This is a genomic window from Defluviimonas aquaemixtae, from assembly GCF_900302475.1.
GTDB lineage: Bacteria > Pseudomonadota > Alphaproteobacteria > Rhodobacterales > Rhodobacteraceae > Albidovulum > Albidovulum aquaemixtae.
This window is the reverse complement of record NZ_OMOQ01000003.1, coordinates 1-54,259: the sequence shown is the minus strand read 5'-3', so window position 1 is coordinate 54,259 and position 54,259 is coordinate 1. Positions and strand designations below refer to the sequence as shown.

At 64.5% G+C, this 54,259-nt stretch carries 58 protein-coding genes and 1 tRNA gene (1 of these 59 cut by a window edge); 24 read left to right on the top strand and 35 right to left on the bottom strand.

The annotated features are described in order from the left end of the window. The 3 genes from DEA8626_RS15335 to DEA8626_RS15325 all read left to right on the top strand — a co-directional run. A protein-coding gene (locus DEA8626_RS15335; RefSeq protein WP_438502440.1) for an invasion associated locus B family protein crosses the window boundary here: on the top strand, nt 1-13 show its end. Its footprint begins 527 nt before the window's first position; 13 of the gene's 540 nt are visible here — the last part of the coding sequence; its start codon lies beyond the left edge, outside the window; it ends in the stop codon at nt 11-13. A 540-nt stretch (nt 14-553) separates the two neighbouring features. Beyond that, nucleotides 554-727, top strand: coding sequence for a LacI family DNA-binding transcriptional regulator (locus tag DEA8626_RS15330; RefSeq protein WP_108854641.1), 174 nt, complete (start codon nt 554-556; stop codon nt 725-727). Continuing rightward, nucleotides 724-936: a hypothetical protein gene (locus tag DEA8626_RS15325; RefSeq protein ID WP_108854640.1), complete on the top strand. Its 213-nt coding sequence runs from the start codon at nt 724-726 to the stop codon at nt 934-936. The genes DEA8626_RS15330 and DEA8626_RS15325 overlap by 4 nt, the downstream gene beginning before the upstream one ends. 299 nt (nt 937-1,235) lie before the next feature. Here the strand turns inward: DEA8626_RS15325 and DEA8626_RS21620 are convergent, their stop codons facing one another. The 7 genes from DEA8626_RS21620 to DEA8626_RS15295 all read right to left on the bottom strand — a co-directional run bounded on the left by DEA8626_RS21620 (nt 1,236) and on the right by DEA8626_RS15295 (nt 9,511). Next, on the bottom strand, nt 1,236-3,938 hold the full coding sequence (locus DEA8626_RS21620) for a S8 family serine peptidase (RefSeq protein WP_108854124.1): 2,703 nt from the start codon (nt 3,936-3,938) through the stop codon (nt 1,236-1,238). Nucleotides 3,939-3,944: 6 nt separating this feature from the next. Next, nucleotides 3,945-5,333 carry an esterase/lipase family protein gene (locus DEA8626_RS15315; RefSeq protein WP_108854123.1) on the bottom strand — a complete coding sequence of 463 codons (1,389 nt, stop codon included), beginning with the start codon at nt 5,331-5,333 and terminating at the stop codon, nt 3,945-3,947. Nucleotides 5,334-5,495: 162 nt separating this feature from the next. Beyond that, on the bottom strand, nt 5,496-6,080 hold the full coding sequence (locus DEA8626_RS15310) for a GNAT family N-acetyltransferase (protein WP_108854122.1): 585 nt from the start codon (nt 6,078-6,080) through the stop codon (nt 5,496-5,498). Next, on the bottom strand, nt 6,052-6,612 hold the full coding sequence (locus DEA8626_RS20865; RefSeq protein ID WP_146188883.1) for a hypothetical protein: 561 nt from the start codon (nt 6,610-6,612) through the stop codon (nt 6,052-6,054). The genes DEA8626_RS15310 and DEA8626_RS20865 overlap by 29 nt, the downstream gene beginning before the upstream one ends. A gap of 42 nt (nt 6,613-6,654) precedes the next feature. Further along, a complete protein-coding gene (locus DEA8626_RS15305) occupies nt 6,655-8,715 on the bottom strand; it encodes a hemopexin repeat-containing protein (protein ID WP_108854121.1) in 2,061 nt (686 codons plus the stop codon). Between the two features lie 3 nt (nt 8,716-8,718). After that, complete coding sequence (locus DEA8626_RS15300) at nt 8,719-9,075, bottom strand: hypothetical protein (RefSeq protein ID WP_108854120.1); 357 nt, start codon at nt 9,073-9,075, stop codon at nt 8,719-8,721. A gap of 181 nt (nt 9,076-9,256) precedes the next feature. Next, a complete protein-coding gene (locus DEA8626_RS15295) occupies nt 9,257-9,511 on the bottom strand; it encodes a hypothetical protein (protein WP_108854119.1) in 255 nt (84 codons plus the stop codon). 193 nt (nt 9,512-9,704) lie between these two features. Here DEA8626_RS15295 and DEA8626_RS15290 point away from each other — a divergent pair, with 193 nt between their 5' ends. Further along, nucleotides 9,705-10,196: a hypothetical protein gene (locus DEA8626_RS15290; RefSeq protein ID WP_108854118.1), complete on the top strand. Its 492-nt coding sequence runs from the start codon at nt 9,705-9,707 to the stop codon at nt 10,194-10,196. Here DEA8626_RS15290 and DEA8626_RS15285 read toward each other — a convergent pair. The 10 genes from DEA8626_RS15285 to DEA8626_RS15245 all read right to left on the bottom strand — a co-directional run bounded on the left by DEA8626_RS15285 (nt 10,172) and on the right by DEA8626_RS15245 (nt 20,340). After that, nucleotides 10,172-12,112, bottom strand: coding sequence for an AfsR/SARP family transcriptional regulator (locus DEA8626_RS15285; RefSeq protein WP_108854117.1), 1,941 nt, complete (start codon nt 12,110-12,112; stop codon nt 10,172-10,174). The genes DEA8626_RS15290 and DEA8626_RS15285 overlap by 25 nt on opposite strands. Next, the gene (locus DEA8626_RS15280; protein ID WP_108854116.1) at nt 12,109-12,978 is read right to left on the bottom strand and encodes a YcaO-like family protein; all 870 of its coding nucleotides are present in this window, start codon (nt 12,976-12,978) and stop codon (nt 12,109-12,111) included. The genes DEA8626_RS15285 and DEA8626_RS15280 overlap by 4 nt, the downstream gene beginning before the upstream one ends. Nucleotides 12,979-13,185: 207 nt before the next feature. Then, nucleotides 13,186-13,311, bottom strand: a complete 126-nt coding sequence (locus tag DEA8626_RS21615; protein WP_281261501.1) for a hypothetical protein — start codon at nt 13,309-13,311, stop codon at nt 13,186-13,188. Nucleotides 13,312-13,365: 54 nt separating this feature from the next. Beyond that, entirely contained in the window at nt 13,366-14,586 is a 1,221-nt protein-coding gene (locus DEA8626_RS15275; protein WP_245890889.1) for a formate dehydrogenase subunit gamma, read from the bottom strand. A 103-nt stretch (nt 14,587-14,689) separates the two neighbouring features. After that, complete coding sequence (gene fdh3B / locus DEA8626_RS15270) at nt 14,690-15,286, bottom strand: formate dehydrogenase FDH3 subunit beta (protein WP_108854115.1); 597 nt, start codon at nt 15,284-15,286, stop codon at nt 14,690-14,692. 13 nt (nt 15,287-15,299) lie between these two features. Continuing rightward, nucleotides 15,300-18,215, bottom strand: coding sequence for a formate dehydrogenase subunit alpha (locus DEA8626_RS15265; RefSeq protein WP_108854114.1), 2,916 nt, complete (start codon nt 18,213-18,215; stop codon nt 15,300-15,302). Nucleotides 18,216-18,300: 85 nt separating this feature from the next. After that, nucleotides 18,301-18,492, bottom strand: coding sequence for a twin-arginine translocation signal domain-containing protein (locus DEA8626_RS15260; RefSeq protein WP_108854113.1), 192 nt, complete (start codon nt 18,490-18,492; stop codon nt 18,301-18,303). An 81-nt stretch (nt 18,493-18,573) separates the two neighbouring features. Next, the gene (locus tag DEA8626_RS15255; RefSeq protein ID WP_108854112.1) at nt 18,574-19,185 is read right to left on the bottom strand and encodes a TorD/DmsD family molecular chaperone; all 612 of its coding nucleotides are present in this window, start codon (nt 19,183-19,185) and stop codon (nt 18,574-18,576) included. A gap of 19 nt (nt 19,186-19,204) precedes the next feature. Beyond that, on the bottom strand, nt 19,205-19,801 hold the full coding sequence (locus DEA8626_RS15250) for a DUF3306 domain-containing protein (RefSeq protein WP_108854111.1): 597 nt from the start codon (nt 19,799-19,801) through the stop codon (nt 19,205-19,207). Then, entirely contained in the window at nt 19,801-20,340 is a 540-nt protein-coding gene (locus tag DEA8626_RS15245; RefSeq protein ID WP_108854638.1) for a DUF3305 domain-containing protein, read from the bottom strand. The genes DEA8626_RS15250 and DEA8626_RS15245 overlap by 1 nt, the downstream gene beginning before the upstream one ends. A 412-nt stretch (nt 20,341-20,752) precedes the next feature. Here DEA8626_RS15245 and DEA8626_RS15240 point away from each other — a divergent pair, with 412 nt between their 5' ends. Beyond that, on the top strand, nt 20,753-22,708 hold the full coding sequence (locus DEA8626_RS15240; RefSeq protein WP_108854110.1) for a 4Fe-4S binding protein: 1,956 nt from the start codon (nt 20,753-20,755) through the stop codon (nt 22,706-22,708). An 8-nt stretch (nt 22,709-22,716) separates the two neighbouring features. Here the strand turns inward: DEA8626_RS15240 and DEA8626_RS15235 are convergent, their stop codons facing one another. Beyond that, complete coding sequence (locus tag DEA8626_RS15235; protein WP_108854109.1) at nt 22,717-23,460, bottom strand: c-type cytochrome; 744 nt, start codon at nt 23,458-23,460, stop codon at nt 22,717-22,719. A 73-nt stretch (nt 23,461-23,533) separates the two neighbouring features. Here DEA8626_RS15235 and DEA8626_RS15230 point away from each other — a divergent pair, with 73 nt between their 5' ends. The 4 genes from DEA8626_RS15230 to DEA8626_RS15215 are packed head-to-tail and all read left to right on the top strand — an operon-like array spanning nt 23,534 to nt 25,995. After that, nucleotides 23,534-23,734 (top strand): DUF6494 family protein, encoded by a 201-nt coding sequence (locus DEA8626_RS15230; RefSeq protein WP_108854108.1) that lies wholly within the window; start codon nt 23,534-23,536, stop codon nt 23,732-23,734. After that, nucleotides 23,731-24,795, top strand: coding sequence for an Mrp/NBP35 family ATP-binding protein (locus tag DEA8626_RS15225; RefSeq protein ID WP_108854107.1), 1,065 nt, complete (start codon nt 23,731-23,733; stop codon nt 24,793-24,795). Before DEA8626_RS15230 ends, DEA8626_RS15225 begins: the two co-directional genes overlap by 4 nt. After that, nucleotides 24,792-25,514, top strand: coding sequence for a biotin/lipoate--protein ligase family protein (locus DEA8626_RS15220; protein ID WP_108854106.1), 723 nt, complete (start codon nt 24,792-24,794; stop codon nt 25,512-25,514). The genes DEA8626_RS15225 and DEA8626_RS15220 overlap by 4 nt, the downstream gene beginning before the upstream one ends. A gap of 1 nt (nt 25,515) precedes the next feature. Next, nucleotides 25,516-25,995: a DUF6505 family protein gene (locus tag DEA8626_RS15215; RefSeq protein ID WP_108854105.1), complete on the top strand. Its 480-nt coding sequence runs from the start codon at nt 25,516-25,518 to the stop codon at nt 25,993-25,995. 4 nt (nt 25,996-25,999) lie between these two features. On the opposite strand, the gene DEA8626_RS21095 is transcribed toward DEA8626_RS15215, so the two are convergent. From DEA8626_RS21095 to DEA8626_RS15190, 6 genes are all read right to left on the bottom strand, one after another. Beyond that, nucleotides 26,000-26,161: a hypothetical protein gene (locus DEA8626_RS21095; RefSeq protein WP_181366468.1), complete on the bottom strand. Its 162-nt coding sequence runs from the start codon at nt 26,159-26,161 to the stop codon at nt 26,000-26,002. Between the two features lie 15 nt (nt 26,162-26,176). Then, nucleotides 26,177-27,529, bottom strand: a complete 1,353-nt coding sequence (locus tag DEA8626_RS15210) for an amidase (protein ID WP_108854104.1) — start codon at nt 27,527-27,529, stop codon at nt 26,177-26,179. Continuing rightward, entirely contained in the window at nt 27,519-28,937 is a 1,419-nt protein-coding gene (locus DEA8626_RS15205; RefSeq protein WP_108854103.1) for a TRAP transporter large permease, read from the bottom strand. Before DEA8626_RS15205 ends, DEA8626_RS15210 begins: the two co-directional genes overlap by 11 nt. After that, a complete protein-coding gene (locus DEA8626_RS15200) occupies nt 28,934-29,518 on the bottom strand; it encodes a TRAP transporter small permease subunit (RefSeq protein ID WP_108854102.1) in 585 nt (194 codons plus the stop codon). The genes DEA8626_RS15205 and DEA8626_RS15200 overlap by 4 nt, the downstream gene beginning before the upstream one ends. Nucleotides 29,519-29,599: 81 nt before the next feature. Next, entirely contained in the window at nt 29,600-30,724 is a 1,125-nt protein-coding gene (locus DEA8626_RS15195) for a TRAP transporter substrate-binding protein (protein ID WP_108854101.1), read from the bottom strand. A 354-nt stretch (nt 30,725-31,078) separates the two neighbouring features. After that, nucleotides 31,079-32,041 (bottom strand): LysR family transcriptional regulator, encoded by a 963-nt coding sequence (locus DEA8626_RS15190; RefSeq protein ID WP_108854100.1) that lies wholly within the window; start codon nt 32,039-32,041, stop codon nt 31,079-31,081. A 113-nt stretch (nt 32,042-32,154) separates the two neighbouring features. Here DEA8626_RS15190 and DEA8626_RS15185 point away from each other — a divergent pair, with 113 nt between their 5' ends. Both DEA8626_RS15185 and DEA8626_RS15180 read left to right on the top strand, forming a co-directional pair. Then, nucleotides 32,155-32,790 (top strand): sulfotransferase family protein, encoded by a 636-nt coding sequence (locus DEA8626_RS15185; protein ID WP_108854099.1) that lies wholly within the window; start codon nt 32,155-32,157, stop codon nt 32,788-32,790. Nucleotides 32,791-32,875: 85 nt separating this feature from the next. Next, on the top strand, nt 32,876-33,307 hold the full coding sequence (locus DEA8626_RS15180) for a nuclear transport factor 2 family protein (RefSeq protein ID WP_181366467.1): 432 nt from the start codon (nt 32,876-32,878) through the stop codon (nt 33,305-33,307). Between the two features lie 272 nt (nt 33,308-33,579). Here the strand turns inward: DEA8626_RS15180 and DEA8626_RS15175 are convergent, their stop codons facing one another. The 8 genes from DEA8626_RS15175 to DEA8626_RS15140 form a co-directional block, all read right to left on the bottom strand. Next, nucleotides 33,580-34,053, bottom strand: a complete 474-nt coding sequence (locus DEA8626_RS15175) for a GFA family protein (RefSeq protein WP_108854097.1) — start codon at nt 34,051-34,053, stop codon at nt 33,580-33,582. Nucleotides 34,054-34,134: 81 nt separating this feature from the next. Then, the gene (locus tag DEA8626_RS15170; protein ID WP_219929212.1) at nt 34,135-34,689 is read right to left on the bottom strand and encodes a c-type cytochrome; all 555 of its coding nucleotides are present in this window, start codon (nt 34,687-34,689) and stop codon (nt 34,135-34,137) included. Beyond that, on the bottom strand, nt 34,686-35,789 hold the full coding sequence (locus tag DEA8626_RS15165) for a hypothetical protein (protein WP_108854096.1): 1,104 nt from the start codon (nt 35,787-35,789) through the stop codon (nt 34,686-34,688). The genes DEA8626_RS15170 and DEA8626_RS15165 overlap by 4 nt, the downstream gene beginning before the upstream one ends. Before the next feature lie 128 nt (nt 35,790-35,917). Beyond that, a complete protein-coding gene (locus DEA8626_RS15160; RefSeq protein ID WP_108854095.1) occupies nt 35,918-36,844 on the bottom strand; it encodes a sulfotransferase domain-containing protein in 927 nt (308 codons plus the stop codon). Between the two features lie 27 nt (nt 36,845-36,871). After that, nucleotides 36,872-37,780 (bottom strand): GNAT family N-acetyltransferase, encoded by a 909-nt coding sequence (locus tag DEA8626_RS15155; RefSeq protein ID WP_219929211.1) that lies wholly within the window; start codon nt 37,778-37,780, stop codon nt 36,872-36,874. A 119-nt stretch (nt 37,781-37,899) separates the two neighbouring features. Then, nucleotides 37,900-39,255 (bottom strand): GAF domain-containing protein, encoded by a 1,356-nt coding sequence (locus DEA8626_RS15150; RefSeq protein WP_108854094.1) that lies wholly within the window; start codon nt 39,253-39,255, stop codon nt 37,900-37,902. Then, a complete protein-coding gene (locus tag DEA8626_RS15145) occupies nt 39,252-39,668 on the bottom strand; it encodes a hypothetical protein (RefSeq protein ID WP_181366466.1) in 417 nt (138 codons plus the stop codon). Before DEA8626_RS15145 ends, DEA8626_RS15150 begins: the two co-directional genes overlap by 4 nt. Nucleotides 39,669-40,504: 836 nt before the next feature. Further along, nucleotides 40,505-41,452 carry an AraC family transcriptional regulator gene (locus DEA8626_RS15140; RefSeq protein ID WP_281261500.1) on the bottom strand — a complete coding sequence of 316 codons (948 nt, stop codon included), beginning with the start codon at nt 41,450-41,452 and terminating at the stop codon, nt 40,505-40,507. A gap of 107 nt (nt 41,453-41,559) precedes the next feature. Between DEA8626_RS15140 and DEA8626_RS15135 the strand changes: the two genes are divergently transcribed. Then, entirely contained in the window at nt 41,560-41,928 is a 369-nt protein-coding gene (locus DEA8626_RS15135) for a DsrE family protein (protein ID WP_108854634.1), read from the top strand. A gap of 135 nt (nt 41,929-42,063) precedes the next feature. Here the strand turns inward: DEA8626_RS15135 and DEA8626_RS15130 are convergent. Further along, nucleotides 42,064-42,154: transfer RNA gene (locus DEA8626_RS15130), tRNA-Ser, on the bottom strand. A 239-nt stretch (nt 42,155-42,393) separates the two neighbouring features. On the opposite strand from DEA8626_RS15130, the gene DEA8626_RS15125 reads away from it, so the two are divergent. The 7 genes from DEA8626_RS15125 (at nt 42,394) to DEA8626_RS15095 (ending at nt 48,983) form a co-directional block, all read left to right on the top strand. Beyond that, nucleotides 42,394-43,428 carry an SPOR domain-containing protein gene (locus tag DEA8626_RS15125; RefSeq protein ID WP_146188881.1) on the top strand — a complete coding sequence of 345 codons (1,035 nt, stop codon included), beginning with the start codon at nt 42,394-42,396 and terminating at the stop codon, nt 43,426-43,428. Nucleotides 43,429-43,448: 20 nt separating this feature from the next. After that, entirely contained in the window at nt 43,449-44,594 is a 1,146-nt protein-coding gene (locus tag DEA8626_RS15120; protein WP_108854091.1) for a D-alanyl-D-alanine carboxypeptidase family protein, read from the top strand. A gap of 8 nt (nt 44,595-44,602) precedes the next feature. Continuing rightward, the gene (tmk, locus tag DEA8626_RS15115; RefSeq protein ID WP_108854090.1) at nt 44,603-45,214 is read left to right on the top strand and encodes a dTMP kinase; all 612 of its coding nucleotides are present in this window, start codon (nt 44,603-44,605) and stop codon (nt 45,212-45,214) included. Next, nucleotides 45,211-46,350: a DNA polymerase III subunit delta' gene (locus DEA8626_RS15110; RefSeq protein WP_108854089.1), complete on the top strand. Its 1,140-nt coding sequence runs from the start codon at nt 45,211-45,213 to the stop codon at nt 46,348-46,350. Before tmk ends, DEA8626_RS15110 begins: the two co-directional genes overlap by 4 nt. 81 nt (nt 46,351-46,431) lie before the next feature. Further along, complete coding sequence (locus tag DEA8626_RS15105) at nt 46,432-47,238, top strand: TatD family hydrolase (RefSeq protein ID WP_108854088.1); 807 nt, start codon at nt 46,432-46,434, stop codon at nt 47,236-47,238. A gap of 1 nt (nt 47,239) precedes the next feature. Then, complete coding sequence (locus tag DEA8626_RS15100) at nt 47,240-48,040, top strand: MBL fold metallo-hydrolase (RefSeq protein WP_108854087.1); 801 nt, start codon at nt 47,240-47,242, stop codon at nt 48,038-48,040. Between the two features lie 13 nt (nt 48,041-48,053). Continuing rightward, nucleotides 48,054-48,983 (top strand): AEC family transporter, encoded by a 930-nt coding sequence (locus tag DEA8626_RS15095; RefSeq protein WP_108854633.1) that lies wholly within the window; start codon nt 48,054-48,056, stop codon nt 48,981-48,983. A gap of 10 nt (nt 48,984-48,993) precedes the next feature. On the opposite strand, the gene DEA8626_RS15090 is transcribed toward DEA8626_RS15095, so the two are convergent. Next, nucleotides 48,994-49,503 carry a DUF2478 domain-containing protein gene (locus DEA8626_RS15090; RefSeq protein ID WP_108854086.1) on the bottom strand — a complete coding sequence of 170 codons (510 nt, stop codon included), beginning with the start codon at nt 49,501-49,503 and terminating at the stop codon, nt 48,994-48,996. Nucleotides 49,504-49,574: 71 nt separating this feature from the next. On the opposite strand from DEA8626_RS15090, the gene DEA8626_RS15085 reads away from it, so the two are divergent. The 5 genes from DEA8626_RS15085 to DEA8626_RS15065 are packed head-to-tail and all read left to right on the top strand — an operon-like array spanning nt 49,575 to nt 53,661. After that, a complete protein-coding gene (locus DEA8626_RS15085; RefSeq protein ID WP_108854632.1) occupies nt 49,575-50,447 on the top strand; it encodes a formate dehydrogenase accessory sulfurtransferase FdhD in 873 nt (290 codons plus the stop codon). Next, nucleotides 50,440-51,045, top strand: a complete 606-nt coding sequence (mobA, locus tag DEA8626_RS15080; RefSeq protein ID WP_108854085.1) for a molybdenum cofactor guanylyltransferase MobA — start codon at nt 50,440-50,442, stop codon at nt 51,043-51,045. The genes DEA8626_RS15085 and mobA overlap by 8 nt, the downstream gene beginning before the upstream one ends. Beyond that, nucleotides 51,042-51,536, top strand: a complete 495-nt coding sequence (gene mobB / locus DEA8626_RS15075; RefSeq protein WP_108854084.1) for a molybdopterin-guanine dinucleotide biosynthesis protein B — start codon at nt 51,042-51,044, stop codon at nt 51,534-51,536. The genes mobA and mobB overlap by 4 nt, the downstream gene beginning before the upstream one ends. Continuing rightward, nucleotides 51,533-52,393, top strand: a complete 861-nt coding sequence (locus DEA8626_RS15070; RefSeq protein WP_108854083.1) for a molybdopterin guanine dinucleotide synthesis — start codon at nt 51,533-51,535, stop codon at nt 52,391-52,393. Before mobB ends, DEA8626_RS15070 begins: the two co-directional genes overlap by 4 nt. After that, nucleotides 52,390-53,661 (top strand): molybdopterin-binding protein, encoded by a 1,272-nt coding sequence (locus DEA8626_RS15065; RefSeq protein ID WP_108854082.1) that lies wholly within the window; start codon nt 52,390-52,392, stop codon nt 53,659-53,661. Before DEA8626_RS15070 ends, DEA8626_RS15065 begins: the two co-directional genes overlap by 4 nt. A 9-nt stretch (nt 53,662-53,670) precedes the next feature. Here DEA8626_RS15065 and DEA8626_RS15060 read toward each other — a convergent pair whose 3' ends face one another. Further along, on the bottom strand, nt 53,671-53,910 hold the full coding sequence (locus DEA8626_RS15060) for a sulfurtransferase TusA family protein (protein WP_108854081.1): 240 nt from the start codon (nt 53,908-53,910) through the stop codon (nt 53,671-53,673). Nucleotides 53,911-54,259: the final 349 nt, after the last annotated feature.

Below are 54,259 nucleotides of genomic sequence, written 5' to 3'. Positions count from 1 at the left end.
CTGCACGGGGTAACCGCGGCGCTGCTCGCCTTGCGTCGGTCGTGATATGCGCGCCCTCTCGCGTGAAGCTGCCTGCGATGACGCGGATCGCACTTTCGACGTCGAATGCATCCTCCGCTGACAGATAAGCGAGGCGCTTCTCGGCGATCGCAGACAGAAGTTCAGCCGCCTCTACGGTCTTGTGATCGAGAAAGCCAAGCTGATGCCCCAACACCGGCACAGAGCGGCTCCAGGGTGGATGCTCCGGTCCCGTCGGCATCTTGCAGGACCCCTGCTCCGATCTCAGCGCCCCGTTCGCGAATCTCCGAATCTCCGTCGCGGTGTCCTCGTTCTCGACCTTGCTGCAACCTGAACCGCCGGCGACCACGCGCGCTGCATCGGAACCCAGAAGGCTGCAATCAAGCTTGGCCGTGGATCCGCTGATGCTTCCGGAGGGCGGTCAGAACTCAAGATGCCGAACAACGAAGCTCCAAGGACGTGATTGGATTTCCCTAAAGAACTCTCGATACTGGCATTCACGATGCAGGTTTTGCATCATTCCCCGAGACAAGACTTGGCCAATCGACCGACCATCGCGGATATTGCACAGAGAGCCGGGGTTAGCGTCGCACCCGTCGCCCGCGTATTGAACGGACACGGCCAGGAATGCCTAGGCACGGTTCGCCGCGTCTATGACAAGGGGTTGCGCGACATGGTCGGGGCGGCCGGCATGGAATGGACGGCATGAGTTTCTTCGATCTTCGAACGCCATTTTTCCGCCCGCTGTGGGTCCGCATATTGGTGACAGCTCTCGCTCTCGGCTGGGCAGGGGTCGAGCTGGTGACAGGATCGGTCTTCTGGACGATCCTGTTCGGGGCCGTAGGACTTTACTGTTTCTACGAGTTCTTCATCGCTTTCGACCCTGAAAACTTCCGAGCCGAGGAGGAGGAAGAGTAACCCTTCTTCTGCGCGAGTTCTCCCGCACTCCATCGAGGTGCTTCACATCACGCCCGCCGATGCCGTGGGGAGCTGTGCGGGCTTCCGGTTCTACGGCCGGCTCCTTGAGAGGTGGCGCAGGAGGATTTGGGCGGCGGTGAGGTAAGCTTTGTACCTGTCGAGGACAAGGCAGTGATCGCGGGCGCAGGTCGCAACGCTTCGCAGGTCATGATGGATCCGCGGACCTCATCGCGCGTCACGTTGCAAAAGCGACGTCCCTGTCGGGTCGGTCGCACACGAGCCTAGGCGTCCGGCGCGCGTCAGTTCGTCGCCTTCCGGAAGAACGCCTCGGCGTTAAGGACGCCGTAGCCCGCCCGCGTGTCATGGACGCCGTCGCTGTTATGAACCGTGTCCGACATCTTGGCGCGCAGGCTGTTCGCGCTGATAACCTTGCCCTGCTTCGAGAGCGCCGACATGACAAGAGCCGCGGCGCCGGTCACATGCGGCGCGGCCATGCTGGTGCCGCTTCTGGGCATCGATGCGTTCGGATCGTCAGTCCCCGCCCGCGCCGCGACGATCGACCGTCCAGGCGCCGAGATGTCGGGCTTGACGACCTTTCCGGTTCGCGTCGGGCCGGCCGACGAGGTATCTGCGAGAACCGGCATGTCGTCTTTCGTGCAGGCGGCGACCGTGATGACGGAATCTGCCGTGCCGGGAACGGTCAGCGTGATCTTGGGATCGGGCTCGACGAAGGTCACGCTGTTCGGTGCATCATTCTCGAACCAAATGTCGAAATCACGGTTCGCCCCGCCGAGCGCGACGCTGTTAATGGCAAGCGTCCATGTGCCGGCCTTGATCGGCACTTGGTCCTGCCGGATTTCGATCGTTAGCTGGCTGTCGGCGTTTTCGTCGCTGTAGTGGCTGAGCTCCATCCGGCAGATCGCGTTGCCGACCCGGCCCGTGAAGATACCTTCGCCCTCGCAGGTAAGGTCCCCCGAATCCTCCGGACCGACGAGCGTGAAGCGAACGACGTGCCGATGTGAATACCACGCCTCAAGATACAGGAGGGACGAGCCGGCGTTTTCATCAACCCTCCAGCTTACCGTCTTGCCGATGTTTGCCAGAGCGACCCGGGCATGACGGCTCGTCGTGCCCTCGTTGCCCGCGGACTTCACGATCGCAAAGCCCGGCATCTTGCCCTTGTTCGTCATGACATCGATCGCCGTTTCAAGCGGCGTCATCCCGTCATGCGCGCCTGCGTTCATGCCCATGCTGATGTTGACGGCAATCGGGCGCGCCTCGTTCAGGATCGCGTTCGCGCCGCCCGAGACATTGCGCAGGAAGGCGAGTGCGCTCACGTGACTTGCCGAATATCCGATGCTCGGCGGATCGCCGGGGCCGACACGGATATGCGGCACGACGACGATGATCCCGGCCTCGGGCGCCATGCCCTCTCCGACGGCGTCGAACGCGCGTCCGGCGGCGATGCTGGCGACATGCGTGCCGTGGCCGTTGTCCGCAGCGTCCGGCATTCTGCTGTCGCGCAGGACAGAAGGAATATTCTCCGGCGGACCGGCGCGCAGCTCCGCAATCTTCGCGGCGGTGTAAAGTGTTCCGAAATCGGCATCGAACGTCGTATCGACGACGTGCGGTGTCGGGCCGCTGCTCCCGCCCTGATGCCAGACAGCGAGGATGCGGCTGCCGCCCTGACCGTCGCCGAAGGCGTTGTGCAGGATGTCGATGCCAGTATCGATGACGCCGATCACGGCGCGGTCGCCGCGTTCGTTCAGATCGGGCCGATGGACCGCGTCGCCTCCGACCATCGGAACCGAGCGGTTCAGCTCAAGCGTTCCGGCCACGCGGCTCAGCTCGACGTTGAACACGCCCGGATCCGCGCGCAGATCCTTCAGGCGGTCTTCGGGCACTCGTGCGACACGGAACTCTTCGACACCGGACAGGACGTCGACCCATTCGGGCGGCGTCCAGTCGTCGCGATTGAGCGCGATGAGAACCGGAAGGCTCGGCGTTCCGACGGCGGATTCTGCGGCCGCCGCAACTGGCGGCGGTGGTGCAGCTTCAAATTCTGCGTCCGCGTCGTCCTCCGGCGCCAATTCAGACGCTTCGAACGTCTCGGCCGCCACGCCGTCGCCGAAGAAGTCGTCCGATGATTCCTCAAGTGGCTCGCCGAGGCCGGATTCCGGCAATGTGAACGGATTGGCTTCGCGTTCCGGCATGGGAATCAGCGGCGGCGCGGCAGCGGCAGGGATCGCGGCCTCGGCCTCGAATTCGAACGTGGCTGCGAACAATCGGTCCTTGCGGCGCATGATGCGCGACATATCCGATAGGTACTCGTCCATTCGATGCGCAGCTAGACTTGGCTCCAACCCCTCGACCGACTGCGCCACAGACGACACCCCCTCCGCCCCTTTTTCGCTGTGCGCTTTCCTGACCGTCTCGATCCGCTGGACCAACGCGGCCAAATCAGGCGGTTCTTCCACCGCCTCGTCGCTTGTCAGGATCGGTGCTTGTGAATGCAGAAAGCCCTGAGGCAGGGTCGGGATCGCGTCGCCAGCCGTTTCAAAGCGATGCCATGTCAGTCCGGCCGGCACGATTTCTTCGGCGTTCAGGACGCGTGGCTGGCCAAATGTGCAGAGCGTCACCTGTCTGCCGGCGCGTGCATGCTCCAGCGCCTCGAATGCGGCGAACGCGCCGCCGAGGCCGTGCCCTGTGATCCAGACGGGAGCATCCGAGCCCTCCGTCAGCGCGATCGCCGCCCGATGCAGCGCCTCCGCAATCGGGATGTGGAACGTGCGCATGCCCGACGCACCCGCCCCCACGAGGTCCGGGAGCCAATCGACCGGGTGACGGGCATCGCGCAGGATGAGCGCGCGTCCGCTATCGAAGTCCCGCGCTTCGATCGTGAGCGTGCTGCTGACGGTGGCCGGCGCTTCGGGCGCGTCGGCGATCAATCGGCAAAGCGCCAGTCCCGTTTCGATCGACGCAAGTTCTTCGGGTGGCAACATGACTGTTCACGCCTTCCGAACAGAGAACGCAGCAGGCGTTCCAGATGGCGGGTTCCCGTCGAACCGCATGTTGTAAAGACCGGGCGCGAGCCGCTCCGTCACGACAATGGTCAGGACCGAGAGGGCTGGGCCGGAGTAGCTCACTGGAACGGCGACAGGATCTCCCTTCGGCACCTGTTGCTCGTCCACTTCCTGAATGTGCAGGGCGCCGTCGATGCGAGTGACGGTACTCAGCCCGCTGTCGGTGCGGGGATCGGTGACGCTGCAGACGACTTCTATCGTGCCGCCCTCGTCGTAGACCGGCGCGTCGAGCGAAAGGTGCAGGCGTGGCCCTGCGATCGGCTCTCCATCCGGCAGTTCCTCAATCGGCTCACCCGCATCCCCACCCATGAGGCGGAAGAACACCTTGCGAAAGGGCAAGCCCTTAAAGACCGTAGCGTGTTCGTTCACGACGATCTGACGCTGGCCGGCCACGGGCAGGGCGCTGTAAAGCGGCACCGTTCCGTCGCCAGCGGCCTGCGTGCGTGTGACGATAGAGCGGCTGTGGTCGACCGGCACGCCCGCCTGATGGCGCACGTTGATGCGCGTCGCCGTTCGGTGGCCGGCCCCCGCGAAGTAGATGTAGCGCGCACCGTCCGGGCGATTGCCCTGACCGAGCACGTCGTGCACCGCCTTGGCGCGCGCGACGAGCTGACTGTCCATGCCCAGATCGGCGGCAACGGCGGGATCGTAGGGATCGAGCGGTGCGACATCGGTGCTGTCGAGGTTCCAGATCGCGGTTTCGCCCGGCGCCGGAATGAGCTGGTAACCCGACGGATAGTCGCGATTGGACGCAAGCTTCGCGAAATCCGCGCCACTGATTCCCATCGCGCTGTCACGCCCGAATATCCGGGCGAGCGCGAGCGGCGCACCCATATGCGGCGTGCCCATCATCGCGAGGAGTCTCACGTTCCCAAACCATGGTTCAGCGTCGAACTTGCCGCCCTCAAGCATCAGTCGCGCGATCAGCCCGCCCATCGAATGCGCGAGAAGGGCGATGTCCGTTGCGCCCTGGGCGTGCAGCTCGCCCAGCTTCTGAGCCAGCGCGTCGGCAGTGGTCAGGATGTCAATGCGCCAGTCGTAGCCAAAGCTAATTCTGCGGGAGGGCCCGGCGTCTGCCCTGAACCCGAGGTCCTCAAGCTGACTGTCAATCAGGTTGTAAAAGTTGTAGCACAGCACGTTGTCGATGGGCTCGCCCACCAGAAGGTCCGGGCGCTGCAGTTCCGTCAGCCGATTGTACCCGAACGTCGCTTCGAACGGGGTGGGCGGCCACACCTGATCGCCGCGCTTGCCTTGGCTATCGCGCAAATAGAGTCGGGTTCCCATAATGCCGGGAATGACTACGGCGAACTGCATCGCTCAAATCCTCGCGAGCTTAATTTGATCGACAACGATAGCACGAAATCCGGTTTGGCGCGACGCGTCAGCCGGGTATGAGTCGGCATCGGCGATGTGCCCGAAATCCTCCATGGCGCCGCTGACTGCCAAATCGGCAAGGTCGGCCGAGCCATTCGCAGCTCAGCCTAGATCCAGGCAGAAGTAGTCGAGCGTTTCCTCCCACACCGTTCCTTTGCGAAAGGGCCGGCCCGCACGCGATTCTCGCCGAAAACCAAGCGCTGCAGCGAGCGCGAGTGAGCGCGCATTGTCGGAAGCGATGAGAAAGCGAACGCGTCGGAGATCCAGCTCCGTCCGACACCATCGGAAGGCGCATCGCATCGCCTTCGTCATCAGTCCCGTCCCCTCCCATCGCTCGGCAATCATGCCCCCGATCTCGCACAGCCCTGCGTCCGGGTCGACCGAAGTGACCGCCACAAGTCCCGCAGGCTCCGCGCATTCGGGGACGAGAACGAAAAGCAGGAAACCTCGCCCGTCTCGCGCACGAAGCGCTTGGCCGTCGAGAAAGGCGCATGCAGCCTGCAAGCTGTCGCCCGCCCGGAGCGTGCCGGGAAAGTAGCGCTCGAGGCGTGACGCATTCCTGCGAGAGAAGGCCTGAAGCGCCGCCGGGTCGATCCCGGCGGCGCTGACCAGGCAGACCGTTGGGCCCCGGTCCGCTCCGGTCTGGCGGTTGTTTGCGTCAATCAGTATCGGTGCCGGATCCGCCATCCGATCCTCCGGTTCCTCCGCCCTTGTCGTCGTCGGTGTCGGTTCCGTTGCTGCCGCAATCGCTGTCGGTTCGCTTGCAGCAGCTCGAAATCAGGATTGCTGCTCCGGCGAGGAGGATGCCGACCCAAATCGCAACCGGGCCGCCACCCGTATCTGCCGCAAGTCCGAGTTCTCGTGCGCGGTCCGGGATCGACTCACGGTCCTCGCGCGTGCCCGACGGGCCGAATGCGTTGGCCATCTTCAGAATCTCTTCCGGCCGCTCGCGTAGGGCCTTCGCAAGGTTCTCGGCCGCGGCGTCCATGCCTTTCAGTTCGGCGCGCGAGATTTCGGCCATCCCCAGATCGGCCATCAGGAACCGCTTGCTGAGCACGGCTTCCGGGTTCCGGTCGTCGTAGCTTTCCCACTGCGGCAGGAATTGGACCTTGACCGTATCCTTCAGCCCGGCGGCCTTGACCTCGAGCAGATCGCCCACCGACAGGAACGGACCGTAACGCGATCCTCTGGGCGGAGCTTTGGCAAATTTCTTCGGCATTGTCGCCTCCTTTCAGTTGGTCATGAAAAATGCAGTGTTGCCTCAGCCGATGACCTCGATGCCGAGGCCGATCTCGTGCTTCTCGGGGAAGGGCATCCAGTTTTTGTTGATCCAGCGCGGAAAGCCGGGATCTACGTTCCACCCGGCAGATGGGTCGATGCGGATGTACTGCGTGCCCCGGAAAACGTAGATCCTCTGGTTGGACTCGCTCCAGGTAATCGAGTTGATTCCTTGCGTGAAATGCGCCGGCCAGCCGGGCCAGTTTCCGGCGATTGGTTTTGGGTAGCCCTCGTCGACCTGCCACCCATTGTCCGGATCGATCCGAATGTACTCGGAACCGCGAAAGAAATAGAGCTTGCCGTTTGGCGGACTCGCAAGCGCGGCGTCGATCTTGTTGGCGAACGTCCCGGTAACCCCCGGCCAGTTTCCCGCAATCGGTTTGGGGTAGCCGGCATCGACCCGCCAGCCGTTAGACGGGTTGATGCGGATATACTGGTCGCCCTTGAAGAAGTAGATCCGGTGGTTCCGGCTGGCATAGACCGCGGCGTCGAGTTCGTAGAACTCTTCGGGCACGCCGGGCCAGTTTCCTACGCAGTTGCCGTCGACCTCACGCGGATAGCCGGGATCGAGGTCAAAGCCCGTGAACCGCGCGTAGTAGCCGTTCGAGAACATATAGATCTTGTCGTTTGGGAAGCTGTAGAACGCCGCGTCGATGCCCGTCAGGAAGGCGCGCCAGCCCAGATGCGCATGAGTGAAGTCGCAGGCGGAATTCGCCGCCCCGGATCGCATCACACAAGGTTCCGGCGTCGTCGCGCAGGTCGCGCAGTTGCCGTTCACGTCCTCGATGAAGCGCCCGCTGAGCGAGGTGCAGTTGCAGCCAGACGACCCGTATTCGTCCGGTGCGCCGAATATGTGTCCTGTCTCGTGCGCAAAGATGGTGTTGATCGAGTTCCAGTCGACGAATGAACTGGTTGCAGGATCGCCACCCCTCCGCATCAGGACGCGCGGGCTCTTGGCATAGGCCGGCCAGACCGTCGGGAACTTGGTGAAGAGCCCGACATAGCCGTATTGCGCACCGGACGCGTTCTGGAAGAAGTCCGAGAGCTGCTTGACACCGTCCCAGCCCGGATCGAAGCCAAGCTGCGTCAGCGCCGGTTCGCGCCAGAGTTGTTCGGCCTCTCCCGCCGACAGGCCGATGGGCTTGGGATAGCCGTCATCCACCTGCCAACCGTTCGCCGGGTCGATCCGGACATAGCGCCCGACGATCCGCGCCCAGCCGGTGCTGTCGTCGGTGAAGAGGTAGATCTTGCCGTTGGGCTCGCCCCAGAGCGCCGCCGCCGGGCCCTTGCCGGGACCGGTAAAGACCTCGTCGAGCCCGGGCCAGTTCCCGGCGATGGGCTTGGGATAGCCGGGATCCATGTTCCAGCCGTTCGCGGGGTCGATCCGCACGTATTTCGGCGGCTCGCCCGGGTACTTCTTGAAGAAATAGACCTTGCCATTCGCCTTGGCAAAGAGGCACGCGTCGATCCCGTCGGCGAACTCAGCGTCAAGACCCGGCCAGTTGCCGGCGATGGGCTTGGGATAGCCCGAATCCAACTGCCAGCCATTGCTCGGGTCGATGCGGATGTATTCGTTGCCCTTAAAGACGTAGATCTTGCCGTTCGGATCGCCCCAGAGGGCCGCGCTGATATTCGTGAAATGCGCGGGCCAGTCGGGCCAGTTGCCGATAATCGGCTTCGGATAGCCCGGGTCCACCTGCCAGCCATTCGCCGGATCGATGCGGATGTACTCGCTGCCCTTGAAGCAATAGATCTTGTCGTTCGGGTCCGACCACAGAAGCGCGTCGGGGCCCCGGTACCAGGTCTCGGGCCAGCCGGGCCAGCGTGCGCCTTCCCATGGGACGTAGCCCGAGACATTGACGGAAAGGCTGTTGTAGATCCACTCGACATTCGCCGCGGGTTCGTTCGAGGCGAGCGCTTCGAGGCCCTCCTGCACCTCGGCCATAATGTGGGTTTTATCCTCGTCGGTGATCCGGTATTCGCCGTTGTCACCGACGAAGACCAGGCCGACCGAAACCGTATTGATCAAGCGTTCGTTGGCCATCGCTCAGTCCTCCTCCATGCAGGGCGCCGAGAAGATGTGCTGTTCCTCGGGCGACTCGCCGGGAACCTGCGCCGCCTTCGCCTCTTGGTAGGCCCTGGTTTGACGCAGCTTGAGCGCACGGACGAACAGCGCTTCGTGTGGGTCGCTTTCACGGATCAGCGCAGCGGGGATCTTGTCGACAGGCAGAAGCTGGGCTCCCGCCGGCAGACGCTCGCGCAGCCGCGCGGCATCGTCAGGTGCGTCAATCACCATGAGGCGCGCGCCGCTGTCGTGCACGATCTTGACGCCAAGGCGCTTGAGAAGTGTTCGGGTCGCCCTGCGGTCGGAAAGGCTTTCGACGCATAGAACATTCTGTGTCATGTCAGATCTCCAATCGTTTTTTGGAAAGACGTCTTGGTGCCGCCGGTCAGAGGCTCCGCAAATCGTGCCGAAAGCCGTGCTGGGCAAGCCGGGGGGGAGGGGGATGCCAGCCAACGGCCCCTACACGCTTGTCAGAACCCACGCGTTGCAGCGTTCGGACCGGCGGCACCTGCGGGCGCCGTTACCGGCAGACCCAAGTGCCGTTGCTTCTGATCCGGCACTTTCTCGCGGTAATGGCGGTTCCGTCGGGGAACGTGATCACCACCTTCTTCGGCTGGGATGCGTCGATCGCGAAGTTTTCCGGCGCCTCGTCGCCGGCTGCGTCCAAGCTGAAGACCCGCCCGTCCGGGATCTGAGTCTCTTTCGCCGGAGACGCCGCGCCGATGAAACCCGCGATCACCGCTAAGGACATGGCGACAAGCAAATGATGTTTCATGCGTTCAATCCTCAAGAATGAATAATGTGCCGCTAATTATCGCGACCGCAGGAAAGCGCATGTCCGTACTGCGAAACGTCAGAGAAACGTCATAGGAGCGGCGCGCTCCCGGCTGCAGACTTTGGAGAGCGTCCGAGCGGTGCTATCCTTTCTGCGCATAAAAACCCGCAATTTTCACGAAAGGAGTTTGGTCATGGATAACCCGCTGACGCTTTGGACGAACCGGGCTGCGGGCGTATTGGGCGCGCTTATCCGCGATTGGTCTCTCGATCCCGAGACGCGACCCGAGGGCCACCGCATGGAGGGCGACCGCACATGCGTCATCCCCATTGACGCCTTCCGCGCTGCGCTGACCGGGCTGACAGAAGGCCCCGACCCCGACCAGAACGACTACCACCTACGCGATGGAATCGACGACTTGGAGTTGGTCTTTCGCCGACCTGATCGGGTGGCCTTTCTGATGCCCGAAGTCGAGATCATGAAGGAACAGTCAACGATTGCCGCCGGCGACAAGATCCGTGTGCCCGCGCTTTATGCCGATGCAGGCAGAACCGGCAGCGCCCCGATCACACATGCTGTGAATGACCCCGGCCCGGCAACCTATGACGTCAGGTTGGGCGAAGACCCGCTTCAGACCTTCCTGGACCCCTATCTAGCATCTTATTGCTGCATGCAGTGCAAGTAGGCCTGCGCGGCCCCGGTCGCGCTGTCGCGCAAGAGATGCCGCGCCTGTCGTGACCGGATCGGAAACGAGCCGCCGAACCAGTCCAGAAGCCGTGCCGTCGTGGGGGCTCCTTGGCCTGCCCAGTGCTTCCGTGCCGCGCTCTCGAACCGGCTCCAGGCAGCGGCGGCAGCGTCGAGCCTTCCCTGTCGGAACTCTGCCGCCGCTTCCCAGGCCGGGATGTTAAGAATTCCGTCACCGGCATTGCCCGCCGCTGCGACGCAGCCCGCGTAGTCGCCGCCCAGAAATCGGATCGTCGCGTGATATCCCCAGACCGACGGTGCATGGGTCCATCGCTCCTCTAGCGCCCGGCAGGCAAGCGCGTCCGCCCGCACCTGATCGCCTCCGAACGCTGCGCCTAGGGCGCAGGAGATGACCGTCCACGGGTCGTTCGGATTGCAATCGTAGGCGTCGGCGAATGCGCTTTCGGCGCGGTCGAAGTCCCCAAGCAGCATACTCGCCCAGGCGCGGCAGAGCAGTGCCCGGCTGTCGCCTGGGTCAAGCGCGATGGCGCGGTTCGCCAGGTCGCGGCTCTCGGCCAGTCCGACGGGATCCGGCAGGCGTCCGGGATGGACAAGATGGCGGATGTTCTCGACCTGCGACAGGCTGCTGTAAGCGCCGGAGAAATCCGGATCGAGCGCGATCGCGCGCCGGAAAGCCTGCGTGGCCTCGTCCCACGATTTCGGTCGGAACTCGTCGAGCAGCGTCTGGCCGAGCAGCCAGTGGTCGAGTGTCCGTTCCGTCGGGCCGGACCGGCGAATGTCGGCGAGCCGCGCGCGCGACAGGTTAAGGCTGCATGCCGCCGCAACGCTGTCCGCAACCGATGCGATTCGTTCGGACCAGTGTTCGGCGATGTCTTTGCGGTCGTCGCTCCACAGAACGCGGCCGTCCCGGGTGCGCGTCAGCGTCAGTCGCAGGCGTGCCCGGCCAGCGACCCACGCGGCGGCGAGCTGCAGCCGATACGCACCGGTGACGTCGTCAACCAGCGCCGCGTCCAGCACGTCGAACTCGCGAAAGCGACACAGCCGGCCGATCAATTCCGCACGAAAGAGTTCGGCGAGTTGCCCCGCCTCGTCGTAGGCAGCCGGAGCGGCGACCGGCGGGATTACGAGCCGCACTGGGGCAGCCGGTGGCAGCTGCGCTGTCGCAGTCGGTGCAATCTTTCCGATCTTCACTGCGGCGATCAGATCCTGGGTCGTCTGGCTTGGCTCCATGCCATAGACGTCGTCAAGGTGATCCCAGAGATCGGAATAGACCTTCAGCGCCCGTCCGGTATCCCCCTCGTGCGCGTGGTGGCCGATCAGATGCCGAGCCGCGAATTCATCCGAAGGATCGAGGTTCAGAAGCGCACGCGCGGCTTTCTCATGCGCGTCACCTTCGCGCACGAGCGCCGTGAGACGCTCGCGCAGCCGGTTTTCCAGCGCCTGCCGACGTATCGCCAGCCAGCTCGCGTAAAGGCGGCCTGGCTCGGGTAGCGCTTCAAGAAGCGACGAAGGCGACGCATCGCCAAGAAATATCGTGTCGGGGACATCGCCCTCCGCGAGCTCTGCTTCCAGTGCCTCTATGTCGCTTCGGATGGAACCGGGCGCGAGTGCGACAACAGTGCGGCTCGCCGCGAGTCCGTCCCAGTCTGGCCCGAGATCAGAACGCAACGTGTATAGCGCCTGCCTCAACCGGGCGCGGGCCTGCTGCTCACCGGTATCCTCCCACAGCATCGCGGCCAGCCGCCCTCGGTTCTCCCTTCGCTCAGGGGACAGCGTCATTATGGCAAGGAGAAGCCGTCCCGCCTCGGAGGCCGGCGTGACGTCCCGGCCCCCAATCTTCGCCCGAAACTCCCCGAGCGTCGTAACATTGATATACATCTTGCGCCGATCGGTCATAGGTAGAGAGCCCAGCGTGCCCAAGGCCCTGGCGCCCCGGCCGGCACGTCCCAATGGCGGGCAACCGTGGCCTGAGTCACGAAAAGCCCGTTCCGTCTTGCGATCCTCCGTGTCTCGGCGATGTAGCCCTCTTCTCGCAATCGTTCGTAGAGTTCTTCCTTCTGGTCGGTCACATCGGGTGCAGGCATCCGCGGAACCATTTGAATCAGCGGCGCGCAGTCCGCGTGCAGCAGATTGTCCGCTCTCTCCAAGATCGCAGCCTCCCGCGCAGAGGGCGCGATTCCGTTCGCCTGGCGATAGCTGATCACTTGCAGGCCGAACTCCATCTGCAGCAGTTCTTTCAGTGCTCCACGTGCGGCCTCCGAGCCGGTCCGACGGGCGGCGAGCCCGATACAAATACCGCGTCCGTCGGCGGTCGAGGATACCGCCGCTACGATCCTTGCGCATCCCGTCAGCGGCAATTCCAGAATATCGGTTCGCCGTGTCTTGCGCCGCCGCCAACGGCGACGCAGGCCGGCCGCGGCGGCCACTGTGTCAGACGACGGGGCGGCGGAGGCGAGCCGTCCGTTCCACCACATGCACCCCGCCAGGCGCTCAAGCGCCTCGAGGAGCGCGCGCTCGCGCGCGAATGCTTGGGTCGGGCCTGCGGCAATCCCCATTCCTGAAACACGGCGCCCGGCAGTATCTGCCGGCTCCACGTTCGACCCGGAACACGCGAGCCGCTCGACCAGTTCCGATGCACAAAGCCTGAGTGCACCTGCTGGCGTCTCATCGATCCCGGTCGCGCTGATCGTCGCATCGCCGGATCGGACGACGTCGACGGCGTAGAACAGTCCGGATACGTCTGGAAGCGGTCCCGAAAGCACACCTTGTTCCACTCATGGTTGCGGGCCTTCGCCCCACAATACACCAATCTGCGGCCAGTCTCCGAGAGGTGAGTCGGGCGACGAAGTCGGGTAGACATTCTTCAGGGCTCGTCACGGAATGCAGCCAAGCCCCACCAGCGGCAAGCGACGTCCCCCTGCGCGAGTCCGCAGCAATGCGAAAAAGGACGATGAACGCGAAGGAAACCGTCAGTCGACGCGAACGTCGGGACCGCTCGCGACGTCCTGCGCCGAAAGGCCGGCGCGCTGAAGCGCGACATCGGCCAGCACTGCGATGAGGGCTGCCGAGACGAACGCAAGAAGCATGACCTTCATCGTCGCGCTCCCCGTATCCTGCTGCCTATCGTATCGAGTGTTCGCACGCGCCTCTCATTCCGCCGGCGACGCCGATGCATGTGCGTCGGCACCGGTGACTTCCTCGTACCAAAGGGAATGATGCTCCTTCGCCCACTGCACTTCGACCTCGCCCGTGCCCACGGCATCGAACGCTCCCTCCATCCCGATGGAGCCGAGATAGATATGCGCAATGATGATCGCCATGAAAATGAAGGCAACGATCCCGTGCCAGACCTGCGACAGCTGCATTTCCTGATGCGGCGTGAGCGCTGAAGGCAGTTCGCCCAGACCCATTATCTGCGGAAGGCCGAGCGCATTCAGGATGTCGAAGGTCTTCGCAAACATCGGCAGTTCGAACGGGAACAAAAGCGAGAGGCCCGAGATAGAGATCGATATGCCGAGAAGAACGACCGCCCAGAAGATGATCTTCTGACCCGCATTGAACTTGCGCGCCGGCGGATGGACACCCTTGGAGAACAACCCACCGCCCTTGGCGAGCCATTTCAGGTCGTGCTTGTTGGGGAAGTTGTGCGAGATCCAGACCACGATGGCAATCATTAAGCCCAGCATGAAAGCCCAGGCAATGTTGTTGTGGATCCACTTCCCCGCTGCGGCGATCGGCGCATACGCCTCCTTGCCAAGAAGCGGGATCAGCGCGAGACGCCCAAAGAGCAGGACGAGCCCGGTCAGCGCGAGGACGACGAACGACCCCGCCATGAGCCAGTGTCCGAACCGCTCCACCGCATTGAATCGCAGGATCTTTTCACCCGTCTTCTCGCCTTCGATGCGGATTTTCCCGCGGATCAGGTAGAAGAGCACCAGCACGATGACCATGCCGAGAAGCAGATAGCCGCCATAATGCGCCAGTGGCCCCTCGCGGAACTGAAGCCATCGCAAGCCGCCATCCTGAATGATGACTCCGGCTGCGGGAGAGCGGGACGAGGTCGTGACGTTGGCCGCACCGTAGCGCAGCGCGCGCCACAGTTCGGGGTCGGAGACACCGCCAAGCGTTCCGAGCGGGTCGATCGAGGCGGGCGCAGTTGCGGAATCGCCCACCGCGCCTCGGCGGAAACTGTCGTCGATCTTGAGGCCCTTCTGCCGCGCCAGAATGTCCTCGAGCGTCTGCGCGCCTCCAGTTGCGGCCCTGGTGTCGACCGCCTCCGAGTCGGGAACGGCCTGCGCCTGCGCGGGTGCCCCCGGCAGCGTGAGGACTGCGATCGCGGCTGCGGCCAGCATCATGCGAAGGGCAATCATGTTCGTCCCCGTCTCGTAAGCTTCGTCACAGAACCATCCCGTAGCGCCGCAGCGCTGCAGGTTGATGTCGACGCTCGCGTGCCATCGGTCCGTTTCAATGCGACTAGTTCGCCGCCTTCTGGTCGTAGGCAGTACCCCAGCCCCAGGCGCCGGATCCGAAGCCTCGGGCGACGACCCGCTCGCGGTAGATAGCCGAAACGACGTCGCCGTCGCCTGCGAGAAGCGCCTTTGTGGAGCACATCTCAGCGCAGATCGGCAGCTTACCTTCCGCGATCCGGTTGCGGCCGTACTTCGCGAACTCGGCGGCCGAGTGGGTTTCTTCCGGCCCACCGGCGCAGAAGGTGCACTTGTCCATCTTGCCGCGTGAGCCGAAATTGCCTGCCTGCGGATACTGCGGCGCACCGAACGGGCACGCGTAGAAGCAGTAGCCGCAGCCGATGCACAGATCCTTGGAATGCAGGACGATCCCGTCTTCGGTCTGGTAGAAGCAGTCGACCGGACAGACCGCCATGCAGGGCGCGTCGGAGCAGTGCATGCAGGCGACCGAGATCGACCGCTCGCCCGGCGTGCCGTCATTGATCGTCACAACGCGGCGCCGGTTAATGCCCCACGGCACTTCGTGCTCGTTCTTGCAGGCGGTGACGCAGGCGTTGCATTCGATGCAGCGTTCGGCGTCACAGAGGAATTTTGCTCTTGCCATATCTGTCACTCCTTCATGCTGCGGTGATCTTGCAGAGAGTGGCTTTCGTCTCCTGCATCTGGGTCACGGAGTCGTAGCCGTAGGTTTGCGCAGTGTTCGACGCCTCGCCCAGAACGTAGGGATCGGCTCCTTCGGGATACTTGCCGCGCAAGTCCTCGCCCTGGAAATGGCCGCCGAAATGGAAGGGCATGAAGGCCACGCCTTCCCCAACCCTTTCGGTGATCAGCGCCATCACCTTCACCTTGCCGCCCTCAGGGCCCTCGACCCAGACCTGCGTCCGGTCGCGAATGCCGATGTTGTTGGCATCGCGCGGATTTATCTCGACGAACATATCCTGCTGAAGCTCGGCGAGCCAGGGGTTCGACCGGCTTTCGTCGCCGCCGCCCTCGTACTCGACCAGACGTCCTGAGGTCAGGATGATCGGGTAGTCCTTCGAGAAGTCCTTTTCCTGGATCGAAGCATACATCGTCGGCAACCGGTAGAACTTGCGGTCCTCGTAGGTGGGATAGTCCGCCACGAGATCGCGCCGGTTCGTGTAGAGCGGCTCTCGATGCAGCGGCACCGGGTCGGGGAAAGTCCAGACCACGGCGCGAGCCTTCGCGTTGCCGAAGGGCGCGCATTCGTGCTTGATCGCGACGCGCTGGATGCCGCCCGACAGGTCGGTCTTCCAGTTGGCCTTCGGCCCGCCCGCCGCTTCGATCGCGGCACGCTCCTCGTCGGTCAGGTCGCCGTCCCAGCCGAGGTCCATCAGCATCTGCATCGTAAACTCTGGGTATCCGTCCTGAATCTCCGAGTCTTTCGAGTAGACGCCCTCGGCCAGAAGGTTCTGGCCGTCGCGCTCAACGCCGAACCGGGCGCGGAAGGTCAGGCCGCCCTGCGAGACCGGCAACGACATGTCGTAGAGGTTCGCCGTGCCGGGGTGCCCCATTTCGGCGGTGCCCCAACAGGGCCAAGGCAGACCGTAGAACTCGCCATCGGCCGGCCCGCCTACCGCGCGAAGCGTTGTCTTGTCGAACGTGTGCTGATTGGCCATGTGGAGCTTCAGCCGCTCGGGCGACTGGCCGGTATAGCCGATCGTCCACATGCCGCGATTGAACTCGCGGGTGATGTCCTCGATCACAGGCTCGCCGTCCTTGATCTCGATGTTGCGGAACAGCCGGTCGGCAAAGCCGAACTTGTCCGCGAACATGCGGATGATCGTGTGGTCCGGCAGCGACTCGAAAACGGGTTCCACCACCTTCTCGCGCCACTGGAGCGAGCGGTTGGAGGCGGTAACCGATCCCGACGTCTCGAACTGGGTCGAGGCCGGCAACAGATAGACGCCATCGGTCCGGTCGTGCAGCACCGCCGAGACCGTGGGATAGGGGTCGACCACGACAAGCGTGTCGAGCTTTTCCATCGCCGCCTTCATCTCGACCTGACGGGTCTGCGAGTTGGGCGCGTGGCCCCAAAGCACCATCACCCGGACATTGTCGTTCTGATCGATATTCGCCGGGTCTTCCAAAACGCCATCGATCCAACGCGACACCGGAATGCCGTTCTCGTTCATCAGGCTCCGTTCGTTGCCATCGGCATCCTTGGCGACGTTTCCGTCGGCATCCTTCAGAAACGCGAACTGGCCCTTAAGCCAATCGAGATCCTCGCCCCAGACCTTGGACCAGTGCGTCCAGGCACCGGCAGACAGTCCGTAGTAGCCGGGCAAATCGTGGCTCAGCACGCCAAGATCGGTGGCGCCCTGCACGTTGTCATGGCCACGGAAAATGTTCGTGCCGCCACCCGACGTCCCCATATTGCCGAGCGCGAGTTGCAGCACGCAATAGGCCCGCGTGTTGTTGTTGCCCGTCGTGTGCTGGGTGCCACCCATGCACCAGATAACGGTGCCCGGACGGTTGTTCGCCAGCGTGTAAGCCACACGGCGGAGCTGGCTTCCGGGCACACCGGTCACGCGCTCCGTCTCTTCGGGGGTCCACTTCTTCACCTCTTCGCGGATCTGGTCCATGCCCCAGACGCGCGTGCGGATGAATTCCTTGTCCTCCCAGCCGTTTTCGAAGAGATGCCAGAGAAGGCCCCAGATCAGCGCCACGTCAGAGCCGGGGCGCAGCCGCACATATTCGTCGGCATGGGCGGCCGTCCGCGTGAAGCGCGGATCCACGACGATAAGCGGCGCGTTGTTCTCTTCCTTGGCCTTCAGGATGTGCATCAGCGAGACGGGATGCGCCTCGGCAGGATTGCCGCCGATGAGGAAGATCGCCTTCGACTTGTGGATGTCGTTGTAGCTGTTTGTCATGGCGCCGTAGCCCCATGTGTTCGCAACGCCCGCAACCGTCGTCGAATGGCAGATCCGCGCCTGGTGATCGACGTTGTTCGTGCCCCAGTACGCCGCGAACTTGCGGAAGAGATAGGCGCCCTCGTTGGAATGCTTGGCAGAGCCCAGCCAATAGACGCTGTCGGCCCCGCTCTCTTCGCGCACAGCCAGCATCTTGTCGCCGATCTCGTTGATCGCGTCCTCCCAGCTGATCCGTTTCCACTCGCCGCCTTCCTTTTTCATCGGGTATTTCAGCCGGCGTTCGCCATGCGCATGCTCACGAACCGAGGCGCCCTTGGCGCAGTGCGCACCAAGGTTGAAGGCGCTGTCCCAGCCGGGCTCTTGGCCGATCCAGACGCCGTTGTCGACTTCGGCAATGACCGTGCAACCGACCGAGCAGTGCGTGCAGACCGATTTCGCCGTCGTGACCGCGCCGGCAACCGTTTCCTGCGCCTCGGCGCGTCGCACCGTTGCCCCGGTCGCGCCGATTGCGGCGAGACCGCCGATGGCGAGCCCCGATCCGCGCAGAAAGGCGCGCCGATCGACCCTTGCGTCGCTCACGGCCGAAAGGATCGGAGCGCGCTGCGCCTGACCGGAGACTCCGCTTGTCTTTTTCCTGAGCATTCTATTCTCCCTTGCTTGCCCGGCCTCTGCCGGCTGCTGGGTTGATCTTCAGGGTCCGCGCCGCCGGTGCGGCGGCCCCGTGGCCTCAGAACCTGGCGCTCTTGTAGTAGGCGCGGGTGTGGGCGGTATCTTGAAGGCCCTCTGCCTTCGTCAGTTCCGTTGCTTCTACCTCGGTTCCCGACAGGGCCGTGGCGGCTGCCGCGGCCGGAGCCGTGGTGGCGGCGAGTTTCAGGAAATCACGCCGGCTCGCTTTCTTCGCGTCGTCGGTCTTACCCATCTGCGCTTCCTCCCTTTTTTTCGTTGCGGCGGATGTTCCCGCCAATTGCGTCGCAGGCCCCCGCCTGCCTTCATCCCATCGTCATGCCGCGCTCAAGCGGAATGCTTCGCGTTCGATCCCCATGAACAGCCGGCCAATCGCGCCGACCGGCGCATAGAAGAGTGACCCCTTCGCGCCTTCGAGATCGGCGAAGAAGTGGCCGGCCCACGGCGCCATGTGCCGGTTGAAGAACTCACGTTGCCGCGCGAGTGGAACCGGTGACCCGAAGCGGCCCTCGATCAATCCGGCCATCATCTCCATGAGGCTCGCGATGTTGTCTTCGGGCTCATGGACATTAGGCGCGCGGCGAATCTGCAGCGCCACCATATCGCGCCTGAGAAGGGCGAGCGGCTTTTCGTGCAGGAACCCTGTCAGATAATAGCTGGCATAGGGCAGAAGCTCGCCCCTTCCGAGGCCGATGAAGAGCGCAGTGAACTCCCTCTCCACCGAAGCGGGCGCCGCCGCCCGTGCGAGTTTCGACAGCGTTGTCACCGCGTGTCCAAGATCGGTATCGTCGCCCGTTAAATCCGCACAGCGTGCCAGCAAGGCGCGATCCGGCGGACCTGACAGAAGTGCCGAGAGAAAACCGTAGAGATCGGCACGCTGCCGGTCCTCTTCGATGATGCTCAGCGTTTGGGCGGTGACGTCGGTCATTCCTTCTCCCTTGGTGCGCTCATGTGACAAAGGTGAAACGCATGTGGCGTCGGGGCAGCGCGGCGGCCACCGGGTCGTCGACTTCTGACTGAGTGGGTTCGGACGCGACTTCGACTTCTGGCGGATCGGTGCGTGCGCATGTAGGCGCTCCGGCGGCATCGAATTCCGCGGCTTCTTCTTCGTTGGCAGGCGTGGCTTCCACCAATTCTGCTGCGCGGCGGATCATGCCGCGCCCGACCTCGTAGGCCGTGGCCATGCCCGGCGACACGGTCGCGGCATCGCTGAAATCCTCGCCGTGATCCACCAGCCCGTCGAGATTGGCGAGCACCGGGTTCGAGCGCCAAAGTCGCCTGAGCGCACGGCGGCGGATATGCTCCGGAACGGCGGCCTGCAGGAACGCCTTGAAGTCGTCGCCCTGTTCAAGGGCATCAGGATCAGGCAGGCCTAGCTCCTCAAGCATGTCCGCCTCCGATTTTCCGTCGCGCGCGGATCTGAGGGCTTCTTGCTCCGCGGCGGCCGCGGCCGAGAGGCGCGCCGCCTCCGCAGCCTCGGCTTCGGCGCGGACAGCCGCGCGGCGGCGGGACCAGAAATCGGCGGTGTCAGAAAACCGCGCCATCATGCCCCTCCCCGCGCCACGCTCGGAGCACGGTAGACGTCGGAGGATTGCCGGATGCGCGGATCGCCGCGCCCCTCTTCGACCAAATCGACACGCAGCGCGTCGCGCTTGCGCTTCACGAACGGCTCTTCGACATGATGCGCGTCGACAAAGTCGCGAATCCAGGCAATCAGGCCATCAGGCATCGGCACCAACTCCACCAGCCCGTCGCCGCTGTCCAGGTAGTCCTGCCCCTCGTAGGTGGACGCGGTGACGACCGCAGGAATCCAGGGAACCTCGGCCGCCGGATCGGGATTGTCGCGCAGCACGACGACGAGGCCCGGTGTCTTCGCGCCCAGCGTGACCTTGTAGCTCTCGGTGTCCGACGACCAGAGATCGAGTGCCAGCGTCGCGGCGTGGTATTCGACCGCCCCACCTTCGCGGCGCAACTCGCGCCAGTGCGCCGGAGCCGCCCCGGGAAGAACTGCGGCGACCCTCCACGCCCATTTCGCCCAGCGAGTCACCCCGGGAGTCCTGCGGACAACAATTCCTACGGGCATCGTGGCGCGGACAAGCGTCATCGGGCTGTGCGTTCCTCCCCGGGCGCCGGTTGCCGGAGCGCGTGATCGCATCCAAGTCCGGCGCGTATGTGCAAACGGTCTTGCGACACGTCTTCAAGGAACATTCTTATGCGTTCCGCCTCACCGGCCAAGTCAAATTTGCATTATTCGTCTATATTTGTACGCGAATGAGTGCCCAATCTGGGTTGGGAAGGGCAACTCCGGGGGTTGATCCACCTCGGATCGAAGACGGACGCCGGACAAAGCGGCACGGATCGCGGCAAGCCGATTCCGCCGAATCATCGTCCGATCCGGCCGATTGGGGCTTTACCGAACCGCCGCTTTCGTGCCTAGCATCGGGGTGCTCATGGCCGATCGGCGCCGCGTCGACGGCCAAAGTAGCGGGAGAAGCATGCCCAAGCGCCTTATCCTCTGCGACTGCCTGGGCAGTCAAAATATCGATGCCGCAACGCTCTCGAAGGCGACCGGCCTCAAATGCTCGCGCGTCCACACAGCGCTTTGCATGACAGAGCTTGGCGCCGCGGCCGAGGCCATAAAACGGGGTGAGGCGGTCTTCGCATGTGCGCAGGAAGCCGAGCGGTTCGCTGCGGTTGCCGCCGAACTGAACCAACCCGCGCCCGACTGCGTCGATATTCGCGACCGGGCCGGCTGGTCCGACGACCCGGAATGCGCGCCAAAAATGGCCGCGCTGATAGCCGATGCCCTGCTGCCTCACTCGCCCACTAAGACCATCGACGTGGTGTCGGAGGGGCTCTGCCTGATCATTGGACGCGGCGACGCAGCGCTTCCGGCGGCTGAACGGCTGGCCGACGTCCTCGCGGTGACGGTGCTTCTGACCGACGGCGCGGATATGCCGGTTTCGCGTGCGTTCGAGGTGATACGCGGTCAATTGCGCGGCACGACAGGCACGCTGGGCAACTTCGCTCTGCGGCTGGATGGACTGCAGCAGATGCAGCCTGGCGGGCGCGGAGCCTTCACCTTCGGTGCGCCACGTGACGGTGCGGAGACGCAATGCGACGTGATCCTCGATCTATCGGGCGGCGCGCCGCTCTTCCCCTCGCCCGAGAAGCGCGATGGCTATCTGCGCGCCGACCCCGGCGATCCGAACGCCGTCGCGGCGGCGGTCTTTGAGGCGGCGCAGCATGTCGGCACGTTCGAGAAACCGCTCCACGTCGCGCTCGACGCCGGCCTCTGCGCGCATTCCCGCGCGGGCCAGACGGGCTGCACCCGCTGTCTCGACATCTGCCCGACCGGCGCGATCCGGCCGGACGGCGACCACGTCGCGATCGACCCGATGATCTGTGCCGGCTGCGGGGCGTGTTCGGCGCTGTGCCCTTCCGGCGCGGTGCAGTACGACGCCCCGCCCGTCGCCGAGGTGCTTCGGCGCATCCGGGTGCTGAGCGATACGTTCCTCGCCGCAGGCGGCTGCGATCCGCGGCTTCTGGTTCATGATGCGCCGCACGGTCGCGACATGATCGCCCTCGCCGCGCGGTTCGGACGGGGATTGCCGGCCGATGTAATCCCGATGGAAGTCGCCGCACTCGGCGCCTTCGGTCACGCGGAGATGCTCGCGGCCCTCGCGCTCGGCTTCACGGGCGTCGACATTCTGCTTGCCCCGAAAACCGAGATCGAGCCGATCGAGCGGGAACGGAAACTGGCCAATGCGATGGGCGGTGATAGTCGTCTCCGGCTTCTCGACCTGACCGACCCCGACGCCCTGTCGGACACGCTCTACGGCGACCACCCGGGCGCGCTCGGGATCGAGCCAATCCTGCCGCTCGGTAACCGCCGTCAGGTCGCGCGGCTTGCCGCGAAGGCGCTGAAGCCGGATGCCGCCGAACCAGTCCCGCTGCCGGACGGCGCACCCTACGGCGCGGTTCTAGTCGATACCGACCTCTGCACGCTCTGCTTGTCCTGCGCGTCACTTTGCCCGTCAGGTGCGATCCTCGACAATCCCGACAAGCCGCAGCTTCGGTTTCAGGAGGACGCCTGCCTGCAATGCGGCATCTGCGCCACCGTCTGCCCTGAGGATGCGATCACGCTTCAGCCCCGTTTCGACCCGACTGATGCCGCGCTCGCGCAGAAGGTGCTGCATGAGGAGGAACCTTTCTGCTGCATCGAATGCGGCAATCCGTTTGGCGTGAAGTCCACTGTCGAGAAGATCATGGAGAAACTCGCCGGAAAGCATGCGATGTTTGCCGATACGAACGCCGGTCGCCTGATTCAAATGTGTGACGACTGCCGCATCAGGGCGCAGTATCACGCCAGCGGCAATCCTTTGGCCGGTGGCGAACGGCCACGCGTCCGGACTACGGACGATTACCTCAGCAAGCGCCGGGACCACTGATGCCCGGTTCAACGGCTGATGATCTCGGCGCCAAGGTCCGCCGGCGCCATCCGGGCAACATAGGCACCGAGGGCATCAACCTCTGCCGGCGTGATTTCGACCGGTACGATCGGCGGCGGACGCGCCGGATCGAATGGTGGACTGACTCCGGTGACCAGGAGGAAGGCGGGATGGGGGTTGAGCGTGAAGAAGGCCGCGAAGCGCGCGTCCCAGTCCGGCAGAGACCTGAGCGCCGCGAAGGAGGGCGTGGAGCCGATATTCATCGCCGTCCCTTCTGGCGAGACACGGTGACAGCGCGCGCAATGCGTCTCGGCCACCTTGCGGCCAAGCTTGGCATCGCCTTCGAGTACGATATCGACCACCGCTTCGGTTTTAGGCGGCGGCGCGAAGCTGGGCCCGTCCTCCGGGACGAAGGCCGCGACCGTGTTCTGCCCGATCTCAGAACTCAGCCAGTCGGCGAAGCGTTCCGCCGCGGGATTGCCGGTGTCGAGGATAAGCGCATAGACCGCTTCACCACGAGCGATCACGTGCATTCCCGAGCCACTCTCGGAAACGAGTCGCGCGTCCGCGCCATCCTCCACCATCACGGCGCGACGCCCGGTCTTCAGGGCGAAGCGTGGCAGGATGTAGTCCATCAATCCCGACGCGGCGACTTCGGGAGCGACCTCAAGCGTGAATTCGAGCTGCTCGTCGGCCTTGGCCGGCAGCGCGAGAAGCGCGATGATGATGACCAATGCAACCCAGACCGGCATGGCGCCGCCCTCCCTTCGCTAAAGGCTAGGGATGTCCGCGCGCCGGTCAACACCTCAAGTAAAGGAGATCCCGATGGATTCCGACTTCAACATGTCGATGCGCAAGTTCCTCAAACAAGTCGGCGTGACATCGCAGCAGGCAATCGAAGAAGCGATGCGTGATGCCGGTTCTGCGGCTGCGGGCAAGACCTTCGACGCGAAGGTGGTCCTGACCATTGATGGGCTGGATATGCAGCACGTCGTGACGGGCAAGATCAAAGGTCCCGCCGCATGACGCCATCGCGCAACGATGTGCTTGAGGTCCTAAAGGACGTCGCAGACCCCGTCGGAGGCAAGGACATCGTCTCGGCGGGCATGGTGCGGGCGCTCACCGTCGAAGGCGGCACGATCCGCTTCGTCCTGGAAATCGATCCGGCGCGTGCAAGGAGGATGGAGCCCGCCCGCGTCGAAGCCGAAGCGCGGCTGCGCGCCATTCCGGGCGTAGAAAACGTCTCTGTCGTAATGACGGCACACAGCGCCCCCACGCCGCCCGACCTGAAGCCGAGCGCGTCGGCGAAACCCCAGGGGCCGGAAAAGATCGCCGGGGTCGACCACATCATCGCGATCGCCTCGGGCAAGGGCGGAGTTGGAAAATCCACCGTTGCCGCCAATCTCGCTGCCGCCCTCGCCGCCGAGGGTCGGCGCGTCGGGCTGCTCGACGCCGACGTCTACGGGCCGTCGCAGCCAAGGATGCTCGGCGTCTCAGGCCGCCCCGCCTCCCCGGACGGAAAGACGATCCTGCCGCTCAGGAACCACGGTGTGACGCTCATGTCGCTCGGCCTTCTCACGCAGGAGGACGAGGCCGTCGTCTGGCGCGGCCCGATGCTGATGGGCGCACTGCAGCAGATGCTGTTCCAGGTTCAGTGGGGCGCACTCGACGTGCTGCTCGTCGATCTGCCGCCTGGCACCGGGGACGTGCAGATGACCCTGGCGCAGAAGGCCGAGGTGGATGGCGCTATCATCGTGTCCACGCCACAGGACATCGCTCTTCTCGACGCGCGCAAGGGAATCAACATGTTCCGCAAGATGGGCACGCCGATCCTGGGCATGATCGAGAACATGGCGGTGCATGTCTGTTCGAAGTGCGGGAACGAAGAGCATATCTTCGGCCATGGCGGTGTCCGCGTCGAAGCCGAGAAGATTGGTGTGCCGCTTCTGGCCGAGATCCCCCTGCACCTCGATATCCGGACTGCAGCGGACGGTGGAGCCCCGGTGGTGGTGTCGCATGCGGCCTCGCCACAGGCGCGCGCCTTCCGCGAGCTCGCCCGGCGGCTGGTTTCAGACGGATTGGCATGACGACAGAGCCCGTCTTTCCACCGCTGATGACCGGGCTCGCCGTTGGGCGAGCCGATCCGGTAGCCGTCGCATGCAACAAGGCGCAGGAAGGCGTCGATGCCGGTCTGATCGCTTGGTCGCTCTCGCCCGAGCGATTGCGCGCGGCCCTCGTCCTTGCGCCGGACGTGCCGTTGGAATCCGCGATGGCCGGGCAAATCGCGGCCGCGGTCGGGTTCCAGAACGCGCTCGGCGCGCTGGCCCCACCGGAAACGGCAGTTCACCTCGAGTGGTTTGGAGGCATTCGCGTGAACGGCGCACCGTGCGGGCGTATCGGTGCGTTCGGCCCCGAATGCGCACCGGATGTGATCCCCGGCTGGCTTGTCATCGGCCTCGACCTCACCCTGGATTTTCCTGCCGACCAAGAACCCGGCCACATGCCTGACCAGACCGCCCTATCGCAGGAAGGCTGCGGTGACGTCGACCCGATGCGGCTCCTCGAAGCCTGGGGGCGGCACACGCTCGTCTGGCTGAACGCACTTGACGAGGCGGATGGACGCGCCAATCTTCATCGTGAATACGGCGGGCTCGTCTGGCAAATCGGCGAAACCGTTTCGACACCGATCGGCGGAGAGCCAGTGCAGGGCATAATACTGGGCATCGACGAACACTTCGGAATGCTGCTCGAGACAGCAGAAGGCACCCGTCTGGTCCCGCTCTCAAGCCTGATCGAAGAGGGCTGACATGCTGTTAGCCCGCGCCATCCACTTCGACGAAAGCGACCGGAACGTCTTTCATAACCCGGCGCGGACCGGCGAATGGGCGATCTCGGGCGGTTTCGAATTTTCCAACTGGACCGAGGCCGATCTCGTCGGCAAGGCGCGGCAGGCGTTCGCCAACGGCTGGCTTGGAATCGAGACCTTCGGGCGCGTGACCTTTGTCGCCGTCACCCGGATCGAGGCGGCAGAACTTGACGCCCTCGCCGGTCGCCTCGCGCAGCATTTCGTCGACGTTTATGGTGCGCCTTCGCTCGAGGCGGCGATCCCGGTAGCCACGGAGGAGTTGGCGCAGATGACCGAGATTTGCGCCGAGCATACACCGAACACCGTCTTGACCGTGATGCGAGAGCTAACCGATGCCGGGGTGCGCGAACAGTACCGTTTCATCGAGGCGACGGACGCCGGCCTCGACCAGTTCGCGATCCACGCATCACCGGACGAATAAGTCCTCACTCCTTCTTCTTCCATGCCGAACTCAGCATGTCATAGCCCATGAGGCTGACGGTGAGCGTAATCACCGCGATTAGGTCCATCGAAGGCACATACCACGCGAGGATGGCGAGAAATGCCGCGAGGACCAGAAAGGCAAAGAGTGACATGATCTTGTCCATGACGTCCTCCGAATGTCAGCTCGGCCGGTCGAGCCAGTCATAAAGCCAAGTGGCGGTTCGCAAGAGGCGCGCATCGCCGCCGCGTGCTCCGACAAGCTGCGCGCCCATCGGAAGGCCGTTCCCGGCGGTGAAAACCGGGACGGTAACGGTTGGTGTGCCGACGAATGTCCACAGCCCGTTGAATATCGGATCTCCCGTCGTCTCGAGCCCCTCGGGCGCGGGTCCGGGCGCGGCTGGTGCAAGGATCGCGTCGGCGTGCGAGAAGATTTCGGCGAGACCGGCATAGAGCACGTCGCGCCAGTCGAGCGCGGCGAGGTAATCCTTCGCAAGCGTCGCGCTGCCTTCCTGCAGCGCCTCCTGCAGCGTCTCGGAAAGCTGCGCGCGCCCCGCCTTCGCGTAGTGATAGTAGTTCCGCGCCATCTCGGCGAAGTTGATGCGTCGGCGCAGATCGGCCGCATCGGCGAAGTGTGCCGGGAGCGGAACTTCGAAGCACTGTTCCTCGCCCAGGGCCTGCGCCAGCTCTTCGAACGCGGCCCTGGTATCGGCATCCGCATCGTCCCAGCCCGGTGGCTTCACGAGGGCGAGGACCGGCGGGAGGGGCGGCGCGGACGAGGCCGTCTCGAAAAGTTTCGGGCGCGGCGAAGGCTGCGTCACCGGATCGGCGGGGTCGTGCCCGAACAGCGCTTCGGCCAGAAGCGCGGCATCGCGCGGATCGCGACCGAACACGCCGACCGTGTCGAGCGTCTGCGACTGCTTCAGGATGCCAGTGCGTGGGATCGCCCCGAAGGTTGGCTTGAATCCGGTGACGCCGCAGTACGCCGCCGGACGTATGACCGAGCCGCCCGTCTGCGTCCCGATCGCCAGCGGCACCATGCCCGCCGCGACCGCCGCGGCCGAGCCTGAGGACGATCCGCCGGGCGTGTGTTCGGCCGCATGCGGATTACGGGTTCCGGCGGGGTTCATATAGGCCAGTTCGGTGGTCACTGTCTTTCCCATGATCACCGCGCCCGCGGCCTTCAGGCGCTCGACGACGAAGGCATCCTTTTCTGGTACGCGCCCCTTGTCGATGGCCGTGCCGTTCTCGGTGGGAATCCGCGCGGTGTCGATGATGTCCTTCAGCCCCACTGGCAACCCGTGCAGCGCGCCGATCGCTCGACCGGTCGCGCGATACCGATCCAGCGCCTCCGCCTGATGCATCACGAAATCCGGATCCAGCCAGGCCCATGCGCCGATCCCCGGTTCTTCGGCCTTGACGCGCTCCAGGCAATCTCTCGCCAGATCGACCGCCTTCAAAGACCCGCTCGCGAGCCGCTCGCGCAGCGCAGCGGCGGGCAAGTCGCTTGGCCGGATCTTTCCGTCACCCGCCATAGAACAGCTCCGGCAGGACAAAGACGATTTCGGGGAAGATGTACATCAACACCATCGAGAGCAGAACGCAGAAGAGGAACGGCATGACGCCCGCAAAGATCTGCGTCAATCGCACTTCGGGCGGCGCGATCCCCTTTAAGTAATAGGCCGACATCGCCATTGGCGGAGTCAGGAACGACGTCTGGAGGTTCAGCGCCACGAGGATGCCGAAGAACAGGGGATCGATCCCGAAATGCGGCAGAAGCGGCAGGAAGATCGGGACGAAGATGATGATGATCTCGGACCATTCCAGCGGCCAGCCGAGAAGGAAGATGATGAACTGCGCCAAGATCAGGAACATGACCGGCGACAGATTGAGTCCCGTGACGAATTCGGAGATCACCTGCTCGCCGCCGAGATAGGAGAAGACCGACGAGAAAGTGTAGGAGCCCACGAAGAGCCAGCAAACCATCGCTGTGGTGCGCACCGTCAGATACACGCTTTCGCGCATCCGGTCCCAGGTCATCGCCCGGTAAGCGAAGGCAAGGAGAATACCGCCGAGCGCGCCAATCGAGGCGGCCTCGGTCGGGGTGGCGAGGCCGAAGAGGATCGAACCCAGCACCGCGAGAATCAGGAAGGCCAGCGGGAAGAACGAGGTCAGCAGCATTACGAGGAGCTTTCCGAACCGAACGTCCGGCACCTCGTCACTCGTCGGTCGGGGCGCGACCGACGGCTGCAGGATCGACCGGCCCATCACATAGACGAGATAGAGTCCCACGAGCGTGAAGCCCGGAAGCAACGCACCCGCGTAGAGCCGAACGATCGAAACGCCCGAAGCAGCAGCATAGACGATCAGCATGATCGAAGGCGGAATGAGGATGCCGAGCGTCCCGCCTGCGCAAATGATGCCTGAGGCGAAGGACGGGTTGTAGCGTGCCTTCAGCATCGCAGGCAATGCCAATAGCCCCATGAGCGTCACAACCGCGCCGACAATCCCTGTCGCAGTCGCGAAGAGCGCGCAGGTGATCAGCGCAGCGACGCCCATCGAACCGGGAACGTTCTTCGACGCGATGTTCAGCGTCGAGAACAGCCGATCGACGATATTCGCGCGTTCAACGATATAGCCCATGAAAAGAAACAAGGGCACGGCCGTCAGGACTTCGTTCGACATCACCGTGTAGGTCTGGTTTATGAAGAGGTCGAAGATCCGGTTGTTGAGGAACCCCTCGATCCAGAGCGACGTCGAGTCCCACCAGCTCGCTGTTTCGTCCAGCCGGTTGTAGGACCGCCACATCCGGCCCTCGTCGAAATAGGCGTAGTAACCGAATCCGATGCCCATCGCCATCAGCGTGAAGGCGATGGGGAAGCCGAGGAAGACGATCAGGATGAACAACCCTAGCATCATGATGGCCACGTGAGGGTCGGTCATATGTGGCCTCCGGACTCAGCCTCATGGGCTTTCTTGATGAGAATGTCCTCGGTTTCCATCACATCCTCTTCTGCCTCGACCCATTCATTGGTGCGGATGGCGATAATGCAGCGGCAGATCTGGGCAATGCCCTGAATGAACAGCAAAATGCCGGCGGCGACCATCACCGACTTGAACTGGAAGATCGGAACCCCGGCCGGGCTGTTGACCGAAACCTCGGTGTAACTCCAGCTGCGCGCGGCGTATTTCCAGCCGGTGAGAATAAGCGCGGTCACGCCGGGGAAGAAGAAGATGAAATACAGGACCAGATCGACCTTTGCTTGGGTTCTGGGCTGCCAGAGCCGGTAGAGAAAATCGCCCCGGACATGGCCGCCGCGCGACAGCGTATAGGCGCCGCCCATCATGAACAGCGTTCCGTACATGATGAACGAGACGTCGAGCGCCCAGGCCGTCGGGCTGTTCAAGACGTAGCGGACGAAGACCTCGTATCCCGTCCCCACCGCCATCAAGACGATAAGCCAGGCGAAGGCCTTGCCGAACCAGGCGGACAGCGTGTCCGCGAACCGGATGAATCTCAGCATCGATCAGATTTCCGCGCCAGTTTCGTTGGCAAGCCCGGCGGAAGAACCGCCGGGCCTTTTATCGTGCAGCGTCAAATCCGATCAGAGCGCGATCTTGCCCGGGAAGTAGTGATCATAGGCTAGCGCGTAGTCGGGCGCGTTCATGAGTTCGTAGTAGGTCACACGTTCGACCCAGGCGCGCTGGCTGTCCATCACGCGCTTCATGTACTCATCCTTGCCCAGTTCCTCGATCAGACCGTCCCAGGCCTTCAGCTCTCCGTCGAGAATGTCCTTGGAGGTGCGGTGGACCTTCACGCCATGCTCGCTCACAAGCTTCTGCAGGTCGGACGAGTAGTTGTCCATCGCGCTTGCGGTGTTGGCGGTAGAGGCAGCCTCCACACCGTATTTCAAGATTGCCTGAAGGTCCGGTTCCAGATCGTCGAAGAAGTCCTTGTTGAACAGGAACTCGAAGCTCTCCGAGGCCTGATGGTAGGACGACAGGTAGTAGTTCTTCGCGACGTCCTGGGCGCCGAAGCGCATGTCCGAAGACGGGTTGTTGAACTCGAAGGCGTCGATCACGCCGCGCTCCATCGCCGGAACGATCTCACCGCCCGGAAGCTGGGCGACCGACATGCCCATCGCCTGCATGAGGTCGGCGGCGAGACCCACGGTGCGGTACTTGAAGCCCTGAAGGTCAGCCACAGTATTCACTTCACCTTTGAACCAGCCGAACGGCTGCGCGAACATTGGGAAGCCCATGAAGCCGTAGACGTTCAGGCCCAGGATGTCCTGCGTCAACTCGCGGTAAAGTTCGTCGCCGCCGCCCTGGTAGAACCAGCTCAGCATCGTCGTGGCAGAACCGCCCCAGACGGGACCCGTCCCGAAGAACGACGCCGCCTTATGCTTTCCGTACCAGTAGACCGGCACGGTATGCGCAGCATCGAGGACGCCGTCATTGACGCCGTCCATCACCTGGAACGCCGCTACGACCGCGCCTGCCGGCAGCAGGTCGACCGACAGTCGTCCCCCCGACATCTCCTCGACACGCGTAGTGTACTGGCGCGCGAAGTCCATCCAGATGTCAGAGGCCGGCCAGGACGTCTGCATCTTCACCACAAGCGGCGACTGCGCGAGCACCGCCGGCGCAGCAAGCGCACTGGCAGATGCGGTCCCGACAAACGCCGATTTTCTCAGAAAGGACCTGCGGTCCAGTTTCTGTTCCGTCATACTTACCTCCCTTAAACAGCCCGGTCTTCGGTTAACCGCCCTGTCCATTTCATCCTATCGGCAGCAATCGGGCAATGGTCCCGACGGAGAGGCAAAGCCGGTCTTTGGGATGAACGGCCTGCCCTCCAAGCCACCCCTCTGTGGATCGAAGGCGATGCCGCATGATTAATGCACTTACGCGAACCGGTCAAAAAAAATTACCAAAAACCGGGTGCTAGATGCGATTTCGGCTGCCGAATTGTGCCTGCAGGCCCGCAAAGTGCGACGTCAGGTCGCGCGCCGCGAGATTGGGGCCCGCTTGTTCAGCAACTCACTGCGTACCCTCAGTGCCAAGAGACGGAGGCTACAGGCCCTTCAATCGGTTGTGGTCTGAAGCAGATTGTCCACATTCAGCATTGCCTCTGCCTCAGCCTGCAATCGCCGATAGGCCTCGATCACGATCGACCTTATCCAGATACCTCCGGCATCGTTGGCCAGCCGAGAGCTCCAAAAGAACCGGACGAGAACCGGGCCCAGATCGACGGGCGGCCTCATCGCGCGAAGCCCATGGGGTTCCAACTCCCAGGCAAGCAGTATCGCCGGGAAAGTCGCAAGGAAGTCGGAGTTCGCGAGCAGCGAGGCGACGCCCGCGGAATCCCCGATCATGGCGCTGACGCGACGCGCACCGACATCCGCCTGAATGGAAACCGGGAACGGGCTCTGCGACGACCGCGTCACGTTTACCATGAGATGTGGGTAGCGGCGCCAGGCATCGATCCCCCACGCGTCGCACGCCGGGTGACCACGCCGCGCGAAAGTCACCCAGGAGAACGGCTCCATGATCTGCTCTTCAAGCCCGTCGGGCAGACGCGGCTCGCCGCCGAGGTGGGCGAGGTCAATGAGCCCCTCGCTCAGCGCGGCGTAGACGTCATGGTGTGCGGGCAGCCATTCAACCTTCACATTGGGCGCTTCGGCCTCGACCCGGGCGGATACCTCCGCGATGACCTTCGTGAGCGTCGGCATGGCGATCCGAAAGACACGGTCGCTCGTGGCAGGATCGAACAGGCTTCGCGGCGCGATCACACGTCGGATGCCGCGAAGGATGGGCCGAACATCCTCGATGAGCGTCTCGGCGAACGGGCTTGGCACCATCTTCCCGCCGACCCGGACCAGCAGCGGATCGCGAAGCTGCTGCCGCAGCCTCGCGAGGGAGTGGCTCACGGCCGACTGCGTGCGCCCGATCTTTTCAGCGGTTGCGGTGACACTCCGAGTCTCCATGAGCACCTCGAACACGACGAGGAGATTGAGGTCCACGCGATGTAAATCGATTTCGTTCATGTGATATGAAATCGTTTCGTTCGACAAACATAGCACATTTGGGCCACGCTTCCTTTACTTGGAGTCCATCAAGCGATCGCAATTGATCGTATTCATATAGGAGATCAGACGCCATGGCACTCGATATCATCGGTGCGGGCTTCGGGCGGACGGGGACTTATTCCCTGAAGTCGGCGCTGGAGCGGTTGGGCTACGGCCCCTGCCATCACATGTCCGAAGTGATCGGCGACCCCAAGCAGGTCCGGCTTTGGTCGGAAGCCGCAGACGGGCGCCCGGACTTCGCCCGGATATTCTCAAGTTTCCGCTCGGCCGTGGACTTTCCGGTCGCGGCTTTCTGGCCGGACGCGCTTGCGGCCAATCCGAGCGCGAGGGTCATCCTTTCGCATCGCGATCCCGAGGACTGGTACGCGAGCTTTTCCCAGACCATCCTGCCGCTGATCCTCGACAAGGCCTCATGGCCAGATGGAGCGCGTCCGTGGTTTAAGATGATCGAAAAGGTGATTGTCGGCAAGGCGCTGGGCGGCGCGACGGATCGGGAGGGTGTTCTGGCGGCTTATCGCGCAAATGTGGCGGCGGCACGTGATCTGGAGGCCAGCGGCCAGACGCTCGTTTTCGATGCACGCGACGGCTGGGAGCCGCTCTGTCGCTTTCTTTCGGTTGAGGTCCCGGATGAGCCCTATCCGAAGACAAACCCGCGCGCGGAGTTCTTCGCCGCGGTCAAGTCAGGGACCGAAGAGCCCGCAACCTGAAACGAACACACGTCATCACTTGGTGAGACTGCATCCGACACAAGCCGGGAACGGCATCGCTCACCCCGAGCCAGGAGGTTCAACCATGTCCGCAAAGAACGATATCTGCAGCGCTTCCGAAAGATTCTACGCCGCGCTGAACCGCATGACCAACGGCGATGCTGCGCCTATGGCGCATGTCTGGGCGCGTGGTGGCAGTGTATCCGCGCAGCACCCCATTGGGGGTCGTGACGCCGGATATGACACCGTGATCGCTTCCTTTTCCAAGCTCGCGGAAATCGCTGGCGGAGGAGAGATCCGTCTCGTCGACCAATCGATCGACGCAGGGTCTGACATGGCCGTCGAATCGGGCGTGGAGACCGGGACCCTGATCATCGGTGGTCGCGAGGCGCCGATCCATCACCGCGTGACGAATGTCTATCGGCGGGAGAGTGGAGAGTGGAAATTGGCGCATCACCACACGGATCTTTCGCCGGCCTTGATTGAAATCCTCAATCGGCTCGGCGAACCCGCGTGATGCCCGCAACAAGTACTGGCGAAAGAAGCGGAAGGCCCTAAGCCTGGGCCTTCCGGTTGTTCACGGACTGTCGGCACTCTCGCTTCAAAGACGTTGAGCAAAAAACCTTGGGCAGGCATTGGGCCGATACGCTACTCGCGCCATGCATTGCCAATAGCCCGGTCACCTTTATAGTTCAGCAGCACGACACATCGCTCCATTGTTCCAAGACGCATGCCGTCGTTCTCCATCTCTTTCGAGTATCCTGCAGTGCGGCTTTGGAGGCTGTGCACCTATTCCGTAAGCCTCTCGCCAGAGCCGCCGGCATGGGCCGGAAAGTCCCGCAGCTTAGGCAGCCCGTCACGAACTGGCAGCACTGCCTCGGCATAGTTGAGATGCCAGACGGGCCGGAAATGAAGGTCCGGCAGAATCGGGGCGTGGATGTCGGTGAAGCCCATGCCCGGATGTTCGGTCATCACGTGGCCGCCGCAACGCAGGCAGAAGCGCCGGGCGCTCATGCCAGTCTTGTTGCAGCTGCCAAGAAGATCCATGCCCGCTGTCACGGTGAACTGATCTTCGGTAAAGAGCGCATAGGTCACGAATGGAGCGCCGGAATAGGTCCTGCAGGACGCACAATGGCAATAGCCCATCTCGACCGGCGCGCCGGACACGCAGATCCCCACCTCTCCGCAGAAGCAGGTACCTGACAAGACGGCGGGTGCCGCGCCGGCGGGCCGCCCCGCCGCGATCGTGTCTTTGAGCGTCATCTTTCGTCTCCGTCGTTGTGAGTGGGCTTGAACGCCACCGCGATCGTCCGCAAGGGATTGGCGGGCGCGGCGGCGTCCCGTTCAATTGACCGGTGCTGCGGCCGGCAAAGGTTCAGCCACCTTGTTGCGCACGGCCGGGATCTGGCGCAGATAGGCGTAGATCGCGCCCAGATCCTCATCCGTCATCTGGCCGTAGACCGGCCACGGCATCGGCGGCAGAATTGGCCGCCCCTGCCCCAATTGCCGCCCGGTGCGCATCATTTGGATGAATTGCTCTTCGCTATAGTCGCGCAGAACCCCGGTTTCCGGATCGGGCGTAAGGTTCGCGGTGAAGCTCACGCCCCAAGGACCCGACCAGGCAGTGTTGGTCATCGAAGAGGCCGCCGCCCAGGGTCCGGCAAGCGCCGCGCCCTCAGTGATAACCTCACTCTCGGGATGCCCGGACAGCATCCGGTCCATGTCCCATTCCGGGCCGTTGTCACCCATCTTGAACGGCGTGTGGCAGTCTTGGCAGGCAGATGTGGCGACGAGATACTCGCCCCGTTTGACCTTGTCGTCTGCTGACGCGGTCTGGGCCCATGCGGCCGCCGGCGCCGTGACGGCGACGGCGATAGCCGGAAAAAGCTGCTTCATCATTTCTCTTCTCCTTCTTTGTGCTGGGCCTCGGTGGAGACCGTCTCCATCTCGGCGATCCAGCGATTGATGAGTGCGATACCCTCGGCGTCGCCGAGTGTGGTGCCGAGCGGCGGCATCTGCAGAGCGGGTGTTCGCGAGGCCATGCGCTGCGGGATGGCGCTGAGCTGCGGATGGCCGGGCGCGATGCGGAGACCGGTGCCGGGCACGAGGCCGGGCGGCGGAGATTTGAGCGGCCATCCGACCGCGCTTGCTAGTGCGCCTTCTTGGGGGTTTGCCACAGATTGCCGCAGGTCGAGCCCTAGGCCTGCAAGCGGCCCTTGCCTGTTGTGGCAATGCCCGCAATTGCCATGCAGATAGCCGAGCGCAGCGCGTTCGAGCCGTGAGCCGCCGGGCGACTGCGCCCAGCGCAGCCGGTCGTCGAGCCCGGCGATGGTGCCGCGTGCGACGAACGCGTCGAGAGTCCGGTTCAGATGCGGCGTCGGATCACCTTCGACTGCACCGGGATCCTCGTCTGTCGCGAGTTGACGCGCGCTGAAACCCAGAACAGGCACCGGGCCGGATAGGTGACAGATACGACAATCGACGGCGGCCGGGATTGCATGTGACCGCCCATCCCCGAGAGGATAGGCGCCCTTCCGGCCTTTTTCCGGCACGAGTTCGGCGCTGCGGCCGTTCTCGCTCCAGCCATAGCTCGCGAACAGCCATGTGCCGTCCGCCAGCCGCTGCATATAGCGCGTCTCGACCTTCTTGCCGTCGAATGAAAACTCCTTCCAGAATCGTGTGCCAACCGGGAAGTCCCAGGCGTCCGGGTCGCTCGCGTCGATCGCACTACCCGCCGGCAGCGAAATCCATCGGCGCTTCTCCGCGCCGTCGGTCCAGAGCGGATATTGCGGCGTGAAGGCGATATGTCCCGGATCGACGATTAGCGCGACCGGATCTGAATAGAGGCCAGTCTCGAAAAGCGTGGCGGGCGTGTTCTGACTTGTAGCGGTCGGGAGTTCACCTGCTTCCAATACCTGCGATGGCAGGGACAGGAGAACCGCTGCCAGGCCAGTCAAAAATGTCGCAGCCAACCTGAGCGAATGAAAAATGCTCCGCATGAGATGGATCCTGAGAAAACTCTTAGAGCGACACGATGGCTCCGCACGCCCCGGTGCACATCGCCGGGGCGCAGGTGGTGAAAATTAGTTCCGCCGCATGCGGGATGTGGTGGATTCGGACAGTGCGTTCAGGCGACGTTCACACGGTTCGCACGCATTCCGTGAGCCAGCCAGTAGGCGGCCTCGAAGCCGAGCTTATCGTTCGCCATGCGCTCGTACTTCGCGCTTTCCGCTCGCGTCAGCACATCGCGCCACCGGCCATTTGTGCCCTTGTGGATGAAGGTCTCCGCTCCGCCATCCCAGAAGACGCCACCGAGCGGTGCGCTCCTCGCGGCATTGCGCTTCATGTAGTCGAAGCTGCAATGTTCGAGGATCGCGGACCAACGATCGGGATTCACCTCGATGCCGAGGAAATTCGCGATACGGGCGATCTCGCCTGCCATGTCGGTCTTCAGATCGGCGAAATGGACCAAAAGCACGTTCGGCAGGTTGCGCACTTTCCACCAGCTCCGGATGTTCTCCCAAAATGGCCAGAACGGGTGCCCGTCGCGGTCGAGCCAATTGTGAAAATATTCGCGGATCGAGACGGGGGGCGGCGCGATCGGATCGCCAACAAGGCCCGGCGTCTCGTTCAGAGCGCGGTACCATTCCGCGTTGGCGCGCGCGTGGTGATTGTACATGCTCCACAGCACGTCGCGTCCGTCGCGGCCAATATAGACGTACTTGGCCTCGGGCGAGAAGACGAGCGCATCGACCGGCAGGTGAGTCTTGAGAAACCGCCTGTGAGCCTGCGCCTCGACGGCCCGAAGCTTCACGTCCTTCGGGGGCACGCGGAGATCGAGCCAGGGCGAAAGTTCCGGCACATTCACATCCTCGGCACCCGCGAAGATCAGCTGACCCACGATCTGCTGCATCCACGTCGTGCCCGACTTGGCATAGGTGCCGATGACGATGTCGTCGGGGCGGAAACGGAAGTCATTCCAGATCGTCGAGTCGAAGTGGTGACTGTGCATCTCCCGCGTCTTACGCGGCCAGTCAATCGCGTCCGAATTCATTTCGGTTCTCCGAGAAATGATTAATATTCAGTAGAGTACGGATGGAACCCAGGCGCCCCGAGGCTCGCTGTATTCGCCGCGCGTCATGAGCGTCATCGGCTTGACGATTGCGAACACTTGGCCGAGGCACCAGCGGAAGAACTCGGCGTAGCGGATTGGCACGAGAAAGCTGATCGGTTCAGCCGTGACCGCGCCGGCACCAAGTATTAGCGCCATCATGTCAGCTTGCGTCTCCGCGACTGCGTGGTTGAGCAGCCACAGTTTCGGCATGGTCATGTAACCGGTGATCCTGCCGCCGCGCTCGAGCACGACCGGCGTGCCGCGTGCGAGCGCCGAGCGCAGCTCTGCCCCACGCGCATAGCCATGCACACGCCGCGCAAGGGTGTCGGCGGCGAACAGGTCCGTGGGCGTCATCGGCCGGACTTGCAATCCTGCCGGCACGTTGTCGCGCGGGCGCCCAGTCACGACGACGACGGGTTCGCGTACTCGGAAGCCGAGTGACGCGTAAAGCGCCATCGACTTGGTGTTGAATGCGTCCTGCAAGAGCCGGACGCCCCGGGCCGAGATTGAACGACGGATCACTGCGTGCATCAGCAGCCGGCCAACGCCCGCATCCTGGAAGTCGGGATCGACCGAGATCGGCCCGATCCCGCGGATCGGATCGCCTTCGGTGAGGAAATTTGACCCGACAACGCGGTCGCCAGCCACCGCAACAATCGCGTAGGAGGCCGGGTCTTCGATCTGCCCCGCCGCGATCCCGGTCGCCGTTTCAAGGTCAGGAAAATCCGGAGCAAAACCACGGCTCTCATGGAACCTACGGAACGCCTCATACATGATCCGCGCCACCGCGCTGATATCGGCGCGCGTGGCTTCACGAATCTCGATGGCCGAGTAAACCGGCCCGGAAGCAACAATGGAATTTTTGAGCAAGGTCATTTCAATCACTCGGTTTGAAAGGAGAACGAAACCGGCGACCGGTCTCGCTGGGCAGTGAAATAGACCAATGCCTTCGCTGAGGCTCGGTAAGAGTCCCTGCACGGAATGCTAAATTTTTACTAAGCGGTCAGCTTCCCGTCTTCGGCGGGAATATCCTCGAGGACCAACGTGCCGGGAACGCAAAGCCTCAGGCGGCCGCGACCAGCCTTTTCGATCCGGATCGGGCAGGAACGCTCTACTAGCCGCCTCTGCAGAAGTACAAGCCGCGCCTCGAGGTTCTCGGCGAACTCTGGCAGACGCAGCGCGGGATCGAGACGTAGCTCGCGGTTCGTGAATTCGGACCGCCCTGTCTGGCGATGCTCGGAGACGAGTTTCCAGAAGATCGCGCCCGCGACGCCCTTGATCAGGTAGTCATGGTCGATGAAGACACTGTTGTCGGCAGCGTAGTGGCGCACGTTTATGGGCTGTGCGGCCGTTCCTGCCGCGGAACGAGCGCCATTCTCCGTCCCAACGGCATCGAGGCCCGCGCCCATCAACTCCCCGACCCGCGCGGCGATGAGCGCCAACGCGTCCTCGTCGTCGTAGCGAAACCGCATCGGCTCAGGGCTTTCGGCGAAAAGTACGCCAGCGGTGCGGCCCCCAACTACGATTGGAAGCGCGATTTGGCTCTCGGGTGCGGGGAGGCCGGGATAGGGTATCTGGGTTGCGTCCATGGCTTCGATGCCATGGTCAAGCGCCTGGTCGCGCAGTGCAGCGCCATAGCTGTAGTCCGAGGTCATATGGCCGACCCGAATCGGCACGCGCTCTCTCGCAGCGACGCCGATGACGCCGTGGCCGAGCGCGATCTCCGATCCGATCCCTGACAGGGCATAGCCCGTAGAGGCGACCGTGAAGAGCCTGCCGGCCGCCTCGTCGTGCATAAGGATCATTGCGTGTTCGATGCTGAAGTAGCGCCCGAGGCAATCGAGCGCGCGGTCGAAGAGCGCTCCGAGTTCGCGGGCTTCGCCCAGTTCGCCCCAGCTTCGCCGGACTGCGGAGAGTAGATTTCGCGGCGAGCTCGGAGGCAAGACAAATGGCCCCGAGGTGGCTTCCACCGAGACGACGCTGAAGATGTCCGCGCCGAGCAATTGGAACACGCCTTCCATGCCGGTATGCGAGGCGATACCTGCCAGTTTAGCTTTCATGATCTCGAAAAGCGGGCCCTCGGACTGGGTTTCCTTGTAGACGAGGTCGAGCCGGTAGTCTGTCACGCTCTCGGGGTCCAGGACCGACACAGCTGCAAGGCCCGTGTCGAGAATGTTGCGCCGCGTCTTGTTGAAGAATTGGTAGCTCAGCGCCACGCGCGTGCAATCGACGTAGTGGACCTGCGACACGAGAGAGACATTCGGCGCGCCCTCGGCATCGCAAGTCGCGAGCACTGCGGGCACGATGCCTTCAAAGCAATTTCGAATAACGTCGAGCGAGGGACTAGTCATGGCGACAACGAGCTCCCTGCGCTCGGGCCGGGCGTCTGCACGAAGGCGCTCTCGGGTACGAATTCCAGAGCGGCAAGCTCATGTAGTTCGAACCGTGTGTAACCGGAGGCAAGCGTCTCGGCGTAACCAACGCTGACCAGTTCTTCGCGGAAGGCGCGTGTCTGGGCGAATGCCGCAGGACCATCCGGAGGAGCCGGGCGAACAATTTCGGCGCGATCGGCCTTGAGCTGGATCGAGCGGTGCGAATAGGGCTTTGTGAATGTCGCGGCGATCGGCGCCCCCGCCGCAACCGCCCGCTGCAAGTCCAGATTGGGCGGCTCACGGAACATCACCCGAATTCGCCCCTCGCCGTCGATGCGGCAGGCGAGACCGCGGGCGACGATCGGTCGCCCGGAGGAATCACGGCTTGCCATGACGATGCTGATCCCGCTTTGGCAAAACTCCGCGAGGTCGGGAGTGAGCACGCCGTTGGCTAAGGTTGGACCTCTCCAGCCGCGGCGCTCGGCCAGTTCCTCGGAAGGACTCGATGGTTGATCGGCTCGTGGCAAGCCAGGATGTTCTCTGTTATCGCGAGCAGTGTCTCGGCGCAAATTGGAAACCGAGAAATACTAGCACTGTTGAGAGGTTGCAGGAAGAAGGAATGAAACACGCCTCGTGCATCTCGAACCGGCAGGGTCGTGTCCACCGAGCAGGGGCGGCATCTTTTATCCGGCGCGTCCTCCCCGCCGGTGCTGGACTCGAGCGTCTCACTCTCGACTCAATCGTCCGCCCCGCAGCGCCGCTCGGCCGGCGCGACAAGACACGGTGCTTCGTGTTTGCATCCTGACAGCGTTTTTCATTCTTCTTGCTCGGGTTCGTCGATCGGCGCGAGAATGCACCTGCTCGGGATGCACGCACTCCCCGTTCAGTGTCTCTGCAACTGCCCTCCAACTCTTTGATTTCATTCGTCGCCCTCGCCCAGAACCGTGGAAGATCGGCTCAATTCACCCGATTTCCGCGTTGGCGAGTAAGTTCTGGGTGATGCTGGACCCGCTATTCTGTCTACAAAGGCGACCAGCACCGTTTTGGCGACAAACGCGAAGGCTACGCATCCTTGAGGAATTCGACAATGAAACGTCAGGGAAATCCCGCGGGCGATCAGCAAATATTCGACGTCTGGAAGGGAGACCGTGGGACGGTGACGATGGGATCAATGACCCGCGTCTAGTGATCTCCAACTGAGGCGCTATGGGGCCGCGTATGACTCTGCCTAGGATGGCTTGTTCTGCCTCCGAAAGGCAGCAGGTGGAAGGCCGTTCGCTCTCCCGAAGGCGCGGTTGAAGGCTGCCTCGGAGGCGTAGCCTGCCTCGGCGGCGAGCAAGGCTATCGGAACGTTGGTTTGCACCAGCCGTTCGCGTGCGAGAAACAACCGCCAGTCGCGGAGATATGCGATGGGTGCGATGCCCAACTTCTCGGCGAAACGGTCTGCGACAACGCTGCGGGACGCGCCGACGTCACGAGCGAGAATGTTGAGCGTCCATGGTCGCATCGGTTCGCCATGAAGCAAGTCTAAGCAACGACCGACGACGGGGTCCTGAATTGCCTCGAGCCATCCGGCATAGCCGGCGCTGCCTTGCAGGAACTGCCGACGCAGCACTTCGAGGAGGGCGATTTCGGTCAATCGCTCAAGCATCGCTGTCCCTCCGCGCCTGGGCACATCCACTTCGCGCACGATCTGAGCGATGATGCCGCTGAGCCAATCGCCGTCATTGGCGGTCGACACATGGATGAACTCCGGCAACGAACGTCGGAACGGTCGAAAGTGCGTTGCCTCGCAACGCACGTAACCACAGAGCATGCGGACGACCCTTTTGGAATTGCCGAATCGCAGGACGGGTGTCTCGATCCACGGCGTTGGAGGAAGCGCGCCGCCGGGATCGATCTCCGATCCGCCCGAACCAGCGCCGATCCTGTGCAGGGTTCCGAACGGGAACGCAGCTATATCGCCTTCGCGGAGCATCGTGCGCTCACTTCCGATCTCAAGCCAGCAAGAGCCCCCGGCGAGAATGTGGAATCCGATCGCATCCTTCGGCTTGTAAGGCGCCGGAGAGGCATCGGTCTCCCAATCGCCGGATGGCACGAAGCAATATTGCATCGAATCGGTGATGCGCACGCGTCGCAACAGCAAGGCAATCAGGGCGCCGGGGTCTCTGCGCACTTGGTTCGGATTCGGGGTCAAGTCTTCTGGACGTCCAGCCAAAGCCAAACCACTCGAAGTGGCGCTACATGCCCGTACGAATAAACATACCCAACTTCGAGGTTAACATGAACGCTAAAACCGACAAACTCGTCGTACTGGTCACTAGGGGAATCGACTCCGAACTGTCCTCCGTCGCATTTACCGTCGCCAACGGAGGGATTACTGCGGGCCTGAAAGTGTGTGTATTTCTATCAAGCACCGCCATCGACCTGGTACGCCGCAACGGGCAGTCAATGACGCATGTCCCCCCGCTGGATCCGCTGGCGCAACTGATCGCGGACTTCCAGCAGCGCGGCGGCACGATATGGGCATGCCCTCCCTGTGTGAAGTCCCGCGGCTATACGCAAGATGACCTTCTCTCGGGCGTCATGATCGTGGGAGCCAGCGCCGTTCACGAGGAGATCAAGAATGGGGCCGCGACTTTGTCATTCTGAGGCAGCGGATCCTTGAAAAGGCGGGAGCGGCAGTCTTGTCCGAAGCGCCGACAAGGGGCGCAATGACCGGTCGCGGGATGATGGATCGGTCGGCGCGCATGCCGCTCCGGTTCGATGGCAAGCTCGTTCGACTCGTGGCGGAGGAGGTGGGATTCGAACCCACGGTAGGCTTTTGACCTACGTCGGTTTTCAAGACCGGTGCATTCAACCACTCTGCCACTCCTCCGACACGGACGACTTAGCGAGCGGCGGGCGATTCTGAAAGGCGCGTCGGGCCGAATTCCGCCAGATGGCCCTGCGAGCCTTTTCTTGCGCTGTTGGAGCAGCTAAACTCGCGCCAAGCGCGACAGAAGGCGCGACGGTTGAGCGTGAGGGTTGGCGGGTATGGTCGCAGGGTCTGCCGGCAATCTCATCATCGGGGCAGTTTGAGCGCTGCGCGGCAGGCGTGCGCGGACGGGGGCAGGAATGACAGGGCGTGGAATGGTGCGGGCCTCACTGGCAGCGGCAGTGATCTTGGCGGTCGCAGGTTGCGAGGGCGGACCCTCGCCTTTCGGCGCAGCGAACAGCTCATCTGACAATATCGTGCCGCCCGAAATGTCGCGCGCCTCGGCGGGCGCGGATGTTGAGGCGCCAGACGTCTTCCAATTGTCCGGCGAGGGCCTCTGGGACGGGCGCCCCTCGCTCGGCGGTGTCTGGGTCGCGCATTCGTCTGTCATCGATCCGGAACGCGTTATGATCCGCAACCCGACGAATGGCAAATCGGTGGTGGGCGCGCTTTTCAGGCGTGAGCGCGACACTCCCGGGCCGAGCCTCCAGGTCTCGTCCGACGCTGCCGAAGCCCTTGGGATGCTCGCAGGTCAGCCCGCCGATTTGAACGTCGTGGCGCTGAGACGCGAGGAGCCGCAGGCACCAGCTCCTGCAGCGCCGGAACCTGCGACGGAGGTTGCCGAAGACGCGGCGCCCACAGACGCCGCCACGCCTGATCCGGAAAGCGCCGTCGCAGCGAGTGCCACCGATGCTGCGGCGTTGCCTGCGCCCGCGGCTGCCGCGCCGAAGCCCGCCAAGCGCGGTCTATTCGGACTGTTCCGGAAGAAGCCGAAGCAGGAGCCTGTGACGGATGAACCCGTGGCCGCTGGCGTCGCGTCGGGTTCGATCGAGCAGGCCCCGCTCGAGGACGTCACGGCCACCGCCTCTGCCGCGATCGATCGCGCCGAAGACGTGGACACAGCCGTCGCGGCCGCACCTGCCGCCCCTGCGCCGTCCTCGCTGCAGCGCGCCTATGTGCAGATTGGCATTTTCAGCACCGAGGCGAATGCCAACCGCGCAGGGGGCCAGATGAAAGCTGCAGGCATGACCGCAACCATCATCCCCGACGAAAGCCAGGGCAAGACCTACTGGCGCGTGATCGTCGGACCGGCCGCCAGCGGGGCCGAACGCGACGCCCTGGCCGCGCGGGTCAAGGGCATCGGTTATCCCGACGCCTATCCCGTCACGAATTGAAAGAGCCGCAGGTCCCGAACATGATCCGTCTCGCCGCCCTTCTGATCCTCGCGCTCACGACTGCCCTGCCGGCCGGCGCCTTTGAGACTCGTGCGGGCGCCGCCTGGGTCTATGACGTCACGACCGGCACAGTGCTTCTCTCGAAGAACGCGGATGAGATGCTACCGCCCGCGTCTATGTCGAAGCTGATGACGCTGAACATGCTCTTCGAAGCCTTGCGCGACGGCCGGGTGCGGCTCGACGAACGCTTCGCCGTCTCGGCGCGTGCGAAGGCAATGGGCGGATCAACCATGTTCCTGAACGAAACCGACCGGCCCACAGTCGAGGAACTGATCAAGGGCATCGTCGTTCTCTCGGGCAACGATGCCTGCGTCGTCGTGGCAGAAGGGCTGGCCGGCACCGAGGAGGACTTCGCGCGCAAGATGAACGAACGCGCGAAATCGCTGGGACTTGAGCATTCGACCTTCGCCAATTCTCATGGCTGGCCCCATCCCAACCAGCGGATGAGCATGCACGATCTCGGCCAACTCTCTGTCCGGCTGATCGAGGAGTTTCCCGAATACTATGGCTATTTCGCGCTGACGGAATTTCCCTATGACGGCCGTTCGCCGGACAACCGGTTCAACCGCAATCCGCTTCTCAAGCTTGGCATCGGTGCCGACGGTCTGAAGACCGGCCACACCGAAGAGGCAGGGTACGGCCTTGTCGGTTCGGCCATTCAGGACGGGCGCCGGATTGTCTTTGCCGTCAACGGCCTGGCCAATGAGCGTGAGCGCGCAGAGGAGTCGGAGCGCATCGTGACCTGGGCGTTTCGCGAATTCGTTCAGAAAACGATCGCGCCGAAGGGAACGCGCATCTCGGAGGCTGACATCTGGCTGGGCGAAATCTCGCGCGTCGGGCTTGTCGTTGAGGAAGATCTGTCGCTGCTCCTGCCTTCGCTCGCGCGCGAGAAGCTGAAGGCTAATATTGTCTACACTGGCCCGATCGAGGCTCCCGTGGAGGAAGGACAGAAGCTCGCCGAAATGATCGTGGAGATCCCGGGCGTGGAGCCCGTGTCGATTCCGCTGGTGGCCGAGCGGGCCGTGCCGCGGGGCGGCTTCACGACGCGGCTCCGGACCGCCTTCGGCGTCCTGTCGAAACGCGTTCTTGCCGAGATCGGCATCTGACGCGGGCAATGTTCATCACGTTCGAGGGGATCGACGGCTCGGGCAAGTCGACCCAGGCCCGCCGCCTGGCGGATGTTCTGCGCGCGGCGGGGCATGACGTCGTTCTCACGCGGGAGCCTGGCGGCAGCGCGGGCGCCGAGGAAATCCGGCGGCTGGTCCTAGAGGGCGATCCCGAACGCTGGTCGGCGGAAACGGAGATCCTGCTTTTCACCGCTGCCCGGCGCGACCATTTGGAGCGCGTCATCGAGCCGGCTCTGAAGGCCGGAAAGGTGGTCATCTGCGACCGCTTCGCCGATTCGACTCGGATGTATCAGGGCATGTCTAGGGGCGATCTGCGGGAGGTCGTTGACAAGCTTCACGACTTAATGATCCGGCGCGAGCCCGACCTGACCTTCATTATCGACATGGATCCCGAGACCGGTCTCTCGCGCGCGAAAGGCCGCAACGGCCACGAGGAAAGGTTCGAGGATTTCGGCGCCGATCTGCAAAAGCGCATGCGCGAGGGCTTCCTCGCGCTCGCGGACGAGTTTCCCGAACGGTGCCGCGTGATCGACGGCAATCGCGCTCCTGATGAAATCGCTGCCGACGTTGCCAGCATCGCGGTACGGGCCCTGTCATGACGGACGATGCACTTCCCGAACCCGACCGCGTGGAAGGCGCACCGCATCCGCGCGACACCGGCCGGCTGATCGGACAGGCAACGGCCGAGGCCGCCTTCCTCGACGCCCATGCAGGCGGCCGGCTTCATCACGCATGGCTTCTGACGGGGCCCTTCGGCGTCGGCAAGGCGACGCTCGCCTGGCGGGTCGCACGCTTCCTGCTTGCCACGAAAGCGGATGACGGCGAAGGCGGCCTATTCGCAGATGCCGGGCCTCCACCCGCGCCCCAGTCGCTCGACATTGACGCTGGCCACCCCGTCGCGCGCCGCATCCATGCCGGGGCCGAGCCGCGGCTCTTCCTGCTGCGCCGGGCGTGGGACGAGGACAGGAAGCGCCTGAAGACAGTGATCACCGTGGACGAGGTTCGGAAGCTCAGAAGCTTCCTTCAGCTCTCGGCAGCCGATGGCGGGCACCGGGTCGTGATCGTCGACGCGGCCGACGAGATGAACATTGCCGCCGCGAACGCGCTATTGAAGATGCTCGAAGAGCCGCCGGCCGGCGTCACCTTTCTGCTCGTCAGCCACCAGCCCTCGCGGCTTCTGCCCACGATCCGGTCCCGCTGCCGCGCGCTGAAGCTCGGAACGCTCGCGTCCAGCGACCTGGTGGAGGCGATGCGGCAGGCTGGTGCCGAACTGGGCGACGGAGAGGCGCTGTCGGCCCTGTCGGGCGGCTCCGTGGGCGAGGCGATCCGGCTGGTCAATCTCGATGGGATCGAGACCTATGCCGCGATCGTGGACCTGATCCGCTCGGTCCCGCGTCTCGACCGGCCAAGGGCGCTGAAACTGGCCGAAGCCGCCGCGCGGCGCGGCGCGGAGGAGCGGCTCGACCTTCTTCTGTCCCTGATCGACCTCTTCCTCGCCCGTCTCGCCCGCAGGGGCGCGCTCGGCGCGGCGGGATCCGAGGCGGCACCGGGCGAAACCGAGCTGCTCGCCCGCCTCGCACCCGATCCAGTCGCGGGCCGACGGTGGGCGGAGCTTCAGCAGACACTCGGCGCACGGGCGCGGCATGGGAGGGCGGTCAATCTCGATCCCGCGACGCTGATCCTCGACGTGATCCTGAAGATCGACGAGACCGCGCGCGAACTCGTGTCGGCCTGACGTCTGCAGCGCCTCGCGGCGTCTATGCCCAGCCGCCGCAATGCGATTTTCATCGCCGAGAAAACAGGCTAAAGGCAGGTCATGACCGACAGCCCGCGCATCACCGACAGCCATTGCCATCTCGACTTTTCCGACTTCGCCGGCGAGTTGGATGAGGTCGTCGGTAACGCGAAGCGGGCCGGCGTCCACCGGATGGTCACCATCTGCACACGGCTCAAGCACGAGCCGCAGGTCCGCGCGATCGCCGAGGCGCAAGACGGGGTGTTCTATGCCGCCGGCACGCATCCGATGAACGCCGCGGACGAACCTATGGCTTCAGTCGACGAGTTGGTCGCTCTGGCGTGTCATCCGAAATTCGTCGGCATCGGCGAAAGCGGGCTCGACTACCACTACACGGCCGAGAGCGCCGAGGTGCAGCAAAAGTCGCTGCGCGTCCATATCGCGGCGGCGCGGGAAACGGGACTGCCGCTGATTATCCACGCTCGGGCGGCCGACGAGGACATGGCGCGAATTCTGACCGAGGAACACCGCAACGGCGCCTATCCTTGCGTGATGCACTGCTACTCGTCGGGCGCTGAACTGGCCGGCACCGCGCTCGATCTCGGCTTCTACCTCTCGATGTCGGGGATCGCGGCCTTCCCGAAAAGCGGCTACCTGCGGGACATCTTCGCCGCCGCTCCAGTTGACCGCATCCTCGTCGAGACCGACGCCCCCTACCTCGCCCCGCCGCCGCATCGCGGCAAGCGGAACGAACCCGCCTACACCGTCCATACCGCCAAGGTCGGCGCCGAGCTCTTCGGCCTCGACTACGCCGAGTTCGCGGCGCGGACCGAGGCAAACTTCGAACGGCTCTTCACCAAGGCGGCGCGCGCCGCGAAGGCGGCCTGACATGGCGCGGATGCGGTTCACGATCCTCGGCTGCGGGTCGTCGGGGGGCGTTCCCCGCATCGGTGGGCTCTGGGGCGAATGCGACCCCGGGAACCCGAAGAACCGGCGCACGCGCTGCTCGCTCCTCGTCGAGCGCATCGACGGCGGCGGCGTCACTCGCGTCTTGATCGACACCTCGCCCGACATGCGCGAACAGCTTCTGCGCGAGGAGGTGAGCGCCCTAGACGCGGTCCTCTACACCCATTCGCATTCCGACCACGTCAACGGGCTCGACGATCTTCGCCAGATCGTTTTCTTGACGCGGACGCGCGTCCCCGTCTGGGCGGACGGCGCGACCCAGCACGAGTTGATGGCGCGGTTCGCCTATGCGTTCGTGCAGCCCGAAGGCTCCTCCTACCCGCCGATCTGCGACCTGCACACAATCAAGGGGCCAGTCGTGATCGACGGCAACGGCGGCAAGATCACCTTCGATCCGTTCGAGGTCGATCACGGCGACATCGACGCGCTGGGCTTCCGGATCGGCGGCGTGGTCTACTTGCCGGACGTCCTGAAGATCCCCGAGCCGGTCTGGCAGAGCCATCTAGACGGGCTCGACTGCTGGATCGTCGACGCGCTCCGACGCAGGCCGCATCCGACCCACGCCCATCTGGCACTGACTCTCGAGTGGATCGAGCGCGCCCGGCCAAAACGCGCGGTTCTCACAAACATGCATATCGACATCGACCACGCGAAGGTGGAGGCCGAGACGCCCGACGACGTCAGCGCCGCCTATGACGGGATGGTGCTGGAATACGAGGTCTGACGTGATCCTGCCGATCGACGTGCTGCTCGACGTCACGCTGCCCGTCTTCCTGGTCATCGGCTTCGGCTATCTTGCGGTCTGGTTCGGCGTCTTCAGTGATTCCGGTGTCGAGGGGCTGATGAAGTTCACCCAAGGCTTCGCGATCCCCTGCTTGCTGTTTCGCGCGATCTCGACGCTCGATCTGGGCCAGACCTTCCAGTGGCCGCTTCTTATGTCGTTCTACACCGGGGCCACGGCGGGCTTCGTCGCGGGTCTCTTCGGCGCGCGCATCCTCTTCGCCCGGCCCTGGGCCGACAGCGTCGCCATCGGCTTCTGCTGCCTCTTCTCCAACTCCGTCCTGCTCGGCCTGCCGATCACCGAACGCGCCTACGGGACGGACGCCTTGGCGGCCAACTACGCCATTGTCGCGCTGCACGCGCCCTTCTGCTACGCGCTCGGCATCACTGTGATGGAGATCGTGCGGCATGGCGGAAGCGGCGTCTTTCGCATGGTGCACAATGTCCTTACGGCGATGTTCCGCAACGCGCTGATGATCGGCATCGCGGCGGGTTTCGCGGTCAACCTGTCGGGCGTCAGCCTGCCGGGCGTTTTCACGGATGCGGTGGATCTGATGGTTCGTGCGGCCCTCCCTGCCGCTCTGTTCGGGCTGGGCGGGGTGCTCGTGCGCTACCGGCCCGAGGGCGACCTCATGACCGTCCTCTTCATCTGTGCCGTCGCGCTTCTGCTCCATCCGGCGATCACGTGGGCGCTCGGGACGGGCTTCGCGCTCGATCAGGCGCCGCTCCGGTCGGCGGTCGTAACAGCCGCCATGGCGCCCGGCGTCAACAGCTACATCTTCGCGAACATGTACGGCGTGGCGAAACGCGTCGCGGCCACGTCGGTGCTGCTCGCGACGGCGCTGTCGGTGCTGACGGTGTCCTTCTGGCTCTCGGTACTCGGCTGAGACGCGACGCCTAGGCTGCCGACCGTGCGACCCGCCTGCACCAGCCGAGGACCGCGTCGCGGTCGAGCGCGATCCGCTCCGACATGTCGTGCGCGAAGGCGTTGAAGCCGTCGAGGCTCGCCTGATTGACAGCCGTGAGGACCGGCACGCCTTGAGCGAGCGAACGCCCGATCACGGGCCGGAAGCCCCGGCCATCGATTTCCTGCTTGCCGTACTTGTTCACGATCAGAAGCTCGGGCCCCGCGTCGAGCGCGCGTTCCACCAGCCCAACCGCCTGTTCGAGGCCCGCCGGATCGAGCCGGCAGCCCTGGGACAGCGCGCCGAGGTTCTGGCTGATCCGGACAATGCGGTCGGGGCCGAGCACGTGCAGGTCCATGTCGCACCGCGCCGAGTCCGCACGGTCGGAATTGACCTGAATGGCGCCGGCGAGTCGCCAGCCCTCGGCCAGCAGACGCTCCGCCACGGCGGCGAGGCAGCGATCTGCCGCACCGCGCCCCTCGGAGACCACGTAGCCCAGCATGTTCCGCCCGCATCCTCTTGAAACTCGGAAGACCGGCATACAAGATGCCGTGCCAAATCGAAAGCCGCGCGATGCCTCCTTCCCTGCCGATCCTGCCCGATCCCGCCGACCCGCGGCTGACGCGGGTGGTCAGCGGAACCGACCACACCGGCGCCGAGGCGCGGATTTCGGTCGTCGAGGAGCGGCCGCTCACGATTTACCTGAACGCGCAGGAGATCGTCACCGCGATGACGATCGGCGACTATCCCGACTACCTCGCGCTCGGGTTCCTGCGCAATCAGGGGATGCTTCGGTCGGACGATGTCGTGACCGGTGTCGATTACGACGAGGAGATCGAGACGGTCGTCGTCAGGACCGAGCGCCAGACCTCCTACGAGGAGAAGGTCAGGAAGAAGACCCGCACCTCGGGCTGCGCGGTCGGCACCGTTTTCGGCGACATGATGGAGGGACTCGAGGGGCTGACCCTGCCTGATGCCGAAGTGCGCACGAGCTGGCTTTATGCGCTCGCCAAGGCGATCAACACGACGCCGTCACTCTATCTCGAGGCGGGTGCGATCCACGGCACGGTCCTCTGCGAACGCGACCGGCCGCTCGTCTACATGGAGGATGTCGGCCGCCACAACGCCGTGGACAAGATCGCAGGCTTCATGTTCCGCCATGGCGTGAGCGCGGCGGACAAGATCCTCTACACGACCGGGCGGCTGACCTCCGAGATGGTGATCAAGACGGCGCTCATGGGCATTCCGGTCCTCGCCTCGCGGTCGGGCTTCACCGCCTGGGGCGTGGAGATCGCGCGCGAAGTCGGGCTGACGCTCATCGGGCGGATGCGGGGCCAGCGCTTCGTCTGCCTCTCGGGCGAGGAGCGGCTGGTGCGCGACGCCGATCCGGCGGCGGTGCCAGAGGAAGGCGCCAAGCACCGCCGGAAGGCAGCGGGCGATGACTGACCTGCCCGGAATCATCCTCGCCGGCGGCCGCGCGACGCGGATGGGCGGCGGCGACAAGGGCCTGCGCGAGATCGCGGGCGAGCGACTGCTCGACCGGGTTATCGCCCGCCTCGCCCCGCAATGCGCGCCCGTCGCCATCAACGCGAACGGCGACCCTGCTCGATTCGCCGAGTTTGGCCTGCCGGTGCTGTCCGACAGCCTGCCGGACCATCCCGGCCCACTCGCCGGTGTGCTCGCCGGGCTCGACTGGGCCGAGAGCCTCGGGGCGGAGGCCATCGTCACGGTCGCCGCCGACACGCCGTTCTTCCCCTCAGACCTCGCCGCGCGGCTGCGTGCCGCCGCAGGCCCGTCCGGCCTCGCGCTCGCCGCAAGCCCCGATGCCGAGGGGCGGCTGCGCCAGCACCCCACCTTCGGGCTCTGGCCGGTTGCGCTGAGGGACGACCTGCGCGCCGCGCTCGACGGCGGGCTGAGGAAGATCGTCCTCTGGACCGACCGCCACGGCGCGGGCACCGCCGAATTCGCCTCGGACCCGTTCGATCCGTTCTTCAACGTCAACACGCCGGAAGACATCGAAACTGCCGAGAGGCTCATCGCATGAGGCTCTACGGCGTCACCGGCTGGAAGAATTCCGGCAAGACCCACCTAGTGGAACGGCTCGTGGCCGAGATCACGCGGCGAGGGATCTCGGTTTCGACCGTGAAGCATGCCCACCATGCGGCCGATCTGGACCAGCCGGGACGCGACAGCTACCGCCACCGCGAAGCCGGGGCGCAGGAGGTTCTCGTTGCCTCGCCCATCCGCTGGGCGCTCCTGCACGAGCTGCGGGGCGCGCCCGAACCGCCCCTCGGCGACCTGCTGGCGCGGCTTTCGCCGGTCGATCTGGTGCTGATCGAGGGCTACAAGCGCGAGGCCCATCCGAAGATCGAGACGCACCGGGCCGGGACGGGCCATCCGCTTCTCGCGCGCGCCAATCCCACGATCCGGGCGGTGGCGTCGGACACAAGCCCCGAGGGCAGCGAAGTGCCTGTCCTCGACCTGAACGACACCGCCGCGATCGCCGATTTCGTGTTGGCTGAGGTCGGGCTGTGACCGGGTTCGACACCATTGCCGTCATCGACTGGACGGGCGGTCGGGACACCGGCCCGCGCCCCCGCAAGGACGCAATCTGGGCCGCCGTCACCCGCGAAGGCGAGGCGGAAGCCCCCGTTTACCTCCGCAACCGGCAGGTGGCCGAGGACTGGCTGATCCGTCTGTTCGAGGAAGAAGCGGCGGCGGGTCGGCGCACCTTCGCGGGCTTTGACTTTCCCTTCGGCTATCCTGACGGCTTCGCGCGGCGCGTCACGGGCCGCGACGATCCGTTCGCGCTCTGGGACTGGTTTGCGGCGAACCTCGCCGACGGGCCCGAAGGTAACAACCGCTTCCACCTCGCCGGGCGGCTCAACGAGATGTTCCCGGGCACTGGCCCGTTCTGGTTCAACGGCCTGCGGGAGGAGATCGCGGGCCTGCCGCGCAAGGGCCGTGCGCGCTCCGGCCACGGGATGCCGGAACGGCGGCGCTGCGAACAGCTGGCGACCGGCGCCTTCACCTGCTGGCAGATGGGCGGCGCGGGCGCGGTGGGCGGCCAAGTGATGACCGGTCTGGCCTGCCTGTCGCGCCTGCGCGCCAGGTTCGCCGGACAGGTCGCGGTCTGGCCGTTTGAAAAGCTCACGGCACCCATCGCGGTCGTCGAGGTCTGGCCATCGCTCCACGCCAGAGAAATCGCCGCTGAGACGGATCCCGGCGACATCAAGGACGCGGTGCAGGTGCGTGTCCTCGCGGCTCGGATCGCGGCGATGCAGCGGACCGCAACGCTGCAAGCGACACTCGCGGATGTGCCCGCCCCGGCGCGGCGCGAGGAGGGCTGGATCTTCGGCCTGCCGGCTCCGCAAGCCGAGGCGGCCGCATGAGCGGTCACCTGATCCCCCCGCGCCTGCGCGACGACTGCTTCGCGATGCCGCAGGGCGTGGATTGGGTGCCGGTCGAGGACGCGCTGGCGCGGCTGCGCGCGGCGCTCGTGCCCGTCGAACAGGTCGAGGAGATCGCCGTCGCCGATGGCCTCGGCCGCGTCCTCGCCGAGCCTGCCCTCGCGCACCGCTCGAACCCGCCGCGCGCGAATTCGGCGGTCGACGGCTACGGCTTCGCGCATGCCGCCACGGGTGAGGGCGTTCAGCGCCTGCCGCTCGTCGCGGGCCGCGCGGCGGCCGGCCAGCCGTACGACGGCACGGTGCCGGCGGGCCACGCCATCCGCATCCTCACCGGCGCGATTCTGCCCGAGGGCGTCGACACGGTCGTGCTCGAGGAGGATTGCGCCACCGACGGCGCCACGGTCGCCTTCGACGGCCCGGCGAAGCCGCGCGCGAACACGCGCAAGGCAGGCGAGGACGTCTCCGAAGGCGCAGTCGCGCTTCCCACGGGCCGCGTGCTCCGCGCCCCCGACCTCGCCCTTCTCTCCGCGCTCGGCATCGCGCGCGTCCGGGTCTTCCGTAAGCTGCGCATCGCGGTCCTCTCGACCGGCGACGAGATCGTGGCGGATCCCTCCCGCACCGCCCTTCCGCACCAGATCTACGATGCGAACCGGCCGATGCTTCTGGCGCTCGCGCGGAAGTGGGACGCCGATCCCGTCGACCTCGGCCATGCCGGCGACGATCCCGCCGCGATCCGGCGCGCGCTGGACCGCGGCTCGGCGGAGGCGGACCTGATCCTGACCTCCGGCGGCGCCTCGGCGGGGGACGAGGATCACGTCTCCGCTCTCCTCCGCGCCGAGGGCAAGCTCACGAGCTGGCGAATCGCGATGAAGCCCGGCCGCCCCCTCGCACTCGCGCTCTGGCAGGGCGTTCCCGTCTTCGGCCTGCCCGGCAACCCGGTCGCGGCCTTCGTCTGCGCGCTGATCTTCGCGCGGCCCGCCGTGGCGCTCATGTCCGGCGCGGGATGGACGGGGCCTCTGGCCTTCACGGTGCCGGCGGGCTTCACGAAGGCCAAGAAGGCAGGCCGGCGCGAATATCTGCGCGCCAGGATCGGCAGCGACGGCAGGGCGGAAGTCTTCGCCTCGGAAGGCTCGGGCCGGATCAGCGGGCTGAGCTGGGCGGAAGGGCTGGTGGAACTGCCCGACGACGCGATGGACATCGCGCCGGGCACGCCGGTCATGTTCCTTCCCTATTCCGCCTTCGGCCTCTGACGGGCCGCCTCAGCCCTTCGAGCCACCGCGCCGGATGAGATAGGCCTGCTCGCCATCGTGCTCGGACGTCCCGATCAGCTCGTGCCCCGCCTCGACGCAGAAATGCGGAACGTCGATCACCGCCGCCGGATCGGTCGAGACGAGCCTGAGAATCGCGCCCGGCGCCATGCCGGCCAGCCGCTTGCGCGCCTTGAGCACGGGCAGCGGGCACAACAGCCCGCGCGCATCGAGTTCCTGATCCCAGTCCATGGCGCTGCGGATACTGAAAACGACGCTTCCTGTCCATCGGCCCCGGTGCCCCCGTGCGACACATGGGCGTCGGCCTGACGCCGATCGGAAATCGCAGCGGCTCCTTTTCCGACGGTCGGCTGTCCGGCCGATTTGACAGGACCGGTCCGAAGGTGTGGACTCGCTAAGGCGACGTGAGGGAGATGGACGGCAAAGATGTCCTTGGATGATCGGAGCGGTGTCTGGAAGTCTGGTCGGGGCCGGGGTCGTCGGGTTCCGAAGGGTCGTCAGCTGGAGGACGGGGCCTGGGCGGAGGTTCGGGCGCTGTTGGGGGATGGTCCGCGGCGGCGGGATCTTCTGATCGAGTATC

Excerpts from the sequence above, each read along its gene's own strand:
- DEA8626_RS20865 (WP_146188883.1), bottom strand. The coding sequence starts at position 6,612 with ATGCCGAAGAAATTTGCCAAAGCTCCGCCCAGAGGATCGCGTTACGGT.
- DEA8626_RS15255 (WP_108854112.1), bottom strand. The coding sequence starts at position 19,185 with ATGACCGACGTCACCGCCCAAACGCTGAGCATCATCGAAGAGGACCGG.
- DEA8626_RS15145 (WP_181366466.1), bottom strand. The coding sequence starts at position 39,668 with ATGGCAAGCCGTGATTCCTCCGGGCGACCGATCGTCGCCCGCGGTCTC.
- DEA8626_RS15110 (WP_108854089.1), top strand. The coding sequence starts at position 45,211 with ATGACGGACGATGCACTTCCCGAACCCGACCGCGTGGAAGGCGCACCG.
- DEA8626_RS15165 (WP_108854096.1), bottom strand. The coding sequence starts at position 35,789 with ATGCGGAGCATTTTTCATTCGCTCAGGTTGGCTGCGACATTTTTGACT.
- DEA8626_RS15060 (WP_108854081.1), bottom strand. The coding sequence starts at position 53,910 with ATGGACTGGGATCAGGAACTCGATGCGCGCGGGCTGTTGTGCCCGCTG.
- DEA8626_RS15215 (WP_108854105.1), top strand. The coding sequence starts at position 25,516 with ATGCTGTTAGCCCGCGCCATCCACTTCGACGAAAGCGACCGGAACGTC.
- DEA8626_RS15250 (WP_108854111.1), bottom strand. The coding sequence starts at position 19,801 with ATGGCGCGGTTTTCTGACACCGCCGATTTCTGGTCCCGCCGCCGCGCG.
- fdh3B (WP_108854115.1), bottom strand. The coding sequence starts at position 15,286 with ATGGCAAGAGCAAAATTCCTCTGTGACGCCGAACGCTGCATCGAATGC.
- DEA8626_RS15175 (WP_108854097.1), bottom strand. The coding sequence starts at position 34,053 with ATGACGCTCAAAGACACGATCGCGGCGGGGCGGCCCGCCGGCGCGGCA.
- DEA8626_RS15160 (WP_108854095.1), bottom strand. The coding sequence starts at position 36,844 with ATGAATTCGGACGCGATTGACTGGCCGCGTAAGACGCGGGAGATGCAC.
- DEA8626_RS15225 (WP_108854107.1), top strand. The coding sequence starts at position 23,731 with ATGACGCCATCGCGCAACGATGTGCTTGAGGTCCTAAAGGACGTCGCA.
- DEA8626_RS15105 (WP_108854088.1), top strand. The coding sequence starts at position 46,432 with ATGACCGACAGCCCGCGCATCACCGACAGCCATTGCCATCTCGACTTT.
- DEA8626_RS15310 (WP_108854122.1), bottom strand. The coding sequence starts at position 6,080 with ATGGCGGATCCGGCACCGATACTGATTGACGCAAACAACCGCCAGACC.
- DEA8626_RS15090 (WP_108854086.1), bottom strand. The coding sequence starts at position 49,503 with ATGCTGGGCTACGTGGTCTCCGAGGGGCGCGGTGCGGCAGATCGCTGC.
- DEA8626_RS15150 (WP_108854094.1), bottom strand. The coding sequence starts at position 39,255 with ATGACTAGTCCCTCGCTCGACGTTATTCGAAATTGCTTTGAAGGCATC.
- DEA8626_RS21620 (WP_108854124.1), bottom strand. The coding sequence starts at position 3,938 with ATGTTGCCACCCGAAGAACTTGCGTCGATCGAAACGGGACTGGCGCTT.
- DEA8626_RS15285 (WP_108854117.1), bottom strand. The coding sequence starts at position 12,112 with ATGACCGATCGGCGCAAGATGTATATCAATGTTACGACGCTCGGGGAG.
- DEA8626_RS15065 (WP_108854082.1), top strand. The coding sequence starts at position 52,390 with ATGAGCGGTCACCTGATCCCCCCGCGCCTGCGCGACGACTGCTTCGCG.
- DEA8626_RS15180 (WP_181366467.1), top strand. The coding sequence starts at position 32,876 with ATGTCCGCAAAGAACGATATCTGCAGCGCTTCCGAAAGATTCTACGCC.
- DEA8626_RS15290 (WP_108854118.1), top strand. The coding sequence starts at position 9,705 with ATGGATAACCCGCTGACGCTTTGGACGAACCGGGCTGCGGGCGTATTG.
- DEA8626_RS15210 (WP_108854104.1), bottom strand. The coding sequence starts at position 27,529 with ATGGCGGGTGACGGAAAGATCCGGCCAAGCGACTTGCCCGCCGCTGCG.
- DEA8626_RS15125 (WP_146188881.1), top strand. The coding sequence starts at position 42,394 with ATGACAGGGCGTGGAATGGTGCGGGCCTCACTGGCAGCGGCAGTGATC.
- DEA8626_RS15230 (WP_108854108.1), top strand. The coding sequence starts at position 23,534 with ATGGATTCCGACTTCAACATGTCGATGCGCAAGTTCCTCAAACAAGTC.
- DEA8626_RS15085 (WP_108854632.1), top strand. The coding sequence starts at position 49,575 with ATGCCTCCTTCCCTGCCGATCCTGCCCGATCCCGCCGACCCGCGGCTG.
- DEA8626_RS15275 (WP_245890889.1), bottom strand. The coding sequence starts at position 14,586 with ATGATTGCCCTTCGCATGATGCTGGCCGCAGCCGCGATCGCAGTCCTC.
- DEA8626_RS15295 (WP_108854119.1), bottom strand. The coding sequence starts at position 9,511 with ATGAAACATCATTTGCTTGTCGCCATGTCCTTAGCGGTGATCGCGGGT.
- DEA8626_RS15120 (WP_108854091.1), top strand. The coding sequence starts at position 43,449 with ATGATCCGTCTCGCCGCCCTTCTGATCCTCGCGCTCACGACTGCCCTG.
- DEA8626_RS15315 (WP_108854123.1), bottom strand. The coding sequence starts at position 5,333 with ATGCAGTTCGCCGTAGTCATTCCCGGCATTATGGGAACCCGACTCTAT.
- DEA8626_RS15170 (WP_219929212.1), bottom strand. The coding sequence starts at position 34,689 with ATGATGAAGCAGCTTTTTCCGGCTATCGCCGTCGCCGTCACGGCGCCG.
- DEA8626_RS15190 (WP_108854100.1), bottom strand. The coding sequence starts at position 32,041 with ATGAACGAAATCGATTTACATCGCGTGGACCTCAATCTCCTCGTCGTG.
- DEA8626_RS15100 (WP_108854087.1), top strand. The coding sequence starts at position 47,240 with ATGGCGCGGATGCGGTTCACGATCCTCGGCTGCGGGTCGTCGGGGGGC.
- DEA8626_RS21615 (WP_281261501.1), bottom strand. The coding sequence starts at position 13,311 with ATGAAGGTCATGCTTCTTGCGTTCGTCTCGGCAGCCCTCATCGCAGTG.
- DEA8626_RS15240 (WP_108854110.1), top strand. The coding sequence starts at position 20,753 with ATGCCCAAGCGCCTTATCCTCTGCGACTGCCTGGGCAGTCAAAATATC.
- DEA8626_RS15325 (WP_108854640.1), top strand. The coding sequence starts at position 724 with ATGAGTTTCTTCGATCTTCGAACGCCATTTTTCCGCCCGCTGTGGGTC.
- DEA8626_RS15265 (WP_108854114.1), bottom strand. The coding sequence starts at position 18,215 with ATGCTCAGGAAAAAGACAAGCGGAGTCTCCGGTCAGGCGCAGCGCGCT.
- DEA8626_RS15305 (WP_108854121.1), bottom strand. The coding sequence starts at position 8,715 with ATGGCCAACGAACGCTTGATCAATACGGTTTCGGTCGGCCTGGTCTTC.
- DEA8626_RS15195 (WP_108854101.1), bottom strand. The coding sequence starts at position 30,724 with ATGACGGAACAGAAACTGGACCGCAGGTCCTTTCTGAGAAAATCGGCG.
- mobB (WP_108854084.1), top strand. The coding sequence starts at position 51,042 with ATGAGGCTCTACGGCGTCACCGGCTGGAAGAATTCCGGCAAGACCCAC.
- DEA8626_RS15135 (WP_108854634.1), top strand. The coding sequence starts at position 41,560 with ATGAACGCTAAAACCGACAAACTCGTCGTACTGGTCACTAGGGGAATC.
- DEA8626_RS15300 (WP_108854120.1), bottom strand. The coding sequence starts at position 9,075 with ATGACACAGAATGTTCTATGCGTCGAAAGCCTTTCCGACCGCAGGGCG.
- DEA8626_RS15200 (WP_108854102.1), bottom strand. The coding sequence starts at position 29,518 with ATGCTGAGATTCATCCGGTTCGCGGACACGCTGTCCGCCTGGTTCGGC.
- DEA8626_RS15220 (WP_108854106.1), top strand. The coding sequence starts at position 24,792 with ATGACGACAGAGCCCGTCTTTCCACCGCTGATGACCGGGCTCGCCGTT.
- mobA (WP_108854085.1), top strand. The coding sequence starts at position 50,440 with ATGACTGACCTGCCCGGAATCATCCTCGCCGGCGGCCGCGCGACGCGG.
- tmk (WP_108854090.1), top strand. The coding sequence starts at position 44,603 with ATGTTCATCACGTTCGAGGGGATCGACGGCTCGGGCAAGTCGACCCAG.
- DEA8626_RS15260 (WP_108854113.1), bottom strand. The coding sequence starts at position 18,492 with ATGGGTAAGACCGACGACGCGAAGAAAGCGAGCCGGCGTGATTTCCTG.
- DEA8626_RS15245 (WP_108854638.1), bottom strand. The coding sequence starts at position 20,340 with ATGCCCGTAGGAATTGTTGTCCGCAGGACTCCCGGGGTGACTCGCTGG.
- DEA8626_RS15205 (WP_108854103.1), bottom strand. The coding sequence starts at position 28,937 with ATGACCGACCCTCACGTGGCCATCATGATGCTAGGGTTGTTCATCCTG.
- DEA8626_RS15185 (WP_108854099.1), top strand. The coding sequence starts at position 32,155 with ATGGCACTCGATATCATCGGTGCGGGCTTCGGGCGGACGGGGACTTAT.
- DEA8626_RS21095 (WP_181366468.1), bottom strand. The coding sequence starts at position 26,161 with ATGGACAAGATCATGTCACTCTTTGCCTTTCTGGTCCTCGCGGCATTT.
- DEA8626_RS15235 (WP_108854109.1), bottom strand. The coding sequence starts at position 23,460 with ATGCCGGTCTGGGTTGCATTGGTCATCATCATCGCGCTTCTCGCGCTG.
- DEA8626_RS15155 (WP_219929211.1), bottom strand. The coding sequence starts at position 37,780 with ATGACCTTGCTCAAAAATTCCATTGTTGCTTCCGGGCCGGTTTACTCG.